The organism is Alishewanella sp. WH16-1 (genome assembly GCF_001441695.1).
Classification (GTDB): Bacteria; Pseudomonadota; Gammaproteobacteria; order Enterobacterales; family Alteromonadaceae; genus Alishewanella; species Alishewanella agri.
The window spans coordinates 1-57,366 of sequence record NZ_LCWL01000106.1 but is presented as its reverse complement, the minus strand read 5'-3'; the positions used below and the strand labels follow the sequence as shown (position 1 = coordinate 57,366).

The following is a 57,366-nucleotide window of genomic DNA, read 5'->3' as shown; positions in this document are numbered from 1 at the left end:
CGCTGCTGACTACAACAGCGCGTTGAACATGTTGGCTGAACCCTATCCGGATCTGGTGTTGCTGGACTGGATGCTACCCGGTGGTAGTGGTATTCAGATTGCCAAAAAAATGAAACAACACGAGATCACCCGCAATATTCCGATTATTATGATCACGGCACGTGGTGAAGAGGAAGACAAAGTGCGTGGTTTGGAAGTCGGTGCTGATGATTATGTGACTAAACCTTTTTCGCCAAAAGAGTTAATGGCACGCATCAAAGCGGTGATCCGCCGCGTTGCACCGACCAGCCTCGATGATGTGATTGAAGTACAGGGCTTAAAACTGGATCCGGTATCACATCGGGTGTCAGCGGAAGAGCAACCACTGGATATGGGTCCGACCGAGTTCCGGTTACTGCATTTCTTTATGACCCACCCGGAACGGGTTTACAGCCGGGAGCAGTTACTGGACCATGTCTGGGGCACCAATGTTTATGTCGAGGATCGGACTGTTGATGTACATATCCGCCGCTTACGTAAAGCCATTTCGCCGACCGGGCACGACCGTCTGGTCCAAACGGTGCGTGGCTCTGGCTACCGTTTTTCGGCGAAGTAACGGCTGATGCGCCTGCTGCTGTCGAAAAAACGGCTGGCCAGCAAGGCGCTGCTCTACTATGGGCTAACGGCCTTTGTCGGCTGGATGTTCGGCCAGGTGCTGCTATTTTTATTGCTGCTGAGCCTGGGGCATCTGCTGTGGCAATATAAACATATTTTTCTGCTCGATAAGTGGTTATGGCGCGATCGCAAGTTAACCCCACCCGCCGGTGATGGCAGCTGGCAGCAAATCTTCGATGGTATTTACTTTCAACAACGTCGTGAGCGCCGTAAACGCAAAGAGCTGCGCACTCTGGTGCGGCGCTTTCGCGACGGTGCCGAAGCGCTGCCGGAAGCGGTAGTGGTATTAAACGAAGACTGGAGCATTATCTGGTGTAACAAGCTGGCACAGTTGCTGGTCGGGTTGCGTTGGCCGAGTGACGAAGGTCAGCGTATCGATAACCTGATCCGCTCGCCGGAATTTCATCATTATCTGAAACAACAAAACTTTCAGCAGCCGTTGGAAGTGATGTCGCCCACATCATCCAGTGTGATGCTGGAATGTAAGATGATGCCTTATGGCAAAGCGCAATTTTTGTTGATAGTGCGCGATATCACTCAGCTTAAACAGTTAGAGCAAATCCGCAAAGACTTTGTCGCTAACGTCTCGCATGAGCTGCGCACGCCACTGACGGTATTGCAGGGCTATCTGGAAGTCATGGACGGTGAGCAGCAACCGCCGGCTGCCATCTGGCAAAAAGCGCACGGCGTGATGTTGGAGCAAACCCGGCGCATGGATAGCCTGGTGCAACAGTTACTAACCTTATCGCGAATTGAAGCCGCAGCGCGGGTGCAATTTGATCAGGAGGTGGATGTGCCGGCAATGTTGCAGCTGATTGCGACGGAAGCGGAAACCCTGAATCGGGATAAGCAGCACAAATTACACTTTTCGATCGACGCCACGCTGAAAGTCACCGGCGCGCCGGATGAGCTGCGTAGCGCTTTCTCGAATCTGGTGACGAATGCGATTAAATATACGCCGGCCGGTGGCGAAATCGAGGTCAGCTGGCAGCGCGATGGTCAGCGCGCCCTTTTTACTGTTACCGATAACGGTGAAGGGATCGCAGCGCATCATGTAAAACGCCTGACAGAACGTTTTTACCGGGTCGATCAGGCCAGGGCGCGCAATACCGGCGGCACCGGGCTGGGCTTGTCGATCGTCAAACACGTATTATCCCGGCATAATAGCCAATTATTGATTTTCTCTGAGCCGGGGAAAGGCAGTAGCTTCTCTTTTGCCTTACCACCAGAATTGGTGATAGGCGTGCAGACACCGAAGAAGCGTGCCAAGTTTAAAGTGAAATAATGCCGGGACCTGTTACTTAGAGCGTACCGAGCGCGGGCAAATCGCGATAGCTAGCAATAATTTGGTCGCGCCTAAAGCAATCCAGGCTGTGGTCATTGACCATACCACAGGCCTGCATATGGGCGTAAATAATGGTCGAGCCGACAAATTTAAAACCACGTCGCTGTAAGTCTTTACTAAAGGCGTCCGAGATGTCAGTGCGCGCCGGATAGTCACTGAGTTGCTGGCGCTGATTCAGCAGCGGCTGGCCATTGACGAACTGCCACTGATAACGGGCAAAGCTGCCAAACTCTTGTTGTACCTCTAAAAAGCGTGCTGCATTATTCACCGCAGCCCGAACTTTGAGTTGGTTACGGATAATGCCAGGGTTTTGCAGCAGGCGCTGGATTTTAGCCTCGTCGAACATTGCGACTTGCACCGGGTCAAACCCGGCGAACGCCTGCCGGTAATTCAGGCGCTTTTTTAACACCGTATACCAGCTTAAACCGGCTTGCGCCGCTTCCAGAGTCAGATATTCAAATAACTTGCGGTCATCAAATACCGGCACGCCCCATTCCTCGTCGTGGTAAGCGACATAGTCGGCTTTGCTTTGATCAAGCCAGGGACAGCGACACATCAGGATGCCAGCTCGGTAAAAACTGCACCATCGGGCAGATCCTGCAAAGTCGGGATCTCCAGTTTAAAAGCAATTTTCTTCAGAATTTTCTGCTCTTGCAGTAAGTCGGCGGCCAGCACGCTTTGCAGTTGCAACCATTCCGGAGCCAGTTGTAACTGCAGATATTGTACCTTTGCGGTTGCGGTCAGAGGCGGTAGAAAATCATCGCGGCGTTTTTGATTTAACAACACAGCCAAGCGTAACAGTACCAACAAGTTAATCACCTTCGGCAACTCATACAGGCTGAAATAGGGGATTTCATCAGCACGAATTTTACGGCGGTGAAAGCGCACCAGACAGGCCAGCAAACTTTGTTGCTCCTGATTGAAGCCCGGCAGGTTAGCGTTTTGCAGAATGTAAGCCGAGTGTTTTTGTACCCCGGATGAGTTAATATGCAGGCCGATTTCATACACGGTTGCGGCAAAACCGAGCAGCAAGGCATCTTCGTCATCCAGTTGCCAGCTATCGCGCACCAGCGCCAACAGCGCCAGCGCCGTTCCCTTAACCCGATTGGCTTGGGCCTGGTCGATATCATAGCGTTGTAGCAAGCTGTACATAGTTTGTTCGCGAATATCCAGATGTTGCATCCGATCACTCATCTCATACAGCACGCCTTCACGCAGTGCGGCGTCAACATAGACCAATTGTTCAATTTGCAGCATCTGAAAGGCGGCAATCAGAATACTCAGACCCGAGCAGAGCAGTAGCTTGCGGTCATCGGTGAGGCCGGTTAGTTCCAGCTCTGCACTGTTGTCAAAGTTAAGCAGGTAATCGCGTAATTGCAATAAATGACATAACTCAACCGGTCCGTTGGTCCAGCCAAAGTTGACCACAATATCACGCAGTGTTTTGATGGTGCCCGAGGTACCGACGACTTGCTGCCAACCCGTAGCCCGGAAGCTGCTGATAATCGGCTCCAGTTCCTGCTCGGCCTGAATAATGGCCTTGTTAAAGCGCCGGGCACTGATTTTCCCTGCCGGAAAATGGCTCTTCGCGTAGCTCACGCAGCCCATATTGCGACTGCTCAGCCGCAGTGGCTGGGCGCCGTCGCCGATGGCAAACTCGGTACTGCCACCACCGATATCGATGACCAGCCGCTTGCCACTAAAGTGCTCAAAATGGGCGACGCCCTGATAGATAAAACGTGCTTCTTCCTGACCGGAAATCACTTCAATCGGAAACGGAAATAAGGTTTTTGCCCGTCGTAAAAACGTGGCGGCATTTTTGGCGCGACGCAAGGTATAGGTGGCAATCACCCGCACTGACTGCGGCGCGAAAGGTTGCAGAGTATCGGCAAACTGCCGCAGCACATTCAACCCGCGCTCGATGGCTTCTTCACTTAGTACCAAGTCTTCGTTTAAGCCTTCGGCCAGTTGAACTTTCTGTTTTTCCCGATGCAGCAGTTGGATGTCGCCCTTGACGATCCGGGCGATCACCATGTGAAAGCTGTTTGAGCCCAAATCAACTGCGGCGATATAAGGGCTGGTGGTGCTGGCTGATTCAGTTATGCTCAAAATTCCGGTTCAGTCTGTTGCAGTAACAGCTGGCTTTGGGCAGCAAAGAAATCATAGATGCTTTGCTGCGAGCGGATATTCCGCTTATTGCCACGCTTTACATAAGGGTTACTCTGTTTAGCGTCAATCATACGGGCTTTGACGTTATCCCGCCACTGGATATCCAGAGTGGTTAAAATCGTTTGCTTAATTTTTGCATCCAGAATCGGCACGCCAACCTCAACCCGCTGGTCGATGTTACGCGTCATCCAGTCGGCCGAAGATAAGTATAAATCAGTGTCACCGCCATTGTGGAATACATACACCCGGGCATGTTCGAGAAAACGGTCCAGAATACTGATCACTTTAATATTCTGGCTCTTGCCGGGAAGGCCGGGTACCAGGGTACACATTCCACGAATAATCATCCGGATCTTGACACCGGCCTGACTGGCTTTGTACAGCAACTGCACAATTTCTTCGTCGACCAGATTATTCACTTTCAGGAAAATCTCTGCTTTACGGCCACTCACCGCGAAGTCGATTTCACGCTGAATTAACTGCAGCAATTTCGGCCGGCTCCAGGTAGGCGACACAATTAAATGATTAAACTGGAATGGCCGGTATGAGTATTGAATAAACTCAAAAACCTGCTCAATTTCAGCGGTGATTTCCGGATGGCAGGTAAATAAGCTCATGTCGGTGTAGATACGCGCTGTTTTTTCGTTAAAGTTACCACTGCCGATATGGCCATAGCGTACCGGCTTACCTTTCTCAAGCCGGGTAATTAGACAAATCTTCGAGTGAATCTTTAGCGTGGTCTGGCCAAAAATGACTTCAATACCGGCATCGGTCATTTTTCTGGCCCAATTGATGTTGTTTTCTTCATCAAAACGCGCTTTTAATTCGACTACCACGGTAACTTTCTTACCATTACGCACCGCATCCAGCAGCGAATGAATAACCCGCGAATGTTTCGCTACCCGGTACATGGTGATTTTGATATGGGTGACCTTAGGGTCGAATGACGCCTGCCGTACCCACTCGGTAAAGTAGCCAAAGCTGTGATAAGGGTAGTACAACATAATATCGGCATTACGAATGGCGTCAAAAGTAGTGGGATGCGCTTCAAAATCTGCACTGGGCAACGGCGGCAGCGGCGCAAACTCCATACTCTGGTGGCCCAGGTTGGGAAAACCGATAAAGTCTTTGAAGTTACGGTAGCGGCTACCGGCAATTAACGCATCCATCGAGCCGGTGCCAAGCTGTTTAGTCAGCACTTTTAACATTTGCTCCGGCATAGCAGCATCATAGACCAAGCGCGTCGGTTCTGATTTCAGCCGCTGGCGGATCCCTTTGGACATTTTATCAATCAAGCTCTGATCCAGCGTATCGCTGATATTGTACTCAGCGTCACGGGTCAGCTTGAGCGAGAAGGCACAGATTTGGTCAAACTCAAAAAAGCCCTGAAATAAATCGCCAATACAGTGATTAATAATATCGTCCAGTAACAAAATCTGCCGGCGGTAATGACCGTTCTTCTTCCGGGTATTCAGATTTAGCGGCAGCTCAATAAAACGCGATACTTCATCTGTGGGTACCTGCACTATGGCATATTCCGGTTTATTACTGCCGGTCATTTCCACCATCAGATAGGTCGTATTATCTTCAAGGATCTTACTGAGCGAGGCATCAGTGCTGGACAGAATGATCGGTGAGATATGCTTTTTAACTTCATTTTTAAAAAAGCTTTTTACCCAGCCGGATTGCAACTCGGTCAGTTTACTGTCGTCAATTAACTCAATATTGTGTTTACGCAGCTCCAACTGAATATCCAGGTAGATTTTGTTGAACTGCTTACCCAGCTGCAATACCTGGTTTTGAATTTCAATCAGCAGCAGCTCAGCATCTTCGTGTTCATAGGTTTGATATTTTTTCAGCAGAATACGGCGTTTCACATCGGCAACCCGCACCCGGAAAAACTCATCCAGGTTGTTAGAATAAATACCGAGAAATCTCAGCCGCTCAATGGGTGGGTTGCGGGTATCGGCGGCTTCCTGTAACACCCGGCCGTTAAAGGCCAACCAACTGAGTTCTCTCGGAAATAATGGATACTCAGAGGACGGGGCCGGGGTGTGCTGCTGTTCCATGAATTTGCTCCTGCTTACTGCTTGCAAAGCACTCTATGTCAGTTTTGTGACAAAGCGATGACAGTGCCGTGCGAGGGCACTGTGGGTCCTGGTTATTCTAGATCGACAACAATATCGGTGGCGATAGCCTCGAGTGCGGCAGTGACATCATCCCGCTTTAATCCCGCTGGCAATTGCACGGTCGCTTCGGCATGAAATAACGGCGAGCCCCAGTTCGGCGCGCTTTGTTTGCTGCTTTCAAAGGCAATAATATTGGCACCTTTGTGGCTTAATACCGTTGAGAGTTCGCGTACTATGCCGGGACGGTCGTTGCCGGTAATGACAAAGCGTAATTGCTGTTGCTTATCCAGCTGGCTATCTTCGCCTTGCTGCACCCGGATATCCAAATCTTTCACCTGGCCAAGCGCCTGGGTCAGATCAGCCAGGTCCGGCTCAGCAACTTCAATTTGCACTATACCGGCAAAATAGCCAGCTAAGTGACTTAAGTTACTGGCCATCCAGTTACCACGATGCTCATTGATTACCCGGGATAATTGCTCAACGAGGCCAGCTTTATCTTTACCGATAATGGTTAACACCAACTGCTTCATGCGAACTCCTGTATTAGGGAAGATATAATGCTTTTGGGTATCGTTTTTTCTCTGCATAGAGTTTAGCGGCAACTTGATGTTTTTACAGTTATCTGTGAATTTTTATTTACTCTGCTAGGCGTCAGCGCAGTCGCTGCGCTAAGATGGCGTTTTTGACAAGATGCTTAGGCTTTGATGTTAGTTGCAACCGCAAAATTGCGCCTGATGATAATTAGCTTAGTGCTGGCGGCGTTAAGCCCGGCACTCAGGGCAGTCTCGCCTGAACAAAGCGCAACGCTTGCTGTGGCCGAGCCCACGCCGCTCAGCGGCACCTTGTCCAGCACCGGCTCTGACACCCTACATAATATGATGATGATCTGGCGGCGGCAGTTTGTGGCGTTACATCCGCAATTAAATTTACAAATCCAAAGCAGTGGCTCGGCGACAGCGCCGGTAGCACTATTAGAGGGCACTGCCAGCTTGGGGCCAATGAGCCGGCCGATGCTGGCCGTCGAGCAAGAACGGTTCCGGCGTCGCTTTGGCTACGATGCTATAGCCGTGCCTGTCGCGCTGGATATGCTGGCGCTCTATGTGCATCAGGACAATCCGCTGCGCAGTATCAGCATGGCGCAGCTGGAAAGTATTTATGCTCAAAATCGCTTATGTCATCGCCAGGCCGCGATTGAGCGCTGGGGTGAACTCGGCCTCGCTGGCACCTGGCAATCCCGTCCAGTCGCCGCTTATGGCCGCAATCCAGCCTCCGGAACCTATGGTTTCTTCCGCCAGCAGGTGCTGTGTGAAGGTGATTATCAACAACGGGTGCAGCAATTACCCGGCGCGGCGGCGGTGGTGCGGGCGGTGAGTCAAAGTGTCAATGCCATTGGCTATTCTGGGCTAGGCCAGCAAATTGCCGGTGTGAAAATACTGGCGCTGCAGGCTGACGCCAACAGCCCGGCGCTAATGCCGACGCCGGAACACGCCATCAGTGGTCGTTATCCACTGGCCAGGGTACTCTATATTTATCTGAATAAAGCGCCGGCGCGCGCCTTGCCTGCCGCTGAACAGGCATTTTTGCGTTTTGTGTTATCGGCCGAGGGACAAGCCTTACTCAGTAATGATGGTTTAGTACCAGTGCCAGCGGCACTGCGAGCGCAGGCGATTCAGGAGTTGGGATTATGACACAAGGCACCCCGCCGCTGAGTCGCTTACCCGCCGGTAAACAACGGCAGCGTCGAACGAATCAGCGCCGCTGGTTGAACCGACTCTGGTCCTGGTTGATTACGCTGGCAGGTGGCAGTGTGATTCTGGCCTTGTTTGGGATCTTCGTTTATCTGCTGACAGAGGTCACGCCGCTGTTTAAACCGGTTTCTACTCAGCCGATAGTGGTAGAACACTCCCCCCCCGCTTTTGACATAACGCCAGCTCCGGCTCCCGCAGCAGCGGCGACTGCTGCCGGTTTTGAGGTGGCCTTTAGCTTAGTCGAGCCATTGCAAGGTTATCTGTTGTTGGCTGCCAGTAATGGCGAGGCTTGTTTATGGTGGCAACGACAACCTGAAGCGGGCTGTTTGCAGCGTTTATCGTTAACGGATCGCACTGTGAATTTAACGGCGCTGCGTTGGTTGGCAGGCAAGCAAAGTATTGTTTCCGGTGACAGTAGTGGCCAGCTGAAACAATGGTTTTTCTTGCCTGATGAGCACGGGCAGCTCCGTATCAGTTGGATTAAGCCTTTTGCCAGACGCAATGCGGCCATTGTCGATATTGCACCTGAACAGGGCCGCAGTGGTTTTGCTGTGCTGGATGCCGCGGGGGGCGTGAGCCTGTTTTACGCCAATCTGACTAAACCTTTGTGGCAGGGGCAGGCTGCGGAGTATCAAGCGGCGACAAGGTTACAGTTTAGCCAGCGTAACGAACAGTTATGGTTGCTGGGGCCAGGCGAACCAACGGCATTACAACTGGACAACCGTCATCCGGAAATCTCCTGGCGCACCCTGTTCCAGAAGGTCTGGTACGAAGGTTGGCAGCAGCCGGAGTATGTCTGGCAAAGTAGTGGCGGCGCCGAGTTAAGACAGGGTAAGTACTCACTGGTGCCTTTGACTATTGGCACCTTGAAAGCCGCATTTTATGCCATGCTGGTTGCGGTTCCGCTGGGCATACTGGCGGCACTTTATACCGCCTGTTTCCTCAGTGAGCCGTTACGTAGCAGGCTCAGTCAGCTGATTGAGCTGTTGGCCTTGTTTCCAACGGTAATTATCGGTTTTCTGGCCGCGATCTGGCTGGCGCCGGCGTTGGAGCAACATTTGCTGGCATTGCTGCTGTTTTTATTGCTGCTGCCCTTGCTGGTGCTGGCTTTGGCGCGGCTGTGGCCGCGGCTGCCGAAGCGCTGGCAACAGATCCCTGGCAGCGGCTGGGATTTAATGCTGCTGGCCGCCTTGCTGTTTGTTACAGCTTATCTGGCGTTACTGGGCGGTGACACCCTGCAACAACAGTTTTTTAGCGGCAGTTTTCGGTTTTGGTTAAACGAGCAGGGCGTCAGTTATCAGCAGCGTAATGCCTTGGTCGTTGGTCTGGCAATGGGCTTTGCGGTGTTACCAATCATTTTTAGTATTTGCTACGATGTGATGTCACAGGTACCGCGGCAGTTAACGCTGGGGGCATCAGCACTGGGCGCGACGCATTGGCAAATCGTGCGGCGGGTGATTTGGCCTCTGTCGTTGCCAGGCGTCCTGGCTGCGGTCATGTTGGGGCTGGGCCGGGCGCTGGGCGAAACGATGATTATTTTAATGGCAACCGGTAATGCGCCAATCAGCAACTTTAACCTGTTTGAGGGGCTACGCAGTTTAACTGCCACTCTGACCATTGAGTTACCGGAAGCTGCAGTTGACAGTAGCCATTACCGGATGTTGTTTTTAGTCGCTATTCTGCTATTTATTTTCACCTTTATGGCTAACACCCTGGCTGATCTGGTACGCCAGCGGCTAAAACGCAATTTCCAGAGGCTGGACACATGACGCCGGATTACCATCAGCGCAATTACTGGTTCTGGCTGGCCGCCCTGGCCAGTGCTTTTGTTTTGATGCTGCTGCTAGCGCTGTCTTATCTGATGTTAAGCCGTGGTCTGGGGTTGTTCTGGCCGGCTGATATTGTGCAATTTCGGGTTAGTCAGAACGCAGAATCACCACATGAGGCTTCTTTGGTGCTGGGTGAAGTGGTTAGTCAACAGCAGTTGACGGCTCCACAGTTGGCCGCGGCGGGGTTAACTTTTTCTGCACCTGCAACGCGTATATTAGTCAAGCAAGGATATCAACCGTCAGGCGCACCGGCTTTTCGCTGGTACTGGCAACAGCAGCTTAGTGACGTGCAGCGACCACCAGAGGTCTTGCTGGTCAGGCATCGGCAGTTCGGTGAGCTGTATGGCTGGCCGCAAGCGATGTCAGAGGGCCAGTTACTATTGCAACTGGCAAATGGCCAGCAACTGCGGCTGCAGCAAGCAGATATTATGCTGCAGTTGGCACCCAATAGCTTAAGTTGGTTGCAAAAGATGCGCTGGTTTGCCGGGCAATGGTGGTCTTTTCTCAGTACTGAACCGCGTGAAGCGAACAGTGCCGGTGGCATACTGCCGGCTATTACCGGTACGCTGTTGTCGGTGTTACTTATGGCGGTAGTCGTAGCACCGATCGGTATTATGGCGGGGATTTATCTGCACGAATATGCACGGGATGGCCGTTTGGTGCGTCTGGTGAGACTCAGCGTACATAATCTGGCTGGCGTGCCGTCTGTGGTATTTGGCGTCTTTGGCCTGGGCTTTTTTGTCTATGTGTTGGGTGGCAGTATTGACCAGCTGTTTTACCCGGAGCGATTACCGCAACCCACCTTTGGCACCCCCGGCCTGATCTGGGTATCGCTGACGCTGGCGCTACTGACTCTGCCGGTGGTAATAGTCGCAACCGAGGAGGGATTGGCGCGGATCCCATCCAGTTTACGCTTAGGGGGTTATGCGCTGGGCGCGACCAAAGCCGAAGTGTTGCGTAAGCTGATCCTACCGGCTGCCCGCCCGGCGATGTTAACCGGTATTATCCTGGCGGTATCTCGCGCCGCTGGCGAGGTAGCGCCGTTGATTTTTGTTGGCGTAGTAAAATATGCGCCGGTATTGCCGCTTAGTAGTAGCGCACCTTATATCCAACTGGATCAGCAAATTATGAGTCTGGGCTTTCAAATCTATGATGTCGGTTTACAGAGCTCGAATGCGGATGCCGCTGAACCCAGAGTATTTGCGATTGCTCTGGTGCTGCTCGTGTTGATTGGTGCATTAAATTTACTGGCGATGCGGTTACGGCGTTACTATCGGCGTCGGGTGGTCTAGGGCGAGTAAACGTCAACACGCCCTATTAGTCATAAAATTGTCATATTAGCCGGTTACACTGGCCGGCAGAGGATTAAGGTTTGAAAATATCAGTTCGGGATTTGTCAGTGAGTTTGGCAGGGAAAAAGGTGCTGGATAATATCAGCCTGAACATCCCTGCTAACCAGGTCACCGCCCTGATCGGCCCTTCCGGTTGCGGTAAATCCAGTTTATTGCGGAGTTTTAACCGCATGAATGAGTTGCTGGATGACGCTGTAACCGAGGGTGACGTCTTGCTTGATGAGCTGAACATCTATGGTCCGGGTGTTGACCTGGCTGAGCTTAGGCGCCGGGTCGGTATTGTGTTTCAAAAGCCTAACCCTTTTCCATTGTCAGTCTATGAGAACGTGGCGTTCGGCTTACGCTTACAAGGTGTGAATAGTTCGCGACAGCTCGATGAGCTGGTAGAGGAGGCGTTGGTCAAGGCAGCGCTGTGGCAGGAGGTCAAAGAGCGGCTGTTCGATAATGCTCTGACCTTATCCGGTGGCCAACAGCAGCGTCTGGTTATTGCCCGGGCGATTGCAATTGAACCCGAGGTCTTGCTGTTGGATGAACCCGCCTCGGCTTTGGATCCAATCTCGACTCTGAAAATTGAAGAGCTGATTTATGAATTAAAGCAGCACTACACTATAGTTATTGTAACGCATAATATGCAGCAGGCAGCTCGGGTATCCGACTTCACTGCGTTTATGAACTTGGGGCGGCTGGTTGAGTTTAATACCACCAACCGGATTTTTACTGATCCCAGCGAGCCACAAACAGAAGATTATATTACCGGGCGCTTTGGTTAAGGCTGTCTGGACGTCGTCAACAGACCACAGTGGGGTGTACCAACATGGATAAACTGAATTTATCGAAGCACATTTCCAGCCAGTTTAATGAAGAGTTGGAGCAAATCCGCAACCATGTGATGTCGATGGGCGGCCTGATTGAGCGTCAGTTGTATGATGCGCTGACTGCTATCGCCAATAACGACAGTGAGCTGGCGCAGCAGGTGATTGAAAACGATTTGAAAGTTAACGAGTGGGAACTGCAAATCGACAAAGAGTGTACCCGGATGATTGCGAAGCGGCAGCCAGCGGCCAGCGATTTACGCTTAATTATGGCGATTTTAAAAAGTATCGCGGATCTGGAACGGATCGGTGATGAAACCCGCCGTATTGCTAAGGTGGCGCTGGAATCCTTTAACAGCGATCAGCAAGATCTGTTAGTTAATCTGGATAATCTGGGACGCCATGTGGCGCAAATGCTGCACGACGTGCTGGACGCCTTTGCCCGGATGGATGTTGAAGCAGCCTTAACGGTACACAAAGAAGATAAAAAAGTGGATCGGGAGTATGAAGCCATTACCCGCCAGCTGATGACCTATATGATTGAAGATCCGCGTTCTATTCCAAAGGTGATGAATGTGCTGTGGTCTGCCCGCTCGCTGGAGCGGATTGGTGATCGTTGTAAAAACCTGTCCGAGTACATTATTTTCTTTGTTAAAGGTAAGGTAGTACGGCATAGCAGCCAGGAGCAGCTGGAGCAGGAAGTACGTAGTTAATTCGACGCCGCAGCTCGCTTTTTGACAGCGCCTTAGCCAGAATAATGGCTAAGGCGTTTTTGTTACTGGTCCGATATTTCATTTTTATTGCATTCTGATTGCGGTTACAATGCGCGCCGACTAGAGTCATTCAACACAAAGAGGCCTTTTATGCCCGCTAATACTTTTTTATCTGTGTTTGCCAAATCGCCGATTAAGCCGATTGAAGAGCACATCCGCAAGGTGTACGAAGCCAGTACCTTGTTACTGCCTTTTTTTGCTGCGGTATATCAAAAAGATTGGATTCAGGCTGCCGATGTTCGGAAAAAAATTGTCGCGCTGGAAAAAGAAGCCGACAAATTAAAACGCGAGATCCGGGTTAATTTACCCCGTGGCTTATTTTTACCGGTCGACCGTACCGATATTCTGGAGCTGGTGTCGCAGCAAGATAAGATTGCCAATAAAACCAAAGATATTTCTGGTCGGGTGCTGGGGCGGGAGTTAGAAATTCCGCTGCCGTTACAGGATGATTTTACCGCCTATATCAAACGTTGTTTAGATGCGACAGAGATGGCGTCACAAGTCATCAATGAGCTGGACGAATTGCTGGAAACCGGTTTCCGAGGTCGAGAAGTGGATCTGGTGATTAAGATGGTAGAGCAATTGGATGCCATCGAACATGATACTGATGAAATGCAAATTAAACTGCGCAAGGCCGTGCGGTTAGCCGAGAAGGATTTAAACCCGGTCGATGTGATCTTCTTATATCGCACACTGGAATGGTTAGGCGATCTGGCTGACGTAGCACTGCGCGTTGGTTCTCGTCTGGAAATTATGCTCGCCCGCTAACCACACAGGTATTTTTTATGGGAATTTTAGAATCTTACGGCCTGATCCTGATTATTCTGGCCGCCGTTTTTGGCTTTATTATGGCCTATGGCGTTGGTGCAAATGATGTTGCCAATGCGATGGGAACTTCGGTCGGCTCCAAAGCCTTAACCATCAAACAGGCGATTTTTATCGCAGCAATTTTTGAGTTTGCCGGCGCTTATCTGGCCGGTGGCTCTGTTACTTCGACCATTCGTTCCGGCATTATTGACCCGAGTTATTTTGCTGAAGTACCGGAATACCTGGTTTACGGCATGATTGGTGCCTTACTGGCAGCCGGTACCTGGTTGTTGGTGGCGTCATACTTTGGCTGGCCCGTTTCTACCACGCACTCGATCGTTGGTGCGATCATCGGTTTTGCCCTGGTTGCAGTGGGTTCGGAGGCGGTACAGTGGAATAAAGTATCGGGTATTGTTGGCAGTTGGGTAGTGACACCGATGCTGGCCGGTATTTTAGCCTATCTGATCTTTATGAGTGCGCAGCGGCTAATCTTTGATACTGAGAACCCCATCGCTAATGCAAAAAAGTATGTACCATTTTATATGGTGTTTGCAGGCTTTATTATGTCGTTAGTGACAATTCAGAAAGGTTTGACCCATATCGGTCTGAATATCTCAACAGCGAACGGTATCTATCTGGCGTTAGGGATTGGCTTAGTAGTCGGCCTAATTGGTAAGGTGGCGATTTCACGCTTGAAAATCGATCCGGAAGCCGATCGCGAAATGCACTTTAATAATGTCGAGAAAATCTTCGGTATTCTGATGATCACAACCGCCTGTTGTATGGCCTTTGCCCACGGTTCAAATGATGTCGCCAATGCTATCGGCCCGGTGGCAGCTGTGGTTAGTGTGGTCACTTCAGGTGGTGAAATTGCTTCCAAAGCGACCTTGGCACCCTGGGTACTGCCATTAGGTGCTGTAGGTATTGTGATTGGTTTGGCAACACTGGGTGCCCGGGTAATTAAAACTATCGGTACTGCTATCACGCATTTAACGCCAAGCCGGGGTTTTGCTGCTGAATTATCAGCGGCTTCTACGGTGGTTATCGCATCAGGTGCTGGCTTACCTATCTCTACCACGCAAACGCTGGTGGGTGCCGTACTGGGTGTGGGTTTAGCTCGCGGCATAGCGGCACTAAATCTGGGTGTGGTGCGGAATATCTTTATCTCCTGGGTCATCACCTTACCGGTGGGTGCCGGTTTAGCGGTTATCTTCTTCTATCTGCTAAGAGCGATTTTTAGTTAAATCAGCCGAGGCCAGCGTTAGCTGGCCTTTTGCTATTTAAGTGGTTAACTTAGCGCCAGACGAACCTGATTGCGGCCGGTTTGTTTGGCGCGATACAAGGCTTCATCCGCCTGCTTTAAAAACAGCTCGTGTTCCAGATTGTCTGGGGTGAACGGAGCAACCCCAATGCTGACGGTGACCTTACCGACTTGAGGAATATGCAAAGCTGCAGTACTCACCCGCAGCTTTTCGGCCAGCAAAACAGCATCGTCCAGATTGGTTTGGGTAGCAAGTACCAGAAACTCTTCGCCACCTAAACGCGCCAACAGATCACTGCTGCGCAGTTCGGCTTGCCAGGCTTGCGCCAACTGTTTTAACACCAGATCGCCAATATCGTGGCCAAAGTTATCGTTAATCCGCTTAAAGTGGTCGATATCCATTATCAGGACGCTGCAGGGCGTTTGATAGCGTTGAAATTGCGCCACTGCGAATTGCAGTTGTTGTTCGGCCCGACGGCGGTTTGCCACCCCGGTTAAGGGATCGGTCAGAGATAATTGTTCAAGTACCTGATTAGCATGTTGTAACTCCAGGGTGCGCTCAGCGACTTGCTGCTCCAGCGTATTATTTGCCTCGGTCAATTGTCGCTGCTTGTGCTGTAACGATTGCAGCATGGTATGCAAGGCGTTGGCTAACTCATGGATTTCAGTCAGGGACGAGTCGGTCTGAAAATCCTGCAATTTCGCGGAGGAGATACTGCGGGCCTCACGTGCTAATTTAATAATCGGCAAGCTGAATTGGCGAGCTAACAATAATGACAGCAACAGCCCCAGTGCAATCAACACCAGCGCCAACCAAAACACCTGTCGGTGCAATACCTTCACTGGCGACAGCGCCGTGCTGACGGGTTGGCGTAGTACCAATTGCCATTGCAGGGCAGGCTGGTTGGTTTGGATCTGAACCACAGAGGTCAGATAGTGTTGTTGATCTGGCCAGCGTATGCTGGTTGTTTGGCCTGTGTCTGGTAACGGAGGTACAGCTGTGTTACTGGCGCTAAAGGGATACAGCCACTGCTGCTTTGCATCCAGAATAAAGAATTCAAGCTGTTGCTCAGTCGCACCGTCTAGGATGCCACTGAGTAATTGCGCCACCCAGGCCCAATCGACATGGGTGCCAAGTACGGCTTTTACCTGACCTGTTTCATCGTATAGCGGGGCAACAAAATCAATAAAGCGTAAAGGCTCGGTGCTGTTAGGTTGTAACAATTGCTCTAGTAACAAGGCTTTATGGACGTCACCGACATAAGGTCCTTTTAGCCCGGCCTGAAACCAGGGGCGAGCTGCCACATTTTCGCCAACCAGCAGTTTTCCGGTGGCATTCAACACCTCGCCATCTGGTGCTGCGATACCAATCCAGGCGTAGTAGGGGTAGGACTGCTGAATATCTTGTAATCGGTTACTGACCAGGCTAGTGCGCAGATCGGCTGTTTTTAGCAGATGGCTACGACTGAGTAACAGTACCTCCCGTTCCCGTTCCTGCATATTAACAGTGATCTGCATGGCGGCGGAACGGGTAGTATTAAACAGGTTACGGGCAGCGGCTTCAGTGAGTGCCAGGGTCGCCAGTCGATCGAAATGGAACGCCAAAAGTAAACAGCAAAGCAGCACTAAGGCAGCGAAGTAAGCGGTAAGACGTAAATAAAAACTATTAATTTTCATTAAGTTTAAGTAAGGCACCTATCAGATAAATAAGCATATGCGATCTGTCCGGCGGCTGCGACTGTCGGGGCCTGATTTTTTCGCCGGTGTGCCTTGTAACTTGCATTCCGTACTACAGACGCGTACTTTAATCCATGTACCTTTGCTATTTAGAAGTTTTTAATCGGAAAAAAGAATGAAACGTTTACCCAGCATTAAACAATTACAGTACTTACTGGCGCTGCACGAGCATCAGCATTTTGGTCGTGCCGCCGATGCTTGCTATATCGGGCAGTCGACACTCAGCGCGGCAATTGCCAATCTGGAAGAAACCATGGACGCGCAGTTGCTGGAGCGTGATCACAAAACCTTTATTTTTACCCCTCTGGGTGAAGACGTGGTGCGCCAGGCGCGGCATATTATTGAACAGTGCGAGGAGCTGACCGATTTTGCCAAATCGCAGGGTAAACCAATGACCGGGCCATTCCGCCTCGGCTGCATCCCGACTATTGCGCCCTTTGTGCTCGGCGATGTGATGACGCTATGCCGCGAGCGTTATCCGGATTTACAGTTATTGCTCCGAGAGGACACATCGGATAATTCCTTGCATGCCTTAGGTGAAGGCCGGCTGGATATGGTATTACTGGCGCTCCCTTATGAAACCGGTGCCCTGCATACTGAAATTCTGGCGCAGGATCAGTTTAATCTGGTGTTGCACAGGGACTGGCAGGATCGCGGTTTTAATCAGGATATTAATCAGTGGCCGGATGAAAGTATCTTTTTGCTTGAGCGCGAGCATTGCCTCAGCGGGCATGCGGTAAAAGCCTGTGAGCTGGAAGATAGCCGTAAGGTCAACCCGTTTTTCGCCACCAGCCTGCATACCCTGACGCAAATGGTTAACAACAAACTGGGCGTGACCTTTATGCCGCAAATGGCGATAAACAGTGGCGTGTTGGAAGGCACTGAACTGATTAGTCAGCCGGCCGCTACGGGTAACGCCTATCGTGATATTGGTGTTGCCTGGCGCCCCACATCCAGTAAAGCTCGCAGCTATCAGCTGATGACGGCATTAATCGCTGAAGTGCTGCAAAAAAGGTGTCGTGGTAACGGCTAGCGCAGCGCGAAATCTGCTAACATAGCGCCCGCCGGATTGGCCGGTAAAGCCAGAGAGTGCATTATGTTAGTTAAAGACTTTAGTTTTGAGCTGCCCGAGCAGCTCATTGCCAGTGAACCCCAAGCCGAACGTTCGGCCAGCCGTTTGCTTTGTATGAACAAACAAAACGGCACACTTTCCCATTATATTTTCAAAGACATTCTGCAGCTGCTTAACCCGGGTGATCTGTTGGTATTTAACAATACCCGGGTCATTCCGGCGCGGCTATTCGGGCAGAAAGACTCCGGTGGTAAAGTCGAAGTATTGGTGGAGCGCTTACTCAACGAACAGCGCTTTTTAGCCCATATCCGGGCCAGCAAGGCCCCTAAAGTGGGCACTGAGCTGCTACTAGAGCAGGAAGCCCGGGTGCGGATGGTGGCACGACATGACAGCCTGTTTGAGCTGGAATACCTCGCAACAGAGCCGGTGCTGAGTATGCTGGAACGGTTGGGGCATATGCCATTACCGCCCTATATTGCCCGTCCGGATACCGAAGCGGACAAGGCGCGCTATCAAACCGTGTATAACCAGAAACCCGGCGCTGTCGCTGCACCGACAGCGGGTTTACATTTTGACGAGCCGCTACTGGCTGCGTTACAGCAAAAGGGTATCGAATTCGCATACGTGACGCTGCATGTGGGTGCCGGCACCTTTCAACCGGTGCGGGTAGACGAAATCAGCGCTCATAAAATGCACAGCGAGTATTTTGAAGTTGAACAACAGGTTGTCGATGCCATTACCGCCTGTAAAGCCCGCGGTAACCGTGTTGTTGCGGTAGGCACCACTTCGGTACGTTCGCTGGAATCAGCTGCGATGCAGCACGGTGGAGTACTTGCGCCTTTTAGTGGTGATACCGCGATCTTTATCTACCCCGGTTATCAGTTTAAGGTGATAGATGCCCTAATCACCAACTTCCATTTACCCGAGTCGACACTGATTATGCTGGTATCAGCACTGAGTAGTCGCGAGCATATTATGGCGGCCTACCAAACCGCGATTGCGGAAAAATATCGTTTTTATTCCTATGGCGACGCCATGTTTATCAGTTAGAGGCGGTCTTCTGATATACTGCTGCACACAGCCGTGGCAACCCGCTACGTGCTTTGCAATGACAAAAGTGCCGGACTGTTTTTCCGGCCAGATGAGGTTACAACGTGAAATTTGAACTACTGGCCACCGACGGCAAAGCCCGTCGCGGGCAATTGATTTTTCAGCGCGGTGTGGTAGATACGCCCGCTTTTATGCCGGTAGGTACTTACGGTACGGTAAAAGGCATGACGCCAGAAGAGCTGGACGCCACCGGCGCGCAAATCTGCCTGGGCAATACCTTTCATTTAATGCTGCGTCCTGGCACGGAGATTATCCGCAAGCATGGCGACCTGCACGACTTTATGCACTGGCATAAACCGATTCTGACCGATTCGGGTGGTTTTCAGGTGTTTAGCCTCGGTGAGCTGCGTAAGATTACCGAAGAGGGCGTGAAATTCCGCTCGCCGCTCAATGGCGAAAAAATTATGCTGACACCAGAGCGCTCAATGGAAGTGCAGCGTGACTTGGGTTCGGATATCGTGATGATTTTCGATGAGTGCACGCCTTATCCTGCGACTGAACCCCAGGCGCGCAAATCTATGGAGTTATCACTGCGCTGGGCAAAACGTTCGAAAGACGCCCATGGCGATAACCCCTCCGCCTTGTTTGGTATTATTCAGGGCGGTATGTATCCGCACCTGCGTGATATTTCGCTGCAAGGTCTGGAAGAGATTGGCTTTGATGGCTACGCCATCGGCGGGCTGTCAGTAGGTGAACCGAAAGCCGATATGATCAATATTCTGAATCACACCACCGATAAGATGCCGGCACAGAAGCCGCGCTATCTGATGGGGGTCGGTAAGCCAGAGGATATTGTTGAGGCGGTGCGCCGCGGTGTCGATATGTTTGATTGTGTGATGCCAACCCGTAACGCCCGTAACGGCCATTTGTTTGTGTCGGACGGGGTGGTGAAGATCCGTAACGCCAAACACAAGGATGATACGGCGCCACTGGATAAAGAATGTGATTGCTACACTTGTAAAAATTATTCCCGTGCATATTTACATCATCTGGACCGTTGCAACGAGATCCTGGGGGCGCGGCTGAATACGATTCATAACCTGCATCATTATCAGAAACTGATGCAAGGATTGCGGGCAGCTATTGCCGCTGGTAAGTTGGACGACTTTGTGGCAGATTTCTATGCCAAACGTGGCCTGCCGGTACCAGCGCTGAGCGCCGCTACAAACGAATAACGCATTACAATACTTAAAGGGGATACATATGAGTTTATTTATTAACCAAGCCTACGCTGATACTGCCGCTGCACCGCAAGGTGGTGGTTGGGATCTGATTATTATGCTGCTGGCTTTTGGACTGATTTTCTATTTTCTGATCTACCGGCCACAAGCGAAACGCGTGAAAGAGCACCGTAATCTGATGGCCGCTTTAGGCAAAGGTGACGAAGTACTGACTCAGGGCGGTCTGGTAGGTCGGATTACCAAAATTGCTGAAGATAAAGATTTTATTGTTATCGCGTTAAACGATAACACTGAAGTCACCGTGCAAAAAGGTGCGGTAAGCGCTGTGTTGCCAAAAGGCACCTTAAAGTCACTGTAATGCAGTAAGGGTAGCGCTGGCTGAACGGCGCTACCCTCTCTGGTAAGCGGTACTGATATAAAAGGAACTCTGAGTGTTAAACCAAAATCCGCTCTGGCGGTACTTCGTGGTAATAGGGGTACTGCTGCTGGCATTGGTGTATGCCATGCCCAATTTATATCCGGAAGATCCGGCACTAAATATTAACGCTACCCGCGGTGGCGCGGTATCAGAAACCACAAGGCAACAGCTGGAGCAGGCTTTCACCAGCGCCGGTATTACCCCTAAAGCGGTCACGCTGGAAGCCGGGCAGGTATTGGCCCGTTTTCAATCGGCGGAAGAGCAGTTACGGGCAAGGCAGGTTGCCACCGAGTTACTGGGTAACGTTAACTATGTTACGGCGTTAAACCTGGTACCGACCACACCGGACTGGTTGGCCTCAATTGGCGCCAGCCCAATGAAATTAGGTCTGGACTTACGCGGTGGTGTGCATTTCCTGATGGCGGTCGATATGAAAGCCGCTATGGATAAGAATATCAATGATCTGGTACAGGCTTTCCGTGCTGACTTGCGTGAAGCTCGGGTTCGTTATCGCTCAGTAGCTGCAGATTTAGAGCGTGGCGAAGTGCAGATCCTGCTGCGTTCAGCGGAAGATGTAACGGCAGCCCGCAGTGCGCTGAGTAAAATTGACCGGGAGTTTGTGTTTAGCGAGGGTGCTGCCGAGTTTAGTTTGAATGTCACACTGAGTGAGAATCGGATTAAAGAAATCCGGGAATATGCGTTAAATCAAAACATTACTATTATCCGCAATCGGGTAAACGAAATTGGCGTTGCTGAGCCACTGGTGCAACGTCAGGGCGCTGACCGGATTATCGTACAGCTGCCGGGCGTGCAGGATCCGGCGCAAGCCAAAGAAATTCTGGGTGCCACGGCAACCTTGGAATTCCGTCTGGTCGATGAGCAGGGTGACTTAGCCGCGGCCTTGAATGGTCGTTTACCGCCAGGTGCCGGTTTATATTATGACCGTAGCGGTCAGCCTTATCTGCTGGAAAACCGGGTGATGTTAACCGGTGAGCATATTACCAATGCCAGCTCAAGTTATGATGAATATGGTCAGCCACAAGTTAATATCTCGCTGGATGCGCAAGGTGGTAATTTACTGTCTACCGCAACGCGCGACTCAATTGGTCGTCGCATGGCCACCGTCTTTATCGAATACAAGCCGGGTGAAGAGTTACAGGCAGACGGAACCCCGGTTTTGGTCAAGCATGAAGAAGTGATTAATGCTGCTACCATTCAGGCGCGGCTTGGCCGCAGCTTCCGCATTACCGGCATCGGTAACCCGGCCGAAGCGCAGAACCTGGCGTTGTTATTGCGAGCCGGTGCGCTGATTGCCCCGACCCAAATTATCGAAGAACGTACTATCGGTCCAAGCTTAGGTCAGGAGAACATTGATCTGGGTATGACGGCGATTATGTGGGGTATGGTGGTGGTGTTGATCTTTATGGTCGTCTACTACAAGGTGTTTGGCCTGATTGCCAACTGTGCGCTGGTGGCTAATCTGGTGCTGATAGTGGGTGTGATGTCGATGATTCCGGGCGCTACCCTGACCTTACCCGGTATGGCGGGTATCGTATTAACGGTAGGTATGGCGGTTGATGCCAACGTACTGATCTTTGAGCGGATCCGCGAAGAGTTGGCTGAGGGCCGCTCGGTACAGCAGGCCATCCATCAGGGTTATGATCGCGCCTTTGCCACTATTGCCGACTCTAATATTACGACCTTACTGGTGGCACTCATCCTGTTTGGTATTGGTACCGGCCCGGTTAAAGGCTTTGCTATTACGCTGGCGATTGGTATTTTAACCTCGATTTTCACTGCGGTAGTGGGTACCCGCTTACTGGTGAATCTGTTCTGGGGCGGCCGTCGTGTACAGTCGCTGCCAATGTAAGGAGGCACAGTGAGAATTTTTAGTTTTTCTGAAGCACTAAACTTTATGCGCTTCAAATGGCCGGCGCTGATGTTGTCAGCGTTGCTGGTGCTTGGCTCGCTCGGCTTGTTAGCGGTAAAAGGCATTAACTGGGGCCTGGATTTTACCGGTGGTACCGTGTTGGAAGTCGGCTTTACGCAAGATGCGGATCTGACGCAGGTTCGCAATGTGCTGGCCGAGCGCGGTTATGCGGATGCCGTGGTGCAATATTTTGGCTCAAGCCAGGATATTTCAATCCGGATTGCGCCGCGTGACGGTGTGGAACAAAGCCGGATTTCTAATGAAATTCTGACGGCGCTGGCCCAAACAACCGCCGATGGCGTTGAAATGCGCCGTATTGAGTTTGTCGGGCCTTCCGTTGGCGGTGAACTGCGCGAGCAAGGTGGCTTAGCCATGCTGGTTGCTCTGCTGGGTATCTTACTGTACGTTGGTATGCGCTTTGAATGGCGTTTGTCGGTAGGTGCGGTACTGGCATTGGCCCACGACGTCATCATTACGCTTGGCTTGTTCTCGTTACTGCAACTGGAATTCGACCTGACGGTACTGGCGGCGATCTTGGCGTTAATCGGTTATTCGATTAACGATACTATAGTGGTGTTTGACCGTATTCGTGAAAGCTTCCGTAAGTTGCGTGATGCCACTGCCGAAGAAACCGTGAACGATGCCGTAACGTCAACGCTAAACCGGACTGTGGTGACCTCGTTAACCACCATAGTAGTATTAGTCGTGCTGTTTTATATGGGCGGTGCCTTAATTCATAACTTTGCGACGGCGCTGTTATTTGGTATTGCGATTGGTACCTATTCGTCGGTCTTTGTCGCCAGCGGTATCGCTGTGCAACTGGGGCTGAATCGCGAAGATATGCTACCGCCGCCACCGCCGGAAAAAGAAGGCGAGGGTACTGAGCCGCTAATGTAATTTGGTACGAGTTGTGCTAAAAATGCCAGTCAATGACTGGCATTTTTTATGGAGTAAAGCGTGAGCAAACAACATGCACCGGGTTTTCTGGCCTTAGTTGCGGCGGCCAAAGCGCAGATTAAGGAAATATCCATTGATGAGCTGCTGAGCCATCAGGAACCCTATGTGTTACTGGATATCCGCGAAGATCATGAATGGTTAGCCGGGCACTTGCCAGAGGCGATGCATCTGGGTAAGGGGATTATTGAACGCGATATCGAGCAAACCGTACCGGATAAGAAGCAAAAGATCGTGTTGTACTGCGGCGGTGGCTATCGCTCAGCCTTATCTGCACAAACCTTACAGCAAATGGGGTATCAGCAGGTATTAAGCTTAGCTGGCGGTTACCGCGAGTGGCAGCAGCGCAATTTGCCGCTGGTCCGGCCCTAAGCGGGCCCTGTGTGCTGCCAAGCTGCCGGCGCAGCAATTAATGCTGCTGCGCCAAGACACTCTGTAAGGCTCTTACATCCATGCCACTGGGATGCTGATACACCCGTAAGCCGAATTCAGGTAAAATTGCCAGCAAGTGGTCGAAAATATCTGACTGAATACCCTCATACTCTAACCAGGCAGTGGTACTGGTAAAGCAATAAATTTCTAACGGTAAGCCGTCAGCTGATGGTGCCAGTTGCCGGACCATGCAGGTCATATTCTGATGAATACTGGCGTGATGTTTCAGATAATTCAGGACATACGCACGAAAAGTGCCGATATTGGTAATGCGGCGGGTATTTACCGGCTCCTTGCCTTGCTCGGCTAATGTCTGGTTCCATTCGTCGATCTCGCGCTGTTTAGCTGCCAGGTAGCTCTGTAACAAACGAAAGCGGCTCAAACGGCTTATTTGCTCAGTATCCAGAAAACTGACACTTTGCTGATCCAACATCAGGCTACGTTTAATGCGACGGCCACCAGACTCCTGCATCCCGCGCCAGTTTTTAAACGGATCTGTCATAAAACGCCGGGTTGGGATGGTGGTGATGGTGCGGTCCCAGTTCTGAATCTTTACGGTATGCAGCGCGATGTCAATGACATCACCATCAGCATTTAATTGTGGCATTTCGACCCAATCGCCGACCCGAATCACATCATTGGATGAAATTTGCACACTGGCAACCAGCGATAGCAAAGTATCCTGAAAAATCAACATCAGCACGGCCGCCATTGCACCCAAGCCCGACAGCAAAATCAGCGGTGAACGATCAAAGAGGGCGGCAATCATCAGGATCAGGGCGACGGCATAGATCACAATCTTTAACAGCTGGATATAGCCTTTAATCGGTTTGTTGTTAGCGTCTGGCCGACGCGAATACAAAGTATTAATCAGCGTAAGCAGATTACTGATAGCAATAGCGATGGTCAGCACGACAAAGGCATTGCTAACATTAATGGTAACTGTCGTCAGCAGTTCCGGCAGCTGCGGTACCCGGCTAATCAGGGTGGAGATCACCAGCGCCGGCACCACATTTGCCAGGCGGTTTACAAAACGAAAATCCAGTCCGCGCTGCTCACATTGCTGCTTTTGTAAACCTAATAAGCGGAATACCGCCCGTAATAAAATATGTTTAACAATAAAGTTCGCCAGCCATGCCAAGCTGAGTAAAATAGCCAGGCCCGCCCACATTGCCAGCTGACCATGCTCCGCCGACCAGGTGTCAACTAGTGCCCATTGTTCTTGCATAGTTTCCTCATAACTATCTGCAGCCGGCTTATCTGCCAGCAAACCAGAGCCTAGTCTGCCGCTTGCATGGAAAAGTTGCAAAAAAAAAATCCGGCAAGCGCCGGATTTTCAGGATTAGCTTAGCTTACTTAGCCAGAGTTTCTGATAAGTGTGGACGCATATCTTTCACCATCGCCTGCAGTACTTTCGGGCTGGCAGCAACGATATTACCACTCTTCATATGGTTATTGCCGCCGGCAAAGTCACAGACCATACCACCGGCTTCACGCACAATCAGTTCACCGGCAGCGATATCCCATGGCTTTAAGCCGATTTCCCAGAAGCCATCAAAGCGACCCGCTGCAACATAGGCTAAATCCAGTGCGGCCGAGCCGGTACGGCGCATATCAGCGCAATCGGCAAAGAAGCTGTTAAAGATTTTGCTGTAGCTGTCTAAATGGTGTTTGGCTTTAAACGGAAAACCGGTGGCCAGGATAGTGCCTTCCAAATCCGGTAAATTATTAACCCGGATGCGGGTACCATTTAACTGGGCGCCACGGCCACGTGAGGCAGTAAACAGCTCACCACGCAGCGGATCGAAGATCACTGCCTGGTCTAATTTACCCTGGTGTTTTAAGGCGATGGAGACCGCGAAGTGCGGAATGCCTTTAATAAAGTTGGTGGTGCCATCCAGCGGATCAATAATCCATTGGAATTCGCTGTCATTATTACCGTAATCGCCATGCTCTTCGCCAACAATACCGTGGGTTGGGAAGGATTTCTTTAATACAGCCACGATAGCCTGTTCAGCTTCACGATCAACGTTGGTGACGAAGTCGTTAGTGCCTTTCTGTAGTTTCTGAACCATGTCCAGCTGGCCACAGGCCCGGGCGATAACATTACCTGCGCTGCGCGCAGCACGGATTGCGATGTTTAACATCGGATGCATAGCGATTACCTTATTTGTAAAGAGCTGTATAAAGAACAATCAAAAGAGCGGCGCGTATTGTAGCCGCTGGGCGGAAAAAGTAAAGCTTTGTGCAGTGAATTCGTGTTTGCTATGCTCGCTAGTAGCCGTCGGTCGCGGAAAAAGTCATGACAGAGTCTAAATACCCCCAACAAGCGCTGGCCGAGCCGGTTTGGCTTAGCGACTGGCAAGCTAGCTGGCCGGCACAAGCTGCCGCTGAAGCAGCGTTACTCAGAGCGCGCTGGCCACAATTTTTCTGTGGTCGCATCGAGCATTTTGGCAGCACTGCCATTCCGGGGATGCCTGCCAAACCCATTATTGATTTATTAGTGGAAGTTGCAGATTTAGAACAGATCCGGGACCAGGCTGCGCCATTGATGGCAGCTGAGGGATATCAACTATTTTGGCGGCCAAAGGTTAAAGGCGAGCAGGAGATAGACTATCTGTGGTTTATTAAACGTAACGCCGAGGGGCAGCGTAGCCATCATTTGCATATGCTGACGCCCGATTCGGAACATTGGCAGAAGCTGATATTTTGTCATTATTTGCAGCAGCATCCGCTTGTGGCTGCTGAGTACGCCAGGATTAAACGTCAGGCTGCAGCAGATTTTGCTGACGATCGCCAGGCGTACAATTTGGCGAAAGCGCATTTTATCCGGCAATTAATGGCTCGGATCGCTGCGTCGTCATAAAAAAATCATTTTAAACGCGTTTAATGCATGACAACTTTAACTTAGGGTTTTGTTATGACCAGCCTATTTTTCTTGCGCCACGCCACAGCCGAAGTAATTCGCCCCGGTCAGTTGGATATTGACCGCTGTTTAATTGAAAAAGGCCGGTTGCAGGCACGCAAGGTGGCTAACTTTATGTTGAAGTACAATCTGACGCCGCAGTTGGTGCTAAGCAGCCCTTACCCCAGAGCTAGCCAAACAGCAGCTATCGTCAGTAAGGTGGCAAGGTTACCGCCGGCTGAGGAACGGGATTGGCTGGCACTGGAAACGCCAACCAGCCAGGCGTTAACCGCACTGCAGCAGGCCAGCTTGGCCTGGCCGCAGCAGGTGTTGCTGGTTGGGCATGAACCGGACTTCTCGGCGTTAATCAGCGCTTTGCTCGGTGCTGAGCAGCCACTGCTAAAGGTACGTAAGGCCTCGTTAACCTGTCTTGATCTGCAGCAGGACAATGCCTGCTTGCAGTGGTCCATCCCGGTGCGATTGATGGATTAGCTGGTCGCGTATAATTTGCGTTCAGTGTCTGAAAAACAGCGCTGTTGCGCCGCTATGACTGTGTTACACTCGAACGATAATCTGCAGTGGAACAGACGTAGATGAGTGTAGAGCCGGCCGTAACACCCATGATGCAAAAGCTCAATGCCCGCGTGCTCGGCAGTGGCAGCCAGACATTGGTAATGGCGCACGGTTTTGGTTGTGATCAGCGGATCTGGCAAAAACTTCTGCCGCAGCTGCAGTCTTTACCATTAAAGCTGGTGTTATTCGATTATGCCGGCTGTGGTGGCAGTCAGGTTGATGAAGACGCAATTGCGGATTACCCTGATTTACAGGCCTATGCCGATGACCTACTGGCTTTGCTGGCGGAACTGCAACTCAGTTCAGTGTTGTTACTGGCGCACTCTATTAGTAGTGCGATCGGTATGCTAGCGGCAATCCGCCAGCCGCAGCGCTTTAAGAAAATTCTGGCGATTACCCCTTCAGCCCGTTATCAGAATGCACCGGATTATTACGGCGGTTTTGACACGGCTGATATTGAGCAGTTATTACAGCTAATGGCACAAAACCAGTTTGGCTGGGCAGGCATCTTAGCGCCCAAGGTGTTGGATGAGCCCGAGAATTCAGTGGTAAGCCAGCAGTTGACGCAGAGTTTTTTAAGTAACAACCCGGCGTTTAGCCGCCATTTTGCCCGCTTAGTATTTTATGTCGACATCCGTGCAGCTTTACCACAAGTGCCGATACCAGTAACGATTTTTTATACTAAGGCCGATATGATAGTGCCGCAGCAAGCCATTGATTACCTGGTCGCCAAGCTACCACAAGCCAGAGCGGTATTGCTAAATGTCCGCGGCCATTATCCGCAGCTTTGTCAGCCGCAACTGTTAGCAGAGCAGATTAAACGGGAGCTCGGTTATGGTGTTGTTTGAACTGGATCAGCTACCTTGCGGTATCCTGACATTATCCGCGCGGCAGAAAATTCTGGCTATTAATCTGCCACTACGCAGTTGGCTTGGTTACTCTGAACAGTTTTTATTGCAGCAGGATATTTATCAGCTATTGCCGCCGGCCAGTCGGGTGCTGTTTTTGGCCCATGTGTTACCGGCGATTCAACACTACGGTAAGCTGAGCGGCTGCTATCTGACGCTGCGTAAGCAAAATGGCCATCAAATCGAAATGCTGGCCAGCGGTAAGGCCATTGCCCCGGAACATGGTGCGGCAGAGCCCACCTACCAGCTGGCATTGTTGCCGGTGCCAAAAAACTAAACAGGCTGCCAAACTGGCAGCCTGTTTCGCTTACAGTCGGGTTTGACAACGTATTAGTGGCGGAAATGCCGCACGCCGGTAAACACCATCGCCATACCGTGCTCGTCGGCGGCGGCAATCACTTCGGCATCGCGCATTGAGCCACCTGGCTGAATCACTGCCGTAATACCGGCAGCGGCAGCGGCATCAATACCGTCGCGGAACGGGAAGAAGGCATCTGAAGCCATCACTGACCCTTTTACTTCCAGTTTCTCGTCTGCTGCTTTAATACCAGCAATTTTTGCGCTGTAAACGCGACTCATCTGACCGGCGCCGACACCAATGGTCATGCTGTCTTTCACATAAACAATGGCATTGGATTTGACAAACTTAGCGACCTTCCAGCAGAACAGCAGATCTTTTAGCTCTTGCGCTGTCGGTTGCCGTTTGGTCACGACCTTTAGATCCGACTCGCTGATGCGGTGTTGATCACGGTCTTGCAGTAAAATACCGCCGTTAACCTGTTTCATATCCAGCGCCGGTGCCGCAGCGGCAAAGTCGCCACACACCAATAAGCGGACATTCGGCTTGCTCGCCACTACGGCAACGGCTTCAGCGCTGGCGCTCGGGGCAATAATCACTTCGACAAACTGACGGCTAACAATCTCTTGGGCGGTAGTCGCATCCAGCTCACGGTTAAAGGCAATAATGCCACCAAAAGCCGAGGTCGGATCCGTGCTGTAAGCGCGGTTATAGGCATCCAGAATGTGCTCGCCAATCGCCACACCACAAGGGTTAGCGTGTTTGACTATCACACAGGCCGGTTCAGCAAACTCTTTAACACACTCCAGCGCCGCATCGGTATCCGCGATATTATTGTAAGACAGCGCCTTACCCTGCAGCTGCGTCGCGGTCGAGACGCAAGCCTCAGTGGCGTTGGCATCAACATAGAAGGCGGCTTGCTGGTGGCTGTTTTCGCCGTAACGTAAGTCCTGTTTTTTCACAAACTGGCTGTTAAAGGTGCGCGGGAAACGGCTGGCTGGCTCTTCGCTGCCATAAGCCGGTAACATGGCACCAAAGTAATTGGCAATCATGCCATCGTACTGTGCTGTATGTTCAAAGGCGCTGATCGCCAGGCTAAAACGGGTTTCTAAGGTGGTGGCACCATTATTGGCGTTAAGTTCAGCCAGCACTTTCGGATAATCACTGGCATTGACGATAATGGTAACGTCATGATGGTTTTTCGCTGCCGCACGTACCATAGTTGGGCCACCGATATCGATATTTTCTACCGCGTCGGCTAAGGTGCAGCCAGGTTTAGCGACCGTATTGGCAAAGGGATACAGGTTAACCACCACCAGATCAATAGGGCCAATATTATTGGCTACCATTACCGCTTCGTCGTTGCCGCGGCGCGCCAGAATACCGCCGTGAATTTTCGGGTGCAGGGTCTTTACCCGGCCATCCATAATTTCCGGATGACCGGTGTAGTCTGATACTTCAATCACGGCGATACCTTGCTCGGCCAACAGTTTGGCGGTACCACCGGTAGACAGGATCTCAACCTGCATTGCGGCCAGGGCTTTGGCAAATTCTACAATACCGGTTTTATCAGATACGCTTAATAAAGCGCGGCGCACAGGGCGAAGTGTATTCATCAGCGGGTTCTCTTTGTCACGGTTGTCGTCACGGTTGTCACAGAAACGAATGCTTGCTATTGCTTGCTTCAGGCTGGCTGCAGCTGCCAGCCTGCTATTTTGTCACTCAAGTTTAGCCAATAAAAAAGCACCCGAAGGTGCTTGTAGCGGGGCCGACCCCGCGTGGCATTATGACATGCCGTATTGTTTTAACTTTTTGCGCAGCGTGCCGCGGTTGATACCCATCAGGTTAGCGGCACGGGTTTGGTTGCCGCGGGTATATTTCATTACTTCTTCCAGTAATGGCCGCTCTAATTCAGATAATACCAGCTCGTACAGATCGTTAACGTCCTGGCCGTTTAACTGTTGCAGGTAATTGGCAACAGCTTTTTGGACGGCACTGGATAAGGCCTGTGGCTTTTCCTGAGACTGAACGTGGGCGTTAGTGATAAATGGCGAAGTAACGTTCGAATTAAACATTGCTTTTCTCTTTTACGTTAGGTTGCTGCTAGTTTATGAAAATAGCTATTTAAGGCATCCAGCTGCACATTGGCATGCTCAATACCGTTGAATTCACTACGAAATAACCCATCCGGATCATGCTCTGCCAGGTACCAGCCCACATGTTTGCGGGCGATACGGGCACCGGCATAGTCACCATATAACTGGTGCAAGCCCTGCACATGTTCCAGCATGATTTGCTGCACTTCGCTAACCGAAGGCGCAGCCAGTTTCTCCCCTGTTGCCAGATAGTGCACCACTTCCCGGAAAATCCATGGCCGACCCTGGGCCGCGCGACCAATCATAATGGCGTCGGCGCCGGTGTAGTCGAGCACGAATTGCGCTTTTTCCGGTGAGGTTATATCACCATTGGCGATGACCGGTATCTTCACTTGCTGCTTAATCGCAGCAATGGTGTCGTACTCGGCTTCTCCTTTATACATACAGGCTTTGGTGCGGCCATGCACCGCCAGTGCCTGAATGCCGTTATCCTCGGCAATGCGGGCGATTTGCACGCCATTGCGATGTTCCGGGTCCCAGCCAGTGCGGATCTTCAGTGTTACCGGTACCTTAACGGCCTGTACTACTGCCCGCACGATTTGCTCTACCAGCTCTGGGTATTGCAACAGGGCTGAGCCTGCCAGCTTTTTATTCACCTTTTTCGCCGGGCAACCCATATTAATGTCGATAATATCGGCGCCGATGTCGACGTTATACTGCGCGGCGGCAGCCATTTGTTCCGGATCGCTGCCGGCAATTTGCACTGAGCGAATGCCAGACTCCTGGCGATGGCCCATCCGATTTTGTGACTTTTCGCTTTGCCAGACCTGCGGATTGCTCGACAGCATCTCTGACACAGCTAAAGCCGCACCAAAACGGCGGCAGAGTTCACGAAAAGTGTGATCGGTTACCCCAGCCATCGGAGCGCAGATCACCTGATTCGCTAACTGATATGGACCTATGCGCACCACTGATTCCAAGGCTCTGTCCTCAAGGGGCGCTAAGTTTACGGATTTTTACCACTAAAGCAAAGGCTGTTTTTTAAACAATTTTTGCTTTTTTTTGCCCTTTCAGGGATTGACATTCCCTAAAAGGCTGAAAATAAGTGTTTTCCGAAAAGCAGGCCCGCGAATTTACTGCATGTCATTAAAAGATAATTTAACTGTTGCTGTTTTTTGCAACAGTAGCCAGCAAAACATAATCGGCTGAATTGCGCCTGAATCAGGCGATTTTCCGCGCGCTTAAGCGCACCCATTCTTCCTGTACCGCGATAGGGTCAAACGCAAATTCGCTGGCATAGGCTGCCATGACGCTTTGCGCCTGACTCTCCAGAATACCGGATAACGCCAGTAAACCGCCCGGTTTAACATAGGCGCTGATAACGGCAGAGAGTTCCGCCAACGGGCCGGCCAGGATATTGGCCACCACCACATCGGCCTGCAAGCTGGGTTGATCTTTGGGTAAATACAATTCAATTTGCCCGGCTACGCCATTACGCTCGGCGTTGGCTTTAGAGGCCATAATCGCCTGCGGGTCAATATCGATACCGACCACCCGGTTGGCGCCCAGTTTCAGCGCGGCAATGCCGAGAATGCCGGAGCCGCAGCCAAAATCGACCACGGTTTGTGCCGGTTCGATATGCTGATCCAGCCATTGCATACAAAGTGCGGTAGTAGGGTGGGTACCGGTACCAAAGGCCAGGCCCGGATCCAGCAGCACGTTAACGGCTGTCGGGTCCGGAATATCGCGCCAACTGGGGCAAACCCATAAGCGCTTGCCAAATTTAATCGGGTGGAAGTTATCCATCCACTCGCGTTCCCAGTCTTTATCTTCCAGCTGTTCCAGCTTATAGCTGAGACCTTCTTTAAACAGCGCCGTGCTTTCCAACTGCTTCAGCACTTTTTGCATCGGGTGTTCGGCATCAAATAAGCCCATTACCACGGTATTTTCCCAGTACAGGATTTCCCCCGGCAGCGGCTCATAAATTGGCGTATCTTTGGCATCAAGAAAGGTTACCGCCTGGGCGCCCCAGCTCATCAGCATATCGCTGACCTGCTCGGCTTTTTTCTCAGTGGTGGTGACCCGCAGTTGGATCCAGGGCATGATAAAACCTCAGCTCGCCAATAAAGGGGCGATATTGTATACCCAAACGCCGGATTTTGCTCGTCACGAAACCAGGAAAATAAAAAAAGGAGCCATGCAGGCTCCTTTTTCACGTGCAAATACCGCGGTTTACTTAATACCCAGTTTCTTTTCCAGATAATGGATATTGGTGCCGCCTTGGCAGAAACCGGCATCGCGCATAATATCTTTATGCAGCGGGATATTGGTTTTAATGCCTTCAACCAGTAACTCGTCCAGGGCGTTACGCATCCGCGCGATGGCGATATCACGGCTCTCACCGTAGGTAATCAGCTTGCCAACCATGGAGTCGTAGTTTGGCGGTACGCTGTAATCGGCATAGATATGCGAATCCCAACGGATGCCGTTACCACCTGGTGGATGGAAGCGGGTGATTTTACCTGGCGACGGAATAAAGCTAACCGGGTCCTCGGCGTTAATCCGGCATTCCATCGCATGGCCACGGATCACGATATCTTCCTGCTTAATGGTCAGAGGCATGCCAGAGGCAATGCGCAGCTGCTCTTTAATCAGGTCAACGCCGGTGATCATCTCAGTAACCGGGTGTTCTACCTGAATGCGGGTATTCATCTCGATAAAGAAGAATTCGCCGTTTTCAAACAGAAACTCGAAAGTACCGGCGCCGCGGTAGTTCATCACCTTACAGGCATCGACACAACGACCACCGATAAAGGCACGCAGCTCTGGTGTAATGCCTGGTGCCGGTGCTTCTTCAACCACTTTTTGATGGCGGCGCTGCATTGAACAGTCACGTTCACCTAAGTGAATCGCATTGCCCTGACCATCCGCCAGCACCTGAATTTCGATATGACGTGGGTTTTCCAGGAATTTCTCCATATACACCATGTCATTACCAAAGGCGGCCTTGGCTTCGGCCTTGGTCATTTCAATTGAGCTAACCAGTTCTTCTTCGCTACGTACCACGCGCATACCGCGGCCACCACCGCCACCGGCAGCCTTAACGATAATAGGGTAACCAATGCGTTTCGCGATCGCTTTATTAGTGGCTGCATCATCGCCGACTGCGCCGTCTGAGCCCGGTACACAGGGTACGCCGGCTTTTTTCATTGCTTCAATGGCAGAAACCTTATCACCCATCAGCCGGATCGAATCCGGGTGCGGGCCGATAAAGACCAGGCCGCTTTCTTCAACCTGCTGCGCAAAGTCAGCGCGCTCGGCTAAAAAACCGTAACCCGGGTGGATGGCCTGGGCATTGGTCACTTCGGCCGCCGCGATCAGCGCGGGGATATTCAAATAGCTTTGTGGTGACGGTGCCGGGCCAATACAGATGGTTTCATCGGCCAGCAGCACGTGCTTTAAATTACGGTCAACCGTGGAGTGCACGGCTACCGTCTTGATCCCGAGCTCTTTGCAGGCACGCAAAATGCGCAGCGCAATTTCGCCTCGGTTTGCGATCAGGACTTTTTCCAGCATCAGTGCGTCCTTATCTTATTCGATAATAAATAGCGGTTGATCGAATTCTACCGGCTCGCCGTTTTCAACCAGAATTTCTTTTACCACCCCGGCCTTGTCAGACTGGATTTGGTTCATCATTTTCATCGCTTCGACGATACAGAGCGTATCACCGACTTTCACGCTCTGGCCGACTTCAACAAAGTTTTTCGAGGTTGGCGAAGCGGCGCGGTAGAAAGAACCGACCATTGGTGATTTAACCACGTGACCAGACACCGCAGGTTGGGCAGCGGCTGGAGCTGCGGCCACAGGTGCGGCGGCAGGAGCGGCAACAGGTGCCGGAGCCGGGGCAGCATAATGCATCGGCGCTGGGGCATAGTGCTGCGCCGGGCCATTACGGCTGATACGTACCGACTCTTCACCCTCGGTAATTTCCAGCTCAGAAATGCCTGATTCTTCCAGCAGTTCGATCAATTTTTTAATTTTTCTAATGTCCATCTTTTTCGCCTGATTGAGTTAATTTTGGTTGTGTGGTCGTAACAGTGATACCGCCGCATCCAGAGCATAGTGGTAGCCTCTGGCGCCCAGGCCACAAATGACCCCTTTGGCGATATCAGATAAATAAGAGTGTTGGCGGAAAGCTTCCCGGGCATGCACATTGGATAAATGTACTTCGATAAAGGGAATCGCCACTGCTAACAGCGCATCACGCAGCGCAATGCTGGTATGGGTAAAGGCTCCGGGATTGATAATAATAAAATCCTGCTGCTGATAACTTTGTTGAATGGCGTCAATCAATTGATGCTCGGCATTCGATTGCAGCGCCGTCAGCGTCACGTTAAGCTCTGCTGCCTGTTGTTGCAAGCCGGCGACAATTTGCGCCAGCGTCGCGGCACCATAGGTCGCAGGCTCCCGAATACCCAGCATATTCAGATTAGGGCCATTCAATAACAGAATGCGTAAATTCGCGGTCATTAATTAAGTTATCCTGTCTTTTCCCGGAAGATGTCAGCAAGTGTTGCCGTAGCTGTTAGATGCACACTTTACGGCCAATTTGGGCACCTTGTCGATGCCTGTCTGACAGATCCGCGCCTTATTATAGTGAAATCGCCGCAAATGGCAGCAAAATACTGGTCTTATCAGCCAGTGGCCATCTGGATGGTTAGGATCTCGGCGACCTAAAGGGGGAGACAAGAGGAAAGGACACGGCTGCAGCCTGGCTTGCTGCAGCCGCCCATTATTATTGCATCATCGCCTGTAAATGATTGGCAAAGGCGCTGGCATTCATAAAGCCGGTGACGCGGCTTTGCTTTAGTTCGCTGCCATCGGGGGCGAAAAATAGCAGGGTAGGTAAACCCAACACCTGATAGCTATCCAGCAGCGCCTGATCTTTGCGGGTCATCCGGGTGACATCAATTTTAATCAGCCGCATCTGTGAGGTGAGGGCGGTGACCTCCGGCCTTGGAAAGGTCAGTTGCTCAAACTCTTTACAGGCCACGCACCACTCGGCATACAGGTCGACCAGCGCAAACTGACCGGCAGCTTTGGCCTTCTGCAGTTGCTGCGCCAGCTCATCGGCATCTTTCACCACGATAAAGCCCAGCGCATTAATATTCTCGCCCTCTGCGCTAATCGTTGCCTGCGGCAGTGCCGGGCTGGCCGGGCGGTAATACTGTAAATTCAGCCAGAAGATACCCAGTAACAACAGCTGCGCCAGCACTGCGACACCGGCCTTAGCGTTGACACTGCTCAGACTAAACAGCAGCCGGTATAAATAAAATACCAGCGCCAGCGTTAAGACGGTGCCAAGGGCTAACACAATCCAGAACGGTAAAAAGCGCTCTAGCAGGATCAGTGGCACCGCCAGTAACAGGAAGCCAAAGATATTTTTGACCGCGTTCATCCAGTTGCCGGCTTTTGGCAGCAGGCGACCGCCTGAGGTACCGAGTAATAACAAAGGTAAACCCATCCCCAGGCTCAGCACATAAAGCGTCAGGGCGCCAAGGGCCAGATCGCCGCTTTGCGCCACATATAATAGTGCCGCAGATAGCGGGGCTGTGGTGCAGGGTGAGGCAATCAGGCCGGATAACGCGCCCATCACAAAGGCGCCTTTTAGCGAGCCACCTGGTTGTTTGTTACTGACGCCAGCCACCCTTTCCTGCCAGCGGGCTGGCAGTTGCAGATTAAAGACGCCAAACATCGCCAAGGCCAGCAGCACAAAGATCACGGCAGCGACGATTAACACGGCCGGATGTTGCATTGCCGCCTGGAATTTTACGCCTAAACTGGCGACCACCAGCCCTAGCAGGGAGTAGGTCAGCGCCATACCCTGTACATAGGACATCGATAAGCCAAAGGCGCGTTTGGTCGATAACCGCTGGCCCTGGCCGACAATAATGCTACTTAGAATCGGATACATCGGAAACACGCAGGGGGTAAAGGACAGCCCTAAGCCGAGCAGGAAAAATACGCCCAGACTCACCAGCACTGAGCCTTCGCTTAAGCGCTCCAATAAGCCAAACTGGCTGGAGACCGGCGCTGTTGTCGCTAAGCTGGCGCTGGCTTCAGACTGGCCAGGCTGGGTCAGTGGAATTTCTACCGTGGTTGGCGGATAACACAGACCGGCTTCGGCACAGCCCATAAATTGCACCCGAAAGAGTGCATCTTCATCGATATCTGACAGCGGAATTTTTAGCTGCAGCTGATGATAATAGACTTCGGTTTTACCAAAATATTCATCTTCAATACTGATACTGGCCGGATAGGTCGGATGCGAAAAGCTGACCGCCACGCCGCCAAACTTAAACTTATCGCGATACATATAATAGCCATCGGCGATAGTCCAGCTTAGCAACAGCTCGTTATCCTGCTGGCGGTAGTCCAGCACAAAGGCCTGTTCCACCGGTAAAAATTGTGGCTGGCCCTGCAACAGGCTTTGCAGCACAACATTATTATTCGTCGGGCTGGTTTGCGGGCTTTGCTGCTGCGCAGTCGCCGTGCTGGTTAGCAACAGGAACAGTAGGGGCAGCAGCAGTAGATAACAACAGCGTTTAATCACAGGTAACCTCATTAATCCAGGCGGCATAAGCCTGATTCAGCTGACAAAGCTCAACGGCGATAATTTCCGGCACAGCATACGGGTGAATGGCGCTTATGGCTTGCTCAATTGCGGTAAAGTTCCGCTTTGGCGCTTTAAGTTGCAACTGAATTTCCACCGCCTGTTCCAGTTTGTCCTGCCAGATATAGCTGGATTGTACCGCGGGTAGCCGGTTAACACAGGCCACCAGCCGTTGCTGTAACAGCTGGGTGCTAATGGCGGCAGCTGTGCTCTCATCCGGGCAGTTACACAGGATCAGCAGATAATCGCTCATATCAGGCCTTGGTTTTTTGTTAGGTTAGCACCATTGTACGGTAAACCGTGGCCGCGTTTTGCGGAATTTTTTTCTGCCGGCCCTTGGAATTTTTTTCGGTTCGCCCCATATAGCGAGCACACAAAATTTAACTGTCACGTTAAAACCCAAACGCTTTAGGAGATAGAGCATGAATATTCGTCCATTACATGATCGTGTCATCATCAAACGTACCGACGCTGAGAGCAAGTCTGCCGGTGGCATCGTTCTGACTGGTGCTTCCGCAGAAAAATCAACGCGCGGTGTCGTAGTAGCAGTGGGCAATGGTCGTATTTTAGATAACGGCGATGTGAAACCACTGGACGTTAAGGTTGGCGACAAGGTTCTGTTCGGTGCCTATGTAGAGCGCACTGAAAAAATTGATGGTCAGGAATATGTGATCACCAAAGAAGATAACATCTTAGGTGTGATCCTGGATTAATTTCCCCTTTCTCTTTTCTGATTAACAATTAACGACTTTTAAGGATACGAAAATGGCTGCAAAAGACGTACGTTTTGGCGATGAAGCCCGTAACAAGATGCTGAAAGGCGTAAACATTCTGGCAAACGCAGTGCGCGTTACTTTAGGTCCAAAAGGCCGTAATGTGATTCTGGACAAATCGTTCGGTTCACCTCTGATCACCAAAGACGGTGTGTCAGTTGCCAAAGAAATCGAGCTGGAAGATAAGTTCGAGAACATGGGCGCCCAGATGGTTAAAGAAGTGGCGTCTAAGGCCAATGACGAAGCCGGTGACGGTACCACTACCGCTACGGTATTGGCACAAAACATTATTAACGAAGGCGTAAAAGCCGTGGCTGCCGGTATGAATCCAATGGATTTAAAACGCGGTATCGACAAGGCCGTGATCGCCGCCGTAGCTGAATTAAAAGCCCTGTCACAGCCATGTGCTGACAGCAAAGCTATTGCGCAGGTAGGCACTATCTCTGCTAACTCTGATGATGAAATTGGCCAGATCATTGCCAATGCCATGGACAAAGTGGGTAAAGAAGGTGTGATCACCGTTGAAGAAGGCCAGGGCCTGAACAACGAGCTGGACGTGGTTGAAGGTATGCAGTTCGACCGTGGTTACCTGTCTCCGTACTTTATCAACAACCAGGAAGCGGGCCAGGTTGAACTGGATAACCCCTTTATCCTGGCTGTGGATAAGAAAATCTCTAATATCCGTGAATTACTGCCGGTATTAGAAGGTGTAGCTAAGTCAGGTAAGCCACTGCTGATTATTGCTGAAGACGTCGAAGGCGAAGCCTTAGCGACCTTAGTTGTTAACAATATGCGCGGTATCGTGAAGATCTCTGCCGTGAAAGCGCCTGGTTTCGGTGACCGTCGTAAAGCGATGCTGCAGGATATCGCTACCCTGACCGGTGGTACGGTGATTTCTGAAGAAATCGGTATGGAACTGGAAAAAGCCACGCTGGAAGACTTAGGTACCGCGAAGCGCGTTGTTATCACTAAAGATAACACCACTATTATCGATGGTGCCGGTGAGCAAGCGGCTATTGACGCCCGCGTCAAGCAAATCCGTCAGCAAATCGAAGAAGCGACTTCAGACTATGATAAGGAGAAACTGCAAGAGCGTCTGGCCAAGCTGGCTGGCGGTGTCGCAGTAATCAAAGTCGGTGCCGCGACTGAAATCGAAATGAAAGAGAAGAAACACCGTGTAGAAGATGCCTTACACGCTACCCGTGCTGCGGTAGAAGAAGGTGTAGTACCTGGCGGTGGTGTAGCTCTGGTGCGCGTGGCTGCTAAACTTGCTGGCTTAACCGGTGCCAACGAAGATCAAACGCACGGTATTAAGATCGCACTGCGCGCAATGGAAGCACCACTGCGTCAGATCGTATCTAACGCCGGTGAAGAGCCATCAGTCGTCGTTAACAAGGTTAAAGAAGGCAGCGGTAACTACGGTTATAACGCTGCGACCGACGTCTATGGCGATATGCTGGAAATGGGTATTCTGGATCCAACCAAAGTTACCCGTTCTGCGCTGCAGTTCGCTGCCTCTGTTGGCTCGCTGATGATCACTACCGAAGCGATGGTGACCGAGCTGCCAAAAGAAGAAAAACCAATGCCAGATATGAGCGGCATGGGTGGTATGGGCGGCATGATGTGATGTAAATCACTGATTGAATAGAAAAAGCTCTGCGGGAAACCGCAGGGCTTTTTTATTGCCCATTCAGCTTGCATAAATTTTGCGCCGACTATACTTTGTACAGGTTGATAGAAGGTCTACTCAGACCACAGGAGAACACAATGCGTAACAGTCTTTTAGTGTTAACAATGCTGGCTGCGTTCGGTATTGCTGATGCGCAAGCGGCAGCTGCCGAGGTAAAAGTGACATTCGAGCAGCCTGAAAAATTTACCGATATCCGGCCTACTAATGAATCTCGCAGCCGCTATGAGCAGAAAGTGCTGAAGTCGGTTGAAAAGATTTTTACTGATCTAGCGGCCAAAATGCCAGAGGGCTATCAGTGGCAGGTGACGGTAACCGATATCGATTTAGCCGGTGATGTTGACTACTTTGCCGGGCCAAGCGGCCAGGCGCTGCGTATTGTAAAAGATATTTATTCACCTGCAGTGCGCTTTAGTCATAGCCTGCGTGATAACTATGGTGAAGAAGTGTTAAGCGGTGAAGAAAAACTGCGGGATATGGCGTTCTTGCAGCGGTTAAGTAAAACCGGTACCCGTCCTGAATTTGAGCACGAACAGTTGATGTTACAAGACTGGTTTAATAAGACTGTGCAGCCGGCGGTTACGCAGCATGCGGCAGTTGCACCGAAAGTGAGCAACTAAAACAGGTTTTGCTTTCGCATATCATGACAACAGCCGGCAGTATAGCCGGCTGTTTTATTTTAAGTGTAAACCCGTGATGATAGCTTAAGCTTTTACCGCCAGCCGTAACTCAGCCAGAGTTTTATGCAGTAGCTGCAACTGCTGCACCACGCGTTGTAAAGTGGCAGTATTAAATTGCTGGCTGTGGCGCATTGCGGCGATTTGTTCCGCTGTTTCTGCCAGATAAGGCATAAAGCGATTGCTTTCAACCTTAAACCCCGCGTCTTTAGCAAACACCGCCTGATATTTCGCCTGGCCTTGCTGTTGTAGCTGCTCTAGCAGGGCATCGGCGTCTAACGCCTTGCGATAAAGCTCTTTCAGGTTTTCATCCAGCTGTTGTAACAGAGTATCCATAGCTATAAGTCTTTCCGGATTAAATACGGCTATTATGCCATAGCCTGTTTAGTGAAGCTGCCGGGTGCAGCATTTTTTCAGTTGCCCGTTTGCAATTGCGTACTTTTGTTATATTATATCGTCTCGTGGAAAACGGAGGGTTCGGTTGTGCTGGCAAAGGCAAGGCTATTATTTGATAAGTTCGGTATTATGGTCACATCGCTCTGTGCCATTCACTGTATTTTATTGCCGGTGATCCTGCCTGTATTACCGCTGCTGGGCTTAACCGCTGCCCATAACCATGCCTTTGAAGGCTTTGTGCTGCTATTTACCATGGTGCTGGGTTTTATTACGCTGTTTATCGGCTTTCATCGTTATCACCGCAAACTCTACCCGTTTTATTCGCTGTTTCTAGGTGGTTTTATTTACTGGCAGCGCGGTGCCTGGGGGCATGAGTACGAGCATTTAATTCTGGTGATTGGCGCCTCGCTCGTCGTGTTTGCCCATATTATGAATATGCGGCTTTGCAATCAGTGTAATAGCTGTGAAACCGATGATAAAAAACCTGCTTAAAGCAGGTTTTTTTACATCAGGTGGTTGTGGTTTTATGTCAGAAGCTTGCGGCTGCGCGCCGGATAATTAGTAAAAACCCCATTGACACCCAGCGCCTTTAGCCGCGCTAAATCATCTGCCTCATCTACCGTATAAACATAAAGCTGCAGTTGCCGGGCTTTGGCATCGGCAACCAGCGCCGCGTCGATAAAATCGGCATCACAGTGTACTGAGTACGCCTGCAATTGCGTAGCGAAGGCGCAATTGTCGATAGGCAGTGAAGCCGTTAGCGCACCGGTTTTTAGCTCAGGCCGCGCCGCTTTTACGGCGGCCAACAGTTTATGATTAAAGGAGGAAATCAGCAGGCTGTTAAGATCATAGTTCAGCTCGCGCTCAGCGCGCTGCAACAGTTTTAGCAAAGGTTCGAGCGTATCCGCTCCCTTTAATTCGATATTTAGCCAACAGCGGCCTTGTACCAGCTGTAGCACCTGCCACAATAGCGGGATCGGCTCGCCGGCACCGGCGTCGATAGTGGCCAGTTGTGCCAGGCTATGCTGGTAAATACTGCCGCGGCCATTGGTGGTGCGCTGCAGATGCGGATCGTGGATCACAATCAGTTCGCCTTCTACCGCAAACACATCCAGCTCGATAGCATCTGCGCCCTGGGCTAAGGCCTGGCGAAACGCCAGCAGGGTATTTTCCGGATACTCACCACTGGCGCCGCGATGCGCAATAATTTGCATCTTAGTCCGCCGTCTTGGCTGACTTAATATTGGCAAAGGCGGTGCCCATACGGGTCACTGTGCCCGGCTGTTGGTCAGCTAAAAAGTCGATGCTGCCATGCGGGAACGCCAGAATCACAGTAGAGCCCAGTTTAAAACGGCCCATCTCGGCACCTTTTTCCAGCCTGATGCTGTTTAAGCCCTCAGCCGGATATTGCCAGCGAAATACCTCTTTACCGGTCGGTGGTGTGACGGTGCCCGCCCAAACGGTTTCGATACTGGCTACGATAGTGGCGCCAACCAATACCAATGCCATAGGGCCGAATTCAGTATCAAAAATGGTTACTACCCGCTCGTTACGGGCAAACAGATCCGGGACATTTTCAGCGGTCAGCGGGTTTACTGAGAATAGCTCACCTGGTACATAGATCATCTCACGCAGGGTGCCGCTAACCGGCATATGGATACGGTGGTAATCTTTGGGCGCCAGATAAATGGTAGCGAATTTACCACCGGCAAAAGGCTCCGCCGTTTCGGCTTTACCGCCGAGCAGACTTTGCAGGCTGTAATCGTGGTTTTTTGCCTGCACCAGCTGGCCAGCGACGATATCGCCGAGCTGGCTGATGGCACCGTCTACCGGGTGCGCGACGATGGCAGGATCGGCGACCAGCGGCCGGATTCCGTCTTTCAGCGGCCGGGTAAAGAACTCATTAAAGCTGGCATAGTCACTGGCTTTTTCATGCCTGGCTTCCTGCATATTGATCTTATAGGCTTTGATAAACAGGCTAATCAGGGCATGACTGATAAAACCCAGTTTCGCTGCGGCCAGATAACCCACCAAACGTGATAACAGGTGCTTGGGTAACAGGTATTGCAGAGTGATTTTAAATTTATCCATAAGATGTCAGCTACTCGTATTAAAAGACTAAAAGTTAAAAATAATGCGGTTTATCCTGCGCCATACTGTGCAGGATTTTCTGGTAACTCTCGTAGCGTAGCGGGCTGATTTCGCCCTCTGCTACCGCATGCTGAATGGCACAGCCCGGATCGGTCAAATGCTTACAGTCGCGGAACTTACACCGGCCCAGCCAGGGGCGGAACTCGATAAAGCCGTTGGTCACTTCCTCCGGCGATAAATGCCAGAGTGCAAACTCGCGAATACCCGGTGAGTCAATCAGCTTGCCGCCTTCCGGCAGGTGATACAGCCGGGAAACCGTAGTGGTATGCTGGCCCAGACCCGATACTTCCGATACTTCCTGCGTCGCGGCCGCGAGGCCCGGCATCAGGGTATTCATCAGCGATGACTTGCCGACGCCCGACTGGCCGACAAAGATGCTGGTACCGCTATGCAGATACTGTAGCAGCTCGGCCATACCCTGACCGGTTTTGGCACTGACCAGTAGGCAGGCGTACCCCATCTGCCGGTACAGTTGCAGTTGTTGGTCGAGCGCCTGTTGTTCAGTTTCGGGTAATAAGTCGATTTTATTAATGACCAGTAGCGGTTTAATGCCGGTGATTTCTGAGGCCACCAGATAACGGTCGATAATATTTAACGACAGTGCCGGCATGATGGCGGAGACAATAATCATTAAATCGATATTGGCGGCGACCGGTTTTAAGCCATCATAAAAATCCGGGCGTAGCAGTACCGAGTGCCGTTCTGCCACCGCTTCAATCACGCCATCAATGCTGCCGGTCGGTTGTTTGCTGCGGCGCCAGCTGACCTGGTCGCCGGTCACCACCGAACTGATAGTGCGGCGCATATTACAGCGCACCACAGCACCGCTCGTATCTTCGACATCGGCATGCTGACCAAAGCGGCTAAGCACTAACCCCGGTTCCGGCGGGTGCAGTAGGGCGTCGTCCCAGTCACTGGCACTGGCTTTATTGCTGCGTTTTAGCCGCCGCTGCTCATTGTCGGCAATACGTTGATGCTGGCGTTGATTCAGGTGTTTTTTCTTGGTCACGGTTTACCGTTTTGCTGGCTTTAGCTATCACAGTTAGTTTCTGGCGTGTATCATACCCGTAAAGCGCCCGCGGACAAAGCCATCTGGCTTCGATATAGCTGAGGAAACTATGGCAGTAAATGATACTAATCTGATTTGGCTGGATCTGGAAATGACCGGCCTGGAACCGAAAACCGACGTCATTTTGGAAATGGCGACCATCGTTACCGACAGTCAGTTAAATATTCTGGCCGAGGGCCCGGTATTTGCGATTAAGACGGCGGACGAGATTCTGGATAATATGGACCCCTGGTGTGTAGAGCAGCATGGCAAAAGCGGTTTGACTGCCCGTTGTCGTGCCAGCACGGTGACGCTGGCAGAGGCTGAGCAGCAAACCATCGCCTTTTTAAGCCAATATGTGAGCAAGGACAAATCCCCGATGTGTGGGAACAGCATTGGTCAGGACCGGCGTTTTCTGGCGGAGTATGCGCCAGAGCTGGAAGCCTTTTTCCACTATCGTAATTTAGATGTCAGCACGGTAAAAGAACTGGCGCGGCGCTGGCATCCTGAGGTGCTGCAGAAGGTACAAAAGAGCAGCAGCCATCTGGCGCTGGACGATATTCGTGAGTCGATTGCTGAATTAGTCACCTATCGCCAATATTTTTTTCGTTTACCCTGAAAAAAACCTTGCATCGGGCGACTGATTTTGTAAAATGCGCGCCATCAGACGCAAGATTAACCTCGTTAATCACTGCGACCCGATGCGAGTTTAGCTCAGCTGGTAGAGCGCGACCTTGCCAAGGTCGAGGTCACGAGTTCGAACCTCGTAACTCGCTCCAAATTCAACACAAAGCAGCCTACTGGCTGCTTTGTCGTTTCTGGTTACTGGGCAGCTGGCAGCAACGAAGCTATGCTTGCCAAATAAGAATTTTTTGTTAAATTTTGCGCGGGTCTGACGCTGCCGCGCTATACTCAGGCACTATCGATAAGCCGTTGTAGAGGACTGCGTATGGTTAAGTCCCCTTGTGTGCGTAATTGTTGTCTGGATCAGCAGGACTGTTGCCTTGGCTGCGGCCGTTTACTCAGTGAAATTACCGAATGGCATCAGGCCTCAAGCGCCCGACAGCAACAAATTTGTGTGCTGGCGGCAGCTCGCCAGGCACAGCGTGATGCCCAACTTAGCCAGCATCTCTGGGCAAGCCCTTCTGAATAATCCGCACTAGTCTTTCGGTACTGCGTGGTAACAGATTCTGCGCCAGATAGCTTTTTTGTTTTTGTTGTTGCAAAGCCCACTCAATATGTTCGGCAACCAGCGGTGTCGCTGTTGGCAGTGCCTGTTTGAGCGTGGCGACAATTTCCGGCTGGTAGGGGGCATTACCCAGCGCCACTACCAGGTTGCGCTGCCAGCGTTCAAAACCAATACGCCGGATAGCACTGCCTTCGGTCAGGTGCAGGAAGGTCGCTTCGTCCCACTGAAATAATGCCAGCAGCGATTGATCCTGCCACTGTGGCCGGCGTTGAAAATCCGGCTCCGCAGTCAGCGGCGCCTGCCGGTTCACCGGGCATACCAGCTGGCAGTCATCACAGCCATAGATACGATTACCCAGTAAGGGTCTGAATTCCGTTGGAATGGCGCCTTTCAGCTCAATTGTCAGATAGGAGATGCAGCGGCGGGCATCAACGACATAGGGCGCAACGATAGCGCCGGTAGGGCAGCTGGTAATACAGGCGACGCAGCTGCCGCAATCGCCGGGGTGTGGTTGGTCAACCGGCAGTTCCAGATTAACCAGTAACTCGCCGAGAAAAAACCAGGAACCGGCTTCTTCAGCCAGCAACAAACTGTGTTTCCCTATCCAACCCAGACCGGCTTGCTGCGCTAAAGGCCGTTCTAAAATCGGCGCCGAATCGACAAAGGGCCGGCCGTCCAGATCCGAGATCAGGGTGGCAATTTTTTGTCCCAGTTGCTTTAAGCGGTTACGCATTAATTTATGATAATCGCGACCCAGCGCATAGCGGCTGATATAGGCCTGGCTGGGGTCGGCCAGATTCGTGGCAAAGGCCGCCGCTTTAGGCAGGTAATCCAGGCGCACGCTGATTACACTTAAGGTCCCCGGATGCAGCCCGGCAGGTCTGGCGCGCAACATGCCATGCTCTGCCATATACTGCATTTCACCATGGTAACCGGCGTCCAGCCACTGCTGTAAACGCTGTTCTTGTTTTGCACCCAGCTGTGGCCGGCTAATGCCACAGGCCTGAAAACCCAGCTCTTTGGCCCAGGCTTTAATCTGATTGCGGATCTGTTCTGCTTGCATGTTATAACGCCTGTTAAGAAGGCTTTATATTATCACAACTTACTTTTGGCAGCCGCGTTGTGTCACTAACCGGAACTAATCGGCAACTTAGACGTCCAATGGCGGTATTTTATTGGTTTTACTGGCTGTCTGGCTTGTTCCTTTGTTACCATAGCCAGCCAGAAAGTGATATCAAGCACGGTAGGATCAGATAGTGAGTCAACACCACCTTACACTGCAATCAGAAGCTGCTACCCTGGCCCTGGCGGCAAGATTAGCCGGCCTGTTGCATGGTGGTATGGTGGTGTTTTTGCAAGGTGACCTGGGGGCTGGGAAAACGACCTTTTGCCGTGGGCTGATTCAGGCGCTGGGGCATCCGGGCGCGGTAAAAAGCCCGACCTATACGCTGGTCGAACCCTATCAGTTGGCGGAGTTGCAGGTATATCACTTTGATTTATATCGGCTGCATGATCCGGAAGAGCTGGAATTTATGGGCATAAGGGATTACTTTAATCCAAACAGCTTATGTTTAATCGAATGGCCGGAGCGGGGCGCCGGTTATTTGCCGCAAGCCGATTTACAATTACAACTGACTCAGCAGGGAGAACTGCGCACTTTGCAGTTAGTAGCGGGCAGTCAGGCAGGCAGTAAAATAATAACGATATTGACGGATAATGAGCAAAAATAACGCGCTGTCACTGCTGGTTCTGGTTTTAATCTGTTTATTTGCCGCACCGTTGGTGCAGGCAAGCGCGCAGGTACAAAGTGTGCGGATTGCTCCGGCATCGGATAATACGCGGGTGGTCTTTGATTTGGCATCGGCGCCGGATTTTAAATACTTTACCCTCGATAAACCTGATCGTTTAGTGATTGATCTCAGTAACGTACGAGGTAGCCCGGCGTTACCAGCCAGCAACGGGCAATCGCCGTTGATTAGTGGCATTCGTAGCAGTGGTGGTCAGGGCAAGATGCGTATTGTGCTCGATCTGACCCAAACGATAAAGCCGAATGTGTTTGCGTTAACCCCGGCGGACAGTTTCGGGCACCGGCTGGTTGTCGATCTACCGCTGACGGCCAGCGCTGCGGCCAGTAGCGCTAATGCCAGCCAGGCCAGTCGTCCTGTGGCAACAACTCCAGCCAATACTACGCCGGCCAGAACACCGGTACCTGCCAGTATTCGGGCAGCGCGCGATATTATTATTGCCGTAGATGCCGGGCATGGTGGAAACGACCCTGGTTCTATTGGTCCTTCCGGCACTTTTGAGAAAAACCTGACCTTGCCATTAGCCAAAGCCTTGGTTGAACGTTTTAACCGTGAGCCTGGTATGAAAGCGGCGCTGGTGCGTACCGGCGATTATTATATTCCGGTCAATAACCGCACTGATATTGCCCGGCGGTTGCAAGCCGATCTGTTGATTTCAGTACATGCCGATGCTTTTACTTCGCCACATCCGCGCGGCGCTGCCGTCTGGGTTTTATCACTGCGTCGCGCTACCTCAGAAGTGGGCCGGATGTTGGAACAAACCGAGCGTCACGGTGAACTGTTAGGTGGCGTGGCCGAGGTGATTAAAGACTCGGCCAATGAACGCTATCTGGCACAAACGGTACTGGACTTGTCGATGAATCATTCGATGGTCACTGCGCATCAGGTGGCGAATCAGGTGTTATCTGAAATGGGTAAAATTACGACCTTGCATAAGCGCGAACCGCAGGCCGCCAGTTTAGGGGTATTACGAGCGCCCGATATTCCATCGATTTTGGTTGAAGTGGGTTTTATTTCCAATCCACAGGAAGAGCGCTTATTACGGACGCCTGGCCATCAGCAAAAACTGGTGCAATCCATTTTTAATGGTGTGCGCCGGCACTTTGAGTTGTCGCCACCGGCAGATTCGTTGTTCGCCCAGCGTCGGGCGAAAGAACACCGTGTTCAGGCTGGCGAATCGCTGTCACTACTGGCGCAACGTTATAATGTGTCGATAGACGAGTTACGAACGCACAATCAGTTACGTTCTGATAGCCTGCGTATCGGTCAGGTGTTACGGATCCCCTGAGATGCCCATTCAATTATTGCCGCCGCAGCTGGCGAACCAGATTGCTGCCGGTGAAGTGGTAGAGCGCCCGGCATCAGTGGTAAAAGAACTGGTAGAGAACAGCCTGGACGCCGGTGCGACGCAAATCGAGCTGGAAATAGAGAAGGGCGGCAGTAAGAAAATCCTGATCCGCGACAATGGCAATGGTATTGCCGAGCAGGAACTGGTGCTGGCGTTAAGCCGGCATGCGACCAGTAAGATCAGTAGCCTGGCCGATTTGGAGCAAATTTGTAGTCTCGGCTTTCGCGGTGAAGCTCTCGCCAGTATCAGCTCGGTATCCCGGTTAACTCTGACCTCAAAACCGGCCGCGCAGGATAAAGCCTGGCAAGCCAGTGCTGAAGGCCGTGACATGGCGGTGCAGGTGCGGCCCGCTGCCCATCCGGATGGCACCAGTATCGAAGTGCTTGATCTGTTCTTCAATACCCCGGCCCGGCGGCGTTTTTTACGCAGCGATAAAACCGAATTTAGTCATATTGATGAGCTGGTCAAACGGCTGGCGCTGAGCCGGTTTGATGTTAGCTGGTCGTTAACCCATAACGGCCAGCCGATACGCCGGTTACCTCTGTGCCAGCATCAGGGCGCGCGGCAAAAGCGCTTAGCGGCGATCTGTGGCCGGGCTTTTGCTGAACAGGCACTGTGGATTGAAAATCAGTATCAGCAAATCCGCCTTAGTGGCTGGATTTTGCCGCCTGCCGCTTGCCAGACACAGGCCGCCTGCCAGTACAGTTATGTTAACGGCCGGATGATGCGGGATAAATTGCTGAATCATGCGATCCGGCAGGCGTACGGTGAACAACTCAGCGCCGAACAACAACCGGCCTTTGTGTTATATCTGGAGTTAGCGCCATCCGAAGTGGATGTTAATGTGCATCCGGCAAAACATGAGGTGCGTTTTCATCAGGCGCGACTGGTACATGATTTTGTGGTCAGTGCTTTAGCAGATGCGCTGCAGCAAAGCTTGGCAATAGCGGCGCCACCCAGCACAGCGCAAACCGGCATCAAGCCTAGCCCTACCTCAGCGGAGCCGGTTGCAACTTGGCCGGCTATCACTAAAGATAACCATTATCAAAGGCCGCTGCAGGCGGATAGCAACAGTCCTGCTGGGCGAAGCGTCGGTGAAGGGCGACTGCAATTCACTGCTCAAAATCCGGTGGGCAAGGTCAATTCTTCGCAGCGAAGCAGCTTAACGGGTGGCCCTGGCAAAGAGGTTAACACTAGCACCGTTAACGCTCAGCTGACGTATCTGGCCAGTAGCACTGCACAAGCCCTGCCGCAAAAGGCGCAGGGTTCTTACCTTCTGGTTGAGAACCGCTATGTGCTCTGGTCAGAGCAACAGCAATTATATCTGCAAGATCTGACGCAAGCTGCGGCCCTGGCATGGCAGCAGCAAGTAGTCAGCGCGCCCTTATTGTTACCGCTGCGGCTACAACTGATAACACCGGAATTAGACTGGCTGCTGCAACAAGCTGCGGCACTGGAAGAGCTGGGTTTTGATCTGTTGATCAGAGATAATACCGCCATTATCCGGGCGGTACCGCAGTGGTTGCGACACACGGCGATCAGTGACTGGTTTAGTTTAATGCTGCAGCAAGGTCGCCAAGCACAGCAAGCGGTCACAGCGACAGCGCTATTAGCGCTACTACTATCAGCCAATTTTCTGCAGGCAGAAATTTTGTTAAACTCTTTTTCACAGCTCTTAACATCGCAGCATCCGACGGCACAACTGCTGAATGTTGCCGCCTGGGCAGACAGCTTACCGGAGCGCGGTCATGGCAGTTGAACAGCCGGTGATCTGTATTATGGGGCCCACCGCCTCAGGTAAAACGGCACTGGCAATAGCGTTAAAACAGCATTTGCAAACAGCCGAGTTAATCAGCGTTGATAGCGCGCTGGTGTATCGGGGCATGGATATTGGTACCGCTAAACCCGATGCGGCAGAGCAAGCGGCAGCGCCGCATTATTTGCTGGATATCCGTGATCCGGCTGACAGCTACTCAGCGGCGGATTTTCGTGCCGATGCGCTGGCATTAATTGCTGACATTAGAGCGCGGGGTAATACACCGATTCTGGTTGGTGGCACTATGCTCTATTTCAAGGCGTTATTGCAGGGCATTTCCAGCTTACCGGCCGCAGATCCGGCAGTACGGGCGGAACTCGAAGCCGAAGCGGCTGTCAAAGGCTGGACAGCGTTACATGCAGAGTTAGCCTTAGTGGATCCCGTATCAGCAAGCAGGATCCATCCGAATGATCCACAGCGGATTAACCGGGCGCTTGAGGTATACCGGATTTCCGGGCAAAGCTTGACCGAACTGACCGCAGCCGCCGGTGAGCCGCTGCCTTACCCGGTACGGCAATTTGCGATAGCGCCGGTTGATCGTGCCCTGCTGCATCAGCGTATAGAACAACGCTTTTTGCAGATGTTAGCGCAAGGCTTTGAACAGGAAGTGCGACAGTTATATCAACGCGGCGATTTGCATCCGGACTTACCGTCGATGCGCTGTGTCGGCTATCGTCAGATGTGGGATTATCTGGACGGTAAAATTGATTATCCGACCATGGTCAGTCAAGGCATCGCAGCAACCCGGCAGCTGGCAAAACGTCAGTTGACCTGGCTGCGTAGCTGGCCCGATTTGATCTGGTTAAAAACAGAAGCAGAACTGTCAGAAAACTTGCAAGCTGTCATTTCTTCGCTAAGCTAAAAATGGCAGCAAAAATTTCACGTTTAACAACTTGAAATAAAAAAAATAATACCTATATCAGGCATACTTAATAAAAAAGGAAAGCGTGACATGGCAAAAGGCCAATCATTACAAGACCCATTTTTGAACACCTTAAGACGGGAACGCATTCCTGTTTCAATTTACTTGGTGAATGGAATTAAATTGCAGGGGCAGGTTGAGTCTTTCGATCAGTTCGTAATTTTGCTGAAAAATACAGTCAGCCAAATGGTTTACAAACACGCCATTTCTACCGTGGTACCAGCACGTGCAGTCAATACGATGACCAGCCAGAGTGGTACTGCCGACGATAACGAGGATGTTGAATAATTAGCGGAGTAACAGCGCTTGTTTGATCTGGCTGAGCCGGCTGAGCAAGCCGTACTGGTACACGTTAATTTCCCGCAGGAACACTCAACCGAGGATCTGCAGGAGCTACGGATGTTAGTGGCTTCTGCGGGTGTGGTTGTGTTGGGAGAATTATCCTGCAGTCGACAGGCTCCTGATGCCAAACTTTTTATTGGTTCGGGCAAGGCTGCCGAGCTCGCCGCCCTGGTCGCTGACACGGGCGCGACAGTGGTGATTTTCAATAACGAGTTAAGTCCGAGTCAGACACGAAATCTGGAGCGTTTGTGTCAGGCGCGGGTTATTGATCGCACCAGCCTGATCCTGGATATCTTTGCCCAACGCGCCCGAACCTATGAAGGCAAGCTGCAAGTCGAGCTGGCGCAGCTGCAACACCTCGCATCCCGCTTAATCCGTGGTTTCGATAATGAGCGGCAAAAAGGCGGTATCGGTTTGCGCGGTCCGGGTGAAACCCGCTTGGAAACTGACCGTCGGCTGTTGCGCGACAGAGTAAAGGCGTTAAAAATCCGGCTGGATAAACTAGGCCGGCAGCGTGAGCAGGGCCGTCGCGCCCGGCAGCGGTCAGAGCAGCCGGTACTCTCCATCGTTGGCTACACCAATGCCGGCAAATCAACCTTATTTAACCGTCTGACCACCGCGGATGTTTATGCGGCTGACCAGCTATTTGCGACGCTCGATCCGACGCTGCGTCGTATTGAGCTACCGCAGTTTGGCGAGGCGATCCTGGCCGATACCGTTGGCTTTATCCGGCACTTGCCACATGATTTAGTGGCCGCATTTAAGTCAACCCTGCAGGAAACCCGGGATGCCGATTTACAGCTACATGTGATTGATGCCGCCGATGCCCGACGGGCAGAAAATATGCGGCAAGTGCAGCTGGTGTTAACAGAAATTGACGCTGCTGAGGTGCCACAATTACTGGTTTACAACAAAATTGACCAGTTAGCGCAGTCTCCCCGTATTGATTATAACGAACAGGGGTTACCCGAGGCAGTTTGGTTATCCGCGAAAACCGGTGCCGGTCTGGATTTGCTGCAACAGGCAGTTATCCAGTTACTGTCACAGCAGCATTTGCAGCTTGTACTGCGTCTGCCGCCGCGACTTAGCCAAATTCGGGCACAGTTATTTGCCTTACAAGCAGTGCAGCATGAGCAGTATCAGGAAGACGGTAGCTGTGAGTTGAGCGTAAAAATAACGGCAGCGAACTGGGCCCGATTGTTAAAGCAATGCGAGCAGTCGCTGGAAAACTATATCGTCAGGCCGCCAGTTTTTTGATACATTAACCTTTGACAGCAACTTTATAAGTGGAGTTAAGCATGGCTTGGAATGAGCCGGGCAATAACGGCAAGAATAACGACCCCTGGAAGCAAGGTGGTCGGGATCAAGGCCCGCCCGATTTAGATGAAGTGTTTCGCAATTTCGGTAAGAAATTTGGCGGTATCTTTGGCGGTAAGGGTAATAACACCGGCGGTAATGGTGCCTCTGCACTGATGACGGTGATTATTGTTGTCGCCCTACTGGTATGGGGCCTGAGCGGTTTCTATACCATTAAAGATGCTGAACGCGGCGTTGTCCTGCGCTTTGGCCAGTACCACACTGAAGTGGGCGCTGGTATCCATTGGAAACCCACCTTTATTGATACTGTGACCCCGGTTAACACTCAGGAAGTTCGTTCACTGCGCACTGATGGTTTTATGTTAACTCAGGATCAAAACCTGGTTCGGGTGACCTTTGAAATTCAATACCGCATTTTCAATGCCCGCCAATACCTGTTCTCAGTAGTGGATGCCGATCGTAGCTTACGCGAAGCCACTGATGCAGCACTACGTTTTGTGATTGGTCATTCTATTATGGATGACGTTCTGACCCGTGGCCGTGAAGTCGTGCGGCAAAATACCCGTCAGGAACTGGAAAGCATTATTCAGCCTTATAACATGGGGCTGACGCTGGTGGATGTTAACTTCCGTGATGCCCGGCCACCGGAAGAAGTGCGTGATGCTTTCGACGATGCCATCAAAGCGCAGGAAGATCAGGAGCGTTTCGTGCAAGAAGCAACGGCTTATGCCCGTGAAGTGGAACCGCGCGCCCGTGGCCAGGTCAACCGTGTAATGCAGGAAGCCGAAGCCTATAAACAGCAAATTGTCTTGAAAGCTCAGGGTGAAGTGGCCCGTTTCGAACAGCTGTTGCCGCAGTACCTGGCTGCGCCACAAGTGACCCGGGATCGGATGTATCTTGAGACGATGGAACAGGTTTACAGCAGTACCTCGAAAATTCTGGTTGATGTCAAAAACAGCAACAACCTGATGTATTTGCCGCTGGATCAGCTAATGAAACAAGGCGCCGCCAGTGCGACCAATACTCCGGCCAGCCAGCCGGTGCGCCCAAGCCTGGATAGCAGTAATGCCCCAGTGCAGCAAGTGCCGGTTCGCAGCAGTTCACCACGCAGTGCAAGTGGGAGGTAACATCGGATGAAGAATTTTATTATTGCTATTATAGTTGTGGTCGCGCTGATTGTGGTATCTGCCATTTTCGTCGTGCCGGAAGGGCAGCGTGCCATTGTCACTCAGTTCGGCAAGATTCAGCGTGATGCAGAAAACCAGGTCCTGATCTATGAACCGGGTTTGCACTTTAAATTGCCGGTAATCCAGGAAGTGCGGAAACTTGACGCCCGGGTGCAAACTCTGGACGATCAGGCAGACCGTTTCGTGACCGCTGAGAAAAAAGACCTGTTAGTGGATAGCTACGTTAAGTGGCGGATTAAGGACTTTGGTGCTTTCTTCTTATCTACCGGTGGTATTAAGTCCCAAGCTGAAGTGCTGTTAAAGCAGTATATCAATAACGGATTACGGACCGAGTTTGGTAGCCGCACCATTCAGGAAATTGTCTCTGGCGAACGGACCCAGTTAATGCAAAGCGCCTTATCGCAAGCGGCGCAGGCAGCCAATGAGCTGGGTATCGAAGTGATTGATGTGCGGGTAAAGCAAATTAACCTGCCAACCGAGATCAGTGATTCGATCTTTGCCCGGATGCGTGCTGAGCGAAAAGCGGTAGCCGATGAACACCGCGCCCGTGGCCGGGAGCAGGCAGAGATTATCCGTGCCGATGTTGATGCCCGCGTTACCGTTATGCTGGCGGATGCCGAGCGGAATTCGCGTACCGTGCGCGGTGAAGGTGATGCGACAGCAGCAAAAGTCTATGCTGATATGTATAGTAAAAATGCCGAGTTCTATGCTTTTGTACGCAGCTTAGAGGCGTATCGCAACAGCTTTAATTCGAAGAATGATGTGTTGGTGGTACAACCTGACAACGATTTCTTCAAATATATGCGTTCTGATAAAGTTAGCAACTAACCGCTGTTTGACCGATAGAAAAGGCCCTGTATGGGCCTTTTTGCTATAAAACCGGTTCGGACAAAGCCAGAGGGTAGGGTATGTATCAACAGTTTTATCAACATTTTCTTGGCGCTAACCAAGGCAAGCAACACTTTGCCTGCCATTCTCATCACTATTGGCCGGACGTAACCCGCGATGCGCAGTTGGCCTACTGGGATGACAGTGCGCGCTTGGTGGATGATAAGTGGCAGCTGATCTTTGGTCAGAAAATTCCGCATACACAACAGCTTATCGCTGATGTCCTAAACTTGCCACAGCCGGAACAAATTGTGTTCGCCGCTAATACGCACGAGTTCGTGATGCGACTGCTCAGCTGCTTCGATTGGCAACGGCCGTTAAGAGTACTGACCACTGACAGCGAGTTTTACAGCTTTCAACGCCAGATTAAGCGTCTAAGCGAGTTAGCTAATATAGACGTGGTACAGATCCCAACCGAGCCCTTTGCCACTTTTAGCGAGAGATTTACCGCAGCCGCCGCTGCCGATGATTATCAGCTGGTGTTTTGCAGTCAGGTATTTTTTAACTCTGGCTATGCGATTGCCGATCTGCCAACCTTTGTCAAAGGTCTGGCAGAGGTAACGACAGCGATGCTGGTGATTGATGGCTACCATGGTTTTATGGCTTTACCGACCGATCTGGCAGAAATTGCTGAGCGGATTTTTTATCTGGCGGGCAGCTACAAATATGCGCAGGGTGGTGAGGGCTGCTGTTTTATGGCAGTGCCCACAGGTTGTCAACTGCGCCCACTCTATACCGGCTGGTTCGCTGAATTTGGTACTCTGGCGGCACAGAAATCGGCTTTAGTGCTGTATAGCGAGGACGGTTACCGCTTTGCTGGTGCGACTATGGATTTTACTGCTTTGTACCGTTTGGAAGCCGCTTTGTTGCTGTTTAAACAACAAGGTATTACGGTGGGCAGGATCCATCAGTATGTGCAGCAGCTGCAACAGCATTTTTTAACCTTAATCGATAAGCTTGAGCACCCGCTGTTAAACCGTAGTAACTTGTTGTTATCTGAACCGGCACACGGACACTTTTTTACCTTTCGGCTGGCTAGTGCCAGTCAGGTCGCAGAACTGGCCGCGCATCTAAAACATCATGCTATTGAGACAGATTACCGTGCAGATCGGTTGCGGTTTGGTTTTGCCTTGTATCAGAACGCTGATCAGTTCGATTTATCTTGCCTTAAATCCTTATAAATCAATTAGTTTAACTGGCCATGAAAAATCATGGCCTTTTTTTCGTCTGGACGGCTGAAACTTCGGCGGGCTTTTGTTAAAATCCACGCCTAATTTTTTCCGTGATGTGGGAACCATGGCTAAGAACGTCGTTGTGCTCGGCACCCAATGGGGTGACGAAGGTAAAGGTAAGATTGTTGACTTATTAACCGATAAAGCCAGCTATGTGGTGCGCTATCAGGGCGGCCATAATGCCGGGCATACATTGGTGATTAACGGTGAGAAAACGGTATTGCACCTGATCCCGTCCGGTATTTTGCGTGATAACGTAAAATGTGTGATTGGGAATGGCGTAGTGTTATCACCGGAAGCTTTCTTAAAAGAAATGACCATGCTGGAACAGCGCGGCGTGCCGGTTAAAGACCGTTTACTGGTTAGCGAAGCCTGCCCATTAATTCTGCCATTCCACGTTGCTCTTGATGTTGCCCGCGAAAAAGCCCGTGGCGATAAGCCAATCGGTACTACCGGCCGCGGTATTGGCCCGGCTTATGAAGACAAAGTTGCGCGTCGTGGTTTGCGGGTAGGTGATTTGTTTAATCCGGAACTGTTTGCTGAGAAGCTGAAAACAGTAATGGATCTGCATAACTTTACCCTGACCCAATATTATAAAGTGGATGCCATTGATTATCAGACCACGCTGGACAATGCGCTGGCAATGGCCGACTTACTGAAATCGCTGGTGGTTGACGTCACTGAGCTGTTAGATCAGGCGCGCAAAAACGGCCAGCGCATTATGTTCGAAGGTGCGCAGGGCACGCTACTGGATATTGACCACGGTACCTATCCTTACGTCACATCCTCCAATACAACGGCCGGTGGCGTAGCAACCGGCTGTGGTTTTGGCCCGCGTTATCTGGATTATGTGTTGGGTATCGTTAAAGCCTACACGACTCGCGTCGGTTCAGGCCCGTTCCCAACAGAGCTGGATTGCGCCATCGGCGAACACCTGGGCGTAAAAGGTCACGAATTTGGTGCCACTACTGGCCGTAAACGTCGCTGTGGCTGGTTTGATGCCGTGGCTGTGCGCCGTGCCGTGCAGCTGAACAGTATTTCCGGTTTCTGTTTAACCAAGCTGGACGTACTGGATGGCCTGGAAACAGTGAAAATCTGTATTGGCTATCGTCAGCCTGACGGCTCTGTATTACAGACGCCGCCTCTGGCTGCAGAAGGCTTTGAGCTGGTGCAACCGGTCTACGAAGAAATGCCCGGCTGGAGCGAAACGACCTTTGGTATTCAGCAACTGGAGCAATTGCCACAAGCGGCCCGTAACTATATCAAGCGGTTGGAAGAAGTGACCGGTGTGCCAATTGACATAGTGTCAACTGGCCCGGATCGGGTACAAACCATTGTGCTGACCCATCCATTCGCGAATTAAGCGCTGAATCGTCAAATAACGCTGCCACCTGGCAGCGTTTTTTTTACGTGCGCCGGGCA

At 51.4% G+C, this 57,366-nt stretch carries 57 protein-coding genes and 1 tRNA gene (1 of these 58 only partly in view); 37 read left to right on the top strand and 21 right to left on the bottom strand.

Features of this window, described 5'->3' with window-relative positions; genetic code table 11:
* Positions 1-595 carry the 3' portion of a phosphate regulon transcriptional regulator PhoB gene (gene phoB, locus AAY72_RS11185; RefSeq protein WP_008984516.1) on the top strand. It extends 95 nt beyond the left edge of the window, so only the last 595 of its 690 coding nucleotides appear in the window; the start codon falls outside the window, past its left edge; its stop codon occupies positions 593-595.
* A gap of 6 nt (positions 596-601) precedes the next feature.
* Positions 602-1,939 (top strand): phosphate regulon sensor histidine kinase PhoR, encoded by a 1,338-nt coding sequence (phoR, locus tag AAY72_RS11180; protein ID WP_057787537.1) that lies wholly within the window; start codon positions 602-604, stop codon positions 1,937-1,939.
* Positions 1,940-1,955: 16 nt separating this feature from the next.
* On the opposite strand, the gene AAY72_RS11175 is transcribed toward phoR, so the two are convergent.
* The 4 genes from AAY72_RS11175 to AAY72_RS11160 all read right to left on the bottom strand — a co-directional run bounded on the left by AAY72_RS11175 (position 1,956) and on the right by AAY72_RS11160 (position 6,827).
* A complete protein-coding gene (locus AAY72_RS11175) occupies positions 1,956-2,555 on the bottom strand; it encodes a DNA-3-methyladenine glycosylase I (protein WP_057787535.1) in 600 nt (199 codons plus the stop codon).
* Entirely contained in the window at positions 2,555-4,108 is a 1,554-nt protein-coding gene (locus AAY72_RS11170; RefSeq protein ID WP_008984513.1) for a phosphatase GppA, read from the bottom strand. The genes AAY72_RS11175 and AAY72_RS11170 overlap by 1 nt, the downstream gene beginning before the upstream one ends.
* On the bottom strand, positions 4,105-6,237 hold the full coding sequence (ppk1, locus tag AAY72_RS11165) for a polyphosphate kinase 1 (RefSeq protein ID WP_008984512.1): 2,133 nt from the start codon (positions 6,235-6,237) through the stop codon (positions 4,105-4,107). The genes AAY72_RS11170 and ppk1 overlap by 4 nt, the downstream gene beginning before the upstream one ends.
* Positions 6,238-6,329: 92 nt before the next feature.
* On the bottom strand, positions 6,330-6,827 hold the full coding sequence (locus AAY72_RS11160) for a glycine cleavage system protein R (protein ID WP_008984511.1): 498 nt from the start codon (positions 6,825-6,827) through the stop codon (positions 6,330-6,332).
* Between the two features lie 204 nt (positions 6,828-7,031).
* Between AAY72_RS11160 and AAY72_RS11155 the strand changes: the two genes are divergently transcribed.
* The 7 genes from AAY72_RS11155 (at position 7,032) to AAY72_RS11125 (ending at position 14,862) form a co-directional block, all read left to right on the top strand.
* A complete protein-coding gene (locus AAY72_RS11155; RefSeq protein WP_156411317.1) occupies positions 7,032-7,985 on the top strand; it encodes a PstS family phosphate ABC transporter substrate-binding protein in 954 nt (317 codons plus the stop codon).
* On the top strand, positions 7,982-9,814 hold the full coding sequence (locus AAY72_RS11150) for an ABC transporter permease subunit (RefSeq protein WP_057787532.1): 1,833 nt from the start codon (positions 7,982-7,984) through the stop codon (positions 9,812-9,814). Before AAY72_RS11155 ends, AAY72_RS11150 begins: the two co-directional genes overlap by 4 nt.
* Positions 9,811-11,166: a phosphate ABC transporter permease PstA gene (gene pstA, locus AAY72_RS11145; protein ID WP_057787530.1), complete on the top strand. Its 1,356-nt coding sequence runs from the start codon at positions 9,811-9,813 to the stop codon at positions 11,164-11,166. The genes AAY72_RS11150 and pstA overlap by 4 nt, the downstream gene beginning before the upstream one ends.
* An 86-nt stretch (positions 11,167-11,252) precedes the next feature.
* Complete coding sequence (pstB, locus tag AAY72_RS11140) at positions 11,253-11,996, top strand: phosphate ABC transporter ATP-binding protein PstB (protein WP_369815358.1); 744 nt, start codon at positions 11,253-11,255, stop codon at positions 11,994-11,996.
* Between the two features lie 44 nt (positions 11,997-12,040).
* The gene (gene phoU / locus AAY72_RS11135) at positions 12,041-12,751 is read left to right on the top strand and encodes a phosphate signaling complex protein PhoU (protein WP_008984506.1); all 711 of its coding nucleotides are present in this window, start codon (positions 12,041-12,043) and stop codon (positions 12,749-12,751) included.
* A gap of 150 nt (positions 12,752-12,901) precedes the next feature.
* Entirely contained in the window at positions 12,902-13,579 is a 678-nt protein-coding gene (locus AAY72_RS11130) for a TIGR00153 family protein (protein ID WP_008984505.1), read from the top strand.
* A gap of 17 nt (positions 13,580-13,596) precedes the next feature.
* The gene (locus AAY72_RS11125) at positions 13,597-14,862 is read left to right on the top strand and encodes an inorganic phosphate transporter (RefSeq protein WP_008984504.1); all 1,266 of its coding nucleotides are present in this window, start codon (positions 13,597-13,599) and stop codon (positions 14,860-14,862) included.
* A 44-nt stretch (positions 14,863-14,906) separates the two neighbouring features.
* Here AAY72_RS11125 and AAY72_RS11120 read toward each other — a convergent pair whose 3' ends face one another.
* The gene (locus AAY72_RS11120; protein WP_057787528.1) at positions 14,907-16,556 is read right to left on the bottom strand and encodes a diguanylate cyclase; all 1,650 of its coding nucleotides are present in this window, start codon (positions 16,554-16,556) and stop codon (positions 14,907-14,909) included.
* A gap of 175 nt (positions 16,557-16,731) precedes the next feature.
* On the opposite strand from AAY72_RS11120, the gene AAY72_RS11115 reads away from it, so the two are divergent.
* The 7 genes from AAY72_RS11115 (at position 16,732) to AAY72_RS11085 (ending at position 23,653) form a co-directional block, all read left to right on the top strand.
* The gene (locus tag AAY72_RS11115) at positions 16,732-17,649 is read left to right on the top strand and encodes a hydrogen peroxide-inducible genes activator (protein ID WP_008984502.1); all 918 of its coding nucleotides are present in this window, start codon (positions 16,732-16,734) and stop codon (positions 17,647-17,649) included.
* 63 nt (positions 17,650-17,712) lie between these two features.
* Positions 17,713-18,738: a tRNA preQ1(34) S-adenosylmethionine ribosyltransferase-isomerase QueA gene (gene queA / locus AAY72_RS11110; protein WP_057787526.1), complete on the top strand. Its 1,026-nt coding sequence runs from the start codon at positions 17,713-17,715 to the stop codon at positions 18,736-18,738.
* 104 nt (positions 18,739-18,842) lie between these two features.
* Positions 18,843-19,973: a tRNA guanosine(34) transglycosylase Tgt gene (gene tgt, locus AAY72_RS11105; protein ID WP_008984500.1), complete on the top strand. Its 1,131-nt coding sequence runs from the start codon at positions 18,843-18,845 to the stop codon at positions 19,971-19,973.
* A gap of 28 nt (positions 19,974-20,001) precedes the next feature.
* Positions 20,002-20,337 (top strand): preprotein translocase subunit YajC, encoded by a 336-nt coding sequence (gene yajC, locus AAY72_RS11100; RefSeq protein ID WP_008984499.1) that lies wholly within the window; start codon positions 20,002-20,004, stop codon positions 20,335-20,337.
* A gap of 73 nt (positions 20,338-20,410) precedes the next feature.
* Complete coding sequence (gene secD / locus AAY72_RS11095; protein ID WP_057787525.1) at positions 20,411-22,267, top strand: protein translocase subunit SecD; 1,857 nt, start codon at positions 20,411-20,413, stop codon at positions 22,265-22,267.
* A gap of 9 nt (positions 22,268-22,276) precedes the next feature.
* On the top strand, positions 22,277-23,224 hold the full coding sequence (gene secF / locus AAY72_RS11090) for a protein translocase subunit SecF (protein WP_008984497.1): 948 nt from the start codon (positions 22,277-22,279) through the stop codon (positions 23,222-23,224).
* Positions 23,225-23,284: 60 nt separating this feature from the next.
* On the top strand, positions 23,285-23,653 hold the full coding sequence (locus tag AAY72_RS11085) for a rhodanese-like domain-containing protein (RefSeq protein ID WP_008984496.1): 369 nt from the start codon (positions 23,285-23,287) through the stop codon (positions 23,651-23,653).
* A gap of 37 nt (positions 23,654-23,690) precedes the next feature.
* Here the strand turns inward: AAY72_RS11085 and AAY72_RS11080 are convergent, their stop codons facing one another.
* Entirely contained in the window at positions 23,691-24,941 is a 1,251-nt protein-coding gene (locus AAY72_RS11080) for a mechanosensitive ion channel family protein (RefSeq protein WP_197408407.1), read from the bottom strand.
* 124 nt (positions 24,942-25,065) lie between these two features.
* Positions 25,066-25,869, bottom strand: coding sequence for an inositol-1-monophosphatase (suhB, locus tag AAY72_RS11075; protein WP_008607043.1), 804 nt, complete (start codon positions 25,867-25,869; stop codon positions 25,066-25,068).
* A gap of 146 nt (positions 25,870-26,015) precedes the next feature.
* Between suhB and AAY72_RS11070 the strand changes: the two genes are divergently transcribed.
* The 4 genes from AAY72_RS11070 (at position 26,016) to AAY72_RS11055 (ending at position 28,376) form a co-directional block, all read left to right on the top strand.
* Positions 26,016-26,579, top strand: coding sequence for a GrpB family protein (locus AAY72_RS11070; protein WP_057787523.1), 564 nt, complete (start codon positions 26,016-26,018; stop codon positions 26,577-26,579).
* 54 nt (positions 26,580-26,633) lie between these two features.
* Positions 26,634-27,110, top strand: coding sequence for a histidine phosphatase family protein (locus AAY72_RS11065; protein ID WP_008984493.1), 477 nt, complete (start codon positions 26,634-26,636; stop codon positions 27,108-27,110).
* Between the two features lie 101 nt (positions 27,111-27,211).
* Positions 27,212-28,039: an alpha/beta fold hydrolase gene (locus AAY72_RS11060; protein WP_057787521.1), complete on the top strand. Its 828-nt coding sequence runs from the start codon at positions 27,212-27,214 to the stop codon at positions 28,037-28,039.
* On the top strand, positions 28,026-28,376 hold the full coding sequence (locus AAY72_RS11055; RefSeq protein WP_057787520.1) for a PAS domain-containing protein: 351 nt from the start codon (positions 28,026-28,028) through the stop codon (positions 28,374-28,376). The genes AAY72_RS11060 and AAY72_RS11055 overlap by 14 nt, the downstream gene beginning before the upstream one ends.
* A gap of 53 nt (positions 28,377-28,429) precedes the next feature.
* On the opposite strand, the gene purH is transcribed toward AAY72_RS11055, so the two are convergent.
* From purH to cutA, 9 genes are all read right to left on the bottom strand, one after another.
* Positions 28,430-30,013: a bifunctional phosphoribosylaminoimidazolecarboxamide formyltransferase/IMP cyclohydrolase gene (gene purH, locus AAY72_RS11050; RefSeq protein WP_057787518.1), complete on the bottom strand. Its 1,584-nt coding sequence runs from the start codon at positions 30,011-30,013 to the stop codon at positions 28,430-28,432.
* A 168-nt stretch (positions 30,014-30,181) separates the two neighbouring features.
* Complete coding sequence (gene fis / locus AAY72_RS11045; protein ID WP_008607059.1) at positions 30,182-30,472, bottom strand: DNA-binding transcriptional regulator Fis; 291 nt, start codon at positions 30,470-30,472, stop codon at positions 30,182-30,184.
* Positions 30,473-30,489: 17 nt separating this feature from the next.
* Positions 30,490-31,461, bottom strand: coding sequence for a tRNA dihydrouridine synthase DusB (gene dusB, locus AAY72_RS11040; RefSeq protein ID WP_008984489.1), 972 nt, complete (start codon positions 31,459-31,461; stop codon positions 30,490-30,492).
* 253 nt (positions 31,462-31,714) lie between these two features.
* A complete protein-coding gene (prmA, locus tag AAY72_RS11035) occupies positions 31,715-32,596 on the bottom strand; it encodes a 50S ribosomal protein L11 methyltransferase (RefSeq protein ID WP_057787516.1) in 882 nt (293 codons plus the stop codon).
* 129 nt (positions 32,597-32,725) lie between these two features.
* Positions 32,726-34,069, bottom strand: coding sequence for an acetyl-CoA carboxylase biotin carboxylase subunit (gene accC / locus AAY72_RS11030; protein ID WP_057787514.1), 1,344 nt, complete (start codon positions 34,067-34,069; stop codon positions 32,726-32,728).
* Between the two features lie 15 nt (positions 34,070-34,084).
* Positions 34,085-34,546, bottom strand: a complete 462-nt coding sequence (accB, locus tag AAY72_RS11025) for an acetyl-CoA carboxylase biotin carboxyl carrier protein (protein WP_008607066.1) — start codon at positions 34,544-34,546, stop codon at positions 34,085-34,087.
* Positions 34,547-34,564: 18 nt separating this feature from the next.
* Positions 34,565-35,023: a type II 3-dehydroquinate dehydratase gene (aroQ, locus tag AAY72_RS11020; RefSeq protein ID WP_008607068.1), complete on the bottom strand. Its 459-nt coding sequence runs from the start codon at positions 35,021-35,023 to the stop codon at positions 34,565-34,567.
* A gap of 265 nt (positions 35,024-35,288) precedes the next feature.
* Positions 35,289-37,106, bottom strand: a complete 1,818-nt coding sequence (locus AAY72_RS11015) for a protein-disulfide reductase DsbD (protein WP_057787512.1) — start codon at positions 37,104-37,106, stop codon at positions 35,289-35,291.
* Complete coding sequence (gene cutA / locus AAY72_RS11010) at positions 37,099-37,419, bottom strand: divalent-cation tolerance protein CutA (RefSeq protein ID WP_057787511.1); 321 nt, start codon at positions 37,417-37,419, stop codon at positions 37,099-37,101. Before cutA ends, AAY72_RS11015 begins: the two co-directional genes overlap by 8 nt.
* Before the next feature lie 169 nt (positions 37,420-37,588).
* Between cutA and AAY72_RS11005 the strand changes: the two genes are divergently transcribed.
* The 3 genes from AAY72_RS11005 to AAY72_RS10995 all read left to right on the top strand — a co-directional run bounded on the left by AAY72_RS11005 (position 37,589) and on the right by AAY72_RS10995 (position 40,246).
* Entirely contained in the window at positions 37,589-37,879 is a 291-nt protein-coding gene (locus tag AAY72_RS11005) for a co-chaperone GroES (RefSeq protein ID WP_008607071.1), read from the top strand.
* A gap of 52 nt (positions 37,880-37,931) precedes the next feature.
* Positions 37,932-39,566 (top strand): chaperonin GroEL, encoded by a 1,635-nt coding sequence (gene groL, locus AAY72_RS11000; RefSeq protein ID WP_057787509.1) that lies wholly within the window; start codon positions 37,932-37,934, stop codon positions 39,564-39,566.
* A gap of 140 nt (positions 39,567-39,706) precedes the next feature.
* Positions 39,707-40,246, top strand: a complete 540-nt coding sequence (locus AAY72_RS10995) for a DUF3016 domain-containing protein (RefSeq protein WP_008984483.1) — start codon at positions 39,707-39,709, stop codon at positions 40,244-40,246.
* Between the two features lie 84 nt (positions 40,247-40,330).
* On the opposite strand, the gene AAY72_RS10990 is transcribed toward AAY72_RS10995, so the two are convergent.
* Positions 40,331-40,639: a hypothetical protein gene (locus AAY72_RS10990; protein WP_057787507.1), complete on the bottom strand. Its 309-nt coding sequence runs from the start codon at positions 40,637-40,639 to the stop codon at positions 40,331-40,333.
* Between the two features lie 147 nt (positions 40,640-40,786).
* On the opposite strand from AAY72_RS10990, the gene AAY72_RS10985 reads away from it, so the two are divergent.
* Positions 40,787-41,191 (top strand): MerC domain-containing protein, encoded by a 405-nt coding sequence (locus tag AAY72_RS10985; RefSeq protein WP_040291739.1) that lies wholly within the window; start codon positions 40,787-40,789, stop codon positions 41,189-41,191.
* Between the two features lie 32 nt (positions 41,192-41,223).
* On the opposite strand, the gene AAY72_RS10980 is transcribed toward AAY72_RS10985, so the two are convergent.
* The 3 genes from AAY72_RS10980 to rsgA are packed head-to-tail and all read right to left on the bottom strand — an operon-like array spanning position 41,224 to position 43,859.
* Positions 41,224-41,913 carry a glycerophosphodiester phosphodiesterase family protein gene (locus AAY72_RS10980; RefSeq protein ID WP_057787505.1) on the bottom strand — a complete coding sequence of 230 codons (690 nt, stop codon included), beginning with the start codon at positions 41,911-41,913 and terminating at the stop codon, positions 41,224-41,226.
* 1 nt (position 41,914) lies between these two features.
* Positions 41,915-42,790: an archaetidylserine decarboxylase gene (gene asd / locus AAY72_RS10975; protein ID WP_057787503.1), complete on the bottom strand. Its 876-nt coding sequence runs from the start codon at positions 42,788-42,790 to the stop codon at positions 41,915-41,917.
* Between the two features lie 34 nt (positions 42,791-42,824).
* On the bottom strand, positions 42,825-43,859 hold the full coding sequence (gene rsgA / locus AAY72_RS10970; protein WP_057787501.1) for a small ribosomal subunit biogenesis GTPase RsgA: 1,035 nt from the start codon (positions 43,857-43,859) through the stop codon (positions 42,825-42,827).
* 109 nt (positions 43,860-43,968) lie between these two features.
* Here rsgA and orn point away from each other — a divergent pair, with 109 nt between their 5' ends.
* The 3 genes from orn (at position 43,969) to AAY72_RS16540 (ending at position 45,051) form a co-directional block, all read left to right on the top strand.
* The gene (orn, locus tag AAY72_RS10965) at positions 43,969-44,517 is read left to right on the top strand and encodes an oligoribonuclease (protein WP_057787499.1); all 549 of its coding nucleotides are present in this window, start codon (positions 43,969-43,971) and stop codon (positions 44,515-44,517) included.
* An 84-nt stretch (positions 44,518-44,601) separates the two neighbouring features.
* Positions 44,602-44,677: transfer RNA gene (locus tag AAY72_RS10960), tRNA-Gly, on the top strand.
* A 170-nt stretch (positions 44,678-44,847) separates the two neighbouring features.
* Positions 44,848-45,051 (top strand): DUF1289 domain-containing protein, encoded by a 204-nt coding sequence (locus AAY72_RS16540; RefSeq protein WP_008984476.1) that lies wholly within the window; start codon positions 44,848-44,850, stop codon positions 45,049-45,051.
* Here AAY72_RS16540 and queG read toward each other — a convergent pair.
* A complete protein-coding gene (gene queG / locus AAY72_RS10955) occupies positions 45,017-46,150 on the bottom strand; it encodes a tRNA epoxyqueuosine(34) reductase QueG (protein ID WP_057787498.1) in 1,134 nt (377 codons plus the stop codon). The two genes, AAY72_RS16540 and queG, sit on opposite strands and share 35 nt — an antisense overlap.
* Positions 46,151-46,343: 193 nt before the next feature.
* On the opposite strand from queG, the gene tsaE reads away from it, so the two are divergent.
* The 10 genes from tsaE (at position 46,344) to AAY72_RS10905 (ending at position 57,307) form a co-directional block, all read left to right on the top strand.
* Positions 46,344-46,817, top strand: coding sequence for a tRNA (adenosine(37)-N6)-threonylcarbamoyltransferase complex ATPase subunit type 1 TsaE (gene tsaE / locus AAY72_RS10950; protein WP_008984474.1), 474 nt, complete (start codon positions 46,344-46,346; stop codon positions 46,815-46,817).
* The gene (locus tag AAY72_RS10945; RefSeq protein WP_057787496.1) at positions 46,804-48,180 is read left to right on the top strand and encodes an N-acetylmuramoyl-L-alanine amidase; all 1,377 of its coding nucleotides are present in this window, start codon (positions 46,804-46,806) and stop codon (positions 48,178-48,180) included. The genes tsaE and AAY72_RS10945 overlap by 14 nt, the downstream gene beginning before the upstream one ends.
* A 1-nt stretch (position 48,181) precedes the next feature.
* Entirely contained in the window at positions 48,182-49,999 is a 1,818-nt protein-coding gene (gene mutL, locus AAY72_RS10940) for a DNA mismatch repair endonuclease MutL (protein ID WP_057787494.1), read from the top strand.
* Positions 49,989-50,918, top strand: a complete 930-nt coding sequence (gene miaA / locus AAY72_RS10935) for a tRNA (adenosine(37)-N6)-dimethylallyltransferase MiaA (protein ID WP_057787492.1) — start codon at positions 49,989-49,991, stop codon at positions 50,916-50,918. The genes mutL and miaA overlap by 11 nt, the downstream gene beginning before the upstream one ends.
* A gap of 90 nt (positions 50,919-51,008) precedes the next feature.
* The gene (gene hfq, locus AAY72_RS10930; protein WP_057787491.1) at positions 51,009-51,266 is read left to right on the top strand and encodes an RNA chaperone Hfq; all 258 of its coding nucleotides are present in this window, start codon (positions 51,009-51,011) and stop codon (positions 51,264-51,266) included.
* An 18-nt stretch (positions 51,267-51,284) separates the two neighbouring features.
* Positions 51,285-52,577 (top strand): ribosome rescue GTPase HflX, encoded by a 1,293-nt coding sequence (hflX, locus tag AAY72_RS10925; protein WP_057787489.1) that lies wholly within the window; start codon positions 51,285-51,287, stop codon positions 52,575-52,577.
* Positions 52,578-52,618: 41 nt separating this feature from the next.
* Entirely contained in the window at positions 52,619-53,764 is a 1,146-nt protein-coding gene (hflK, locus tag AAY72_RS10920) for an FtsH protease activity modulator HflK (RefSeq protein ID WP_008984468.1), read from the top strand.
* Between the two features lie 6 nt (positions 53,765-53,770).
* The gene (gene hflC, locus AAY72_RS10915; protein WP_057787487.1) at positions 53,771-54,652 is read left to right on the top strand and encodes a protease modulator HflC; all 882 of its coding nucleotides are present in this window, start codon (positions 53,771-53,773) and stop codon (positions 54,650-54,652) included.
* Positions 54,653-54,732: 80 nt separating this feature from the next.
* Entirely contained in the window at positions 54,733-55,893 is a 1,161-nt protein-coding gene (locus AAY72_RS10910; RefSeq protein WP_008984466.1) for an aminotransferase class V-fold PLP-dependent enzyme, read from the top strand.
* A 115-nt stretch (positions 55,894-56,008) separates the two neighbouring features.
* On the top strand, positions 56,009-57,307 hold the full coding sequence (locus AAY72_RS10905; RefSeq protein ID WP_057787485.1) for an adenylosuccinate synthase: 1,299 nt from the start codon (positions 56,009-56,011) through the stop codon (positions 57,305-57,307).
* Positions 57,308-57,366 lie beyond the last annotated feature (59 nt).

Excerpts from the sequence above, each read along its gene's own strand:
- AAY72_RS11055 (WP_057787520.1), top strand. The coding sequence starts at position 28,026 with ATGGTGTTGTTTGAACTGGATCAGCTACCTTGCGGTATCCTGACATTA.
- queA (WP_057787526.1), top strand. The coding sequence starts at position 17,713 with ATGTTAGTTAAAGACTTTAGTTTTGAGCTGCCCGAGCAGCTCATTGCC.
- AAY72_RS11130 (WP_008984505.1), top strand. The coding sequence starts at position 12,902 with ATGCCCGCTAATACTTTTTTATCTGTGTTTGCCAAATCGCCGATTAAG.
- phoU (WP_008984506.1), top strand. The coding sequence starts at position 12,041 with ATGGATAAACTGAATTTATCGAAGCACATTTCCAGCCAGTTTAATGAA.
- AAY72_RS10990 (WP_057787507.1), bottom strand. The coding sequence starts at position 40,639 with ATGGATACTCTGTTACAACAGCTGGATGAAAACCTGAAAGAGCTTTAT.
- fis (WP_008607059.1), bottom strand. The coding sequence starts at position 30,472 with ATGTTTAATTCGAACGTTACTTCGCCATTTATCACTAACGCCCACGTT.
- asd (WP_057787503.1), bottom strand. The coding sequence starts at position 42,790 with ATGGATAAATTTAAAATCACTCTGCAATACCTGTTACCCAAGCACCTG.
- hfq (WP_057787491.1), top strand. The coding sequence starts at position 51,009 with ATGGCAAAAGGCCAATCATTACAAGACCCATTTTTGAACACCTTAAGA.
- orn (WP_057787499.1), top strand. The coding sequence starts at position 43,969 with ATGGCAGTAAATGATACTAATCTGATTTGGCTGGATCTGGAAATGACC.
- AAY72_RS10945 (WP_057787496.1), top strand. The coding sequence starts at position 46,804 with ATGAGCAAAAATAACGCGCTGTCACTGCTGGTTCTGGTTTTAATCTGT.
- yajC (WP_008984499.1), top strand. The coding sequence starts at position 20,002 with ATGAGTTTATTTATTAACCAAGCCTACGCTGATACTGCCGCTGCACCG.
- queG (WP_057787498.1), bottom strand. The coding sequence starts at position 46,150 with ATGCAAGCAGAACAGATCCGCAATCAGATTAAAGCCTGGGCCAAAGAG.
- AAY72_RS11005 (WP_008607071.1), top strand. The coding sequence starts at position 37,589 with ATGAATATTCGTCCATTACATGATCGTGTCATCATCAAACGTACCGAC.
- miaA (WP_057787492.1), top strand. The coding sequence starts at position 49,989 with ATGGCAGTTGAACAGCCGGTGATCTGTATTATGGGGCCCACCGCCTCA.
- groL (WP_057787509.1), top strand. The coding sequence starts at position 37,932 with ATGGCTGCAAAAGACGTACGTTTTGGCGATGAAGCCCGTAACAAGATG.
- AAY72_RS11065 (WP_008984493.1), top strand. The coding sequence starts at position 26,634 with ATGACCAGCCTATTTTTCTTGCGCCACGCCACAGCCGAAGTAATTCGC.
- AAY72_RS16540 (WP_008984476.1), top strand. The coding sequence starts at position 44,848 with ATGGTTAAGTCCCCTTGTGTGCGTAATTGTTGTCTGGATCAGCAGGAC.
- prmA (WP_057787516.1), bottom strand. The coding sequence starts at position 32,596 with ATGCCCTGGATCCAACTGCGGGTCACCACCACTGAGAAAAAAGCCGAG.
- suhB (WP_008607043.1), bottom strand. The coding sequence starts at position 25,869 with ATGCATCCGATGTTAAACATCGCAATCCGTGCTGCGCGCAGCGCAGGT.
- cutA (WP_057787511.1), bottom strand. The coding sequence starts at position 37,419 with ATGAGCGATTATCTGCTGATCCTGTGTAACTGCCCGGATGAGAGCACA.
- mutL (WP_057787494.1), top strand. The coding sequence starts at position 48,182 with ATGCCCATTCAATTATTGCCGCCGCAGCTGGCGAACCAGATTGCTGCC.
- AAY72_RS11175 (WP_057787535.1), bottom strand. The coding sequence starts at position 2,555 with ATGTGTCGCTGTCCCTGGCTTGATCAAAGCAAAGCCGACTATGTCGCT.
- accC (WP_057787514.1), bottom strand. The coding sequence starts at position 34,069 with ATGCTGGAAAAAGTCCTGATCGCAAACCGAGGCGAAATTGCGCTGCGC.
- AAY72_RS10910 (WP_008984466.1), top strand. The coding sequence starts at position 54,733 with ATGTATCAACAGTTTTATCAACATTTTCTTGGCGCTAACCAAGGCAAG.
- AAY72_RS10980 (WP_057787505.1), bottom strand. The coding sequence starts at position 41,913 with ATGCAAATTATTGCGCATCGCGGCGCCAGTGGTGAGTATCCGGAAAAT.
- ppk1 (WP_008984512.1), bottom strand. The coding sequence starts at position 6,237 with ATGGAACAGCAGCACACCCCGGCCCCGTCCTCTGAGTATCCATTATTT.
- AAY72_RS10905 (WP_057787485.1), top strand. The coding sequence starts at position 56,009 with ATGGCTAAGAACGTCGTTGTGCTCGGCACCCAATGGGGTGACGAAGGT.
- AAY72_RS11060 (WP_057787521.1), top strand. The coding sequence starts at position 27,212 with ATGAGTGTAGAGCCGGCCGTAACACCCATGATGCAAAAGCTCAATGCC.
- hflK (WP_008984468.1), top strand. The coding sequence starts at position 52,619 with ATGGCTTGGAATGAGCCGGGCAATAACGGCAAGAATAACGACCCCTGG.
- AAY72_RS11155 (WP_156411317.1), top strand. The coding sequence starts at position 7,032 with ATGATAATTAGCTTAGTGCTGGCGGCGTTAAGCCCGGCACTCAGGGCA.
- hflC (WP_057787487.1), top strand. The coding sequence starts at position 53,771 with ATGAAGAATTTTATTATTGCTATTATAGTTGTGGTCGCGCTGATTGTG.
- AAY72_RS11120 (WP_057787528.1), bottom strand. The coding sequence starts at position 16,556 with ATGAAAATTAATAGTTTTTATTTACGTCTTACCGCTTACTTCGCTGCC.
- AAY72_RS11150 (WP_057787532.1), top strand. The coding sequence starts at position 7,982 with ATGACACAAGGCACCCCGCCGCTGAGTCGCTTACCCGCCGGTAAACAA.
- AAY72_RS11125 (WP_008984504.1), top strand. The coding sequence starts at position 13,597 with ATGGGAATTTTAGAATCTTACGGCCTGATCCTGATTATTCTGGCCGCC.
- AAY72_RS11115 (WP_008984502.1), top strand. The coding sequence starts at position 16,732 with ATGAAACGTTTACCCAGCATTAAACAATTACAGTACTTACTGGCGCTG.
- AAY72_RS11160 (WP_008984511.1), bottom strand. The coding sequence starts at position 6,827 with ATGAAGCAGTTGGTGTTAACCATTATCGGTAAAGATAAAGCTGGCCTC.
- AAY72_RS11070 (WP_057787523.1), top strand. The coding sequence starts at position 26,016 with ATGACAGAGTCTAAATACCCCCAACAAGCGCTGGCCGAGCCGGTTTGG.
- AAY72_RS11080 (WP_197408407.1), bottom strand. The coding sequence starts at position 24,941 with ATGCAAGAACAATGGGCACTAGTTGACACCTGGTCGGCGGAGCATGGT.
- pstA (WP_057787530.1), top strand. The coding sequence starts at position 9,811 with ATGACGCCGGATTACCATCAGCGCAATTACTGGTTCTGGCTGGCCGCC.
- aroQ (WP_008607068.1), bottom strand. The coding sequence starts at position 35,023 with ATGACCGCGAATTTACGCATTCTGTTATTGAATGGCCCTAATCTGAAT.
- accB (WP_008607066.1), bottom strand. The coding sequence starts at position 34,546 with ATGGACATTAGAAAAATTAAAAAATTGATCGAACTGCTGGAAGAATCA.
- AAY72_RS10995 (WP_008984483.1), top strand. The coding sequence starts at position 39,707 with ATGCGTAACAGTCTTTTAGTGTTAACAATGCTGGCTGCGTTCGGTATT.
- phoR (WP_057787537.1), top strand. The coding sequence starts at position 602 with ATGCGCCTGCTGCTGTCGAAAAAACGGCTGGCCAGCAAGGCGCTGCTC.
- purH (WP_057787518.1), bottom strand. The coding sequence starts at position 30,013 with ATGAATACACTTCGCCCTGTGCGCCGCGCTTTATTAAGCGTATCTGAT.